Here is a 57,671-nt window from a genome sequence, read left to right on the forward strand (position 1 = left end):
GGCCGATTTCCTGGGTGGCCATGGATTTGACTTTGACGACTTCGGTTTCGCCGGTGTCCTGGACGAGGCGGGTGATGATGCGGTTGGCGTCGTCGCCGTCCAGGGCCCAGTGGACGGTGCCGCCGGCGGCGGTGATGTTCTCCTCGAGCTGGAGGAGGTAGTGGTCGAGGTGGCGCAGGGTGTGGTCCTTGACGGCGGCGCCCGCTGCGCGGAGTTGGGGCCAGTCGGCGAGTTCTGCGATGGCTCTGGCGCGTTTGTCGCGGATGGTGTGGGTGGCGTGGGTGAGGTTCGCGCGGAGCTGGGTGTCCTTCGTGGACGAGGCGGCGGCCTTCGGGAACGACGGCAGACCCAGATACGTACCACTCATCGGACCACTCCTCCATTGCGCGCGCCGCCCGTGGCGACATGGACCGGAACCCCGGCGGTCGGGACCGTCAGCGGGTGCTCCCGCGTACTGGCCAGGATCTCCGCGATGTGCACCGGGCGGATGGCGGTGCGCTGCCGGGACATCGTGCCGTCCAGGTGCATCAGGCAGGAGTTGTCGGCCGCGCACAGCACGTCGGCGCCGGTCTCCTCCGCGTGCCGCACCTTGTCCGCGGCCATCGCGGCCGAGACGTCGGGATTCTTCACGGCGAAGGTGCCGCCGAAGCCGCAGCACTCCTCCGCACCCTCCAACTCCCGCAGCTCAAGCCCCCTCACGGCCTCCAAGAGCCGCCGGGGCCGCTCACCGAGCCCCAGCATCCGCAACCCGTGACAGGTGGGGTGGTACGTCACCGTGTGCGGGAAGTACGCCCCCACATCCGTCACCCCCAGCACGTCCACCAGGAACTCCGTCAACTCGTACGTCCTGGGCACCACGTCGGCCAGCGCCTCGCTCAACTCGTCGCCGCGGCCCTCCTCCCGGGCCCGTTCGCCGAGGCGCGGGTAGATGTCCCGCACCATCGCCGCGCAGGAGCCGGACGGCGTGACCACGTAGTCGTATCCGGCGAAGACCCGCGCCTGGCGGCGCGCCAAAGGCTCCGCCTCGTGCCGGTAACCGGTGTTGTAGTGCGCCTGGCCGCAACACGTCTGCCCCATCGGGAAGTCCACCTCGACGCCGAGCCGCGTCAGCAGCGCGACGACGGCCTGGCCGGTCCGTGGATAGAGCGTGTCGTTCACGCAGGTGAGAAACAGGGCGGCACGCATCGCGGCTCCCTCGGGGTCGTGCGGGCGGATGACGGACGGCGGTTGGGCGGGTGACGGACGGTCAGGGGGCGGCGAGGGCACCGGAGATACGGGCGTCCGCCGCGTCCCAGGCGCGCAGGTCACCGCGCGGCTCGTACCGGCGCAACTCCTGTGTGTCGGCGACCAGTTGCCGCATCCGGGCCAGATCGCCGACGAGGCCGTGGGTGCGGGCCTGGACGAGGATGTTGCCGAGCGCGGTCGCCTCGGTGGGCCCGGCGATCACCGGCAGCCCGGACGCGTCCGCGGTGAGGCGGCACAGCAGTTCGTTGCGGCTGCCGCCGCCGACCAGATGGATGTGGGTGATCTCCCGGTCGGCGAGTTCGGCGGCCTTGCGTAGCACCCTGCGGTGCGCGAGCGCCAGGCTCTCCAGCACGCAGCGGACCAGCGCGCCCCGGCTCTCCGGCGGGCGCTGCCCCGTACGCACGCAGTAGTCCGCGATGGCCGCGGGCATGTCGGCCGGTGCCAGGAACTCCGGCGCGTCCGGGTCGATCACCGCGCCGAACGGCTCCGCGCGGCCCGCGTCCGCGAGCAGCGACGCCAGCTCGGAGGGCTCGCCGCGCGCGGCCCAGACCCGACGGCACTCCTCCAGCAGCCACATTCCCATGATGTTCCTGAGATAGCGGAACGTGCCGTCGATCCCGCGCTCATTGGTGAAATTCGCGGCCCGCGACGCCGCGCTGAGCACCGGCGCGTCCAGTTCGAGCCCGGCCAGCGACCAGGTGCCGCAGGAGATGTACGCGGAACCCGGCGCGGTGGCCGGTACCGCCGCCACCGCAGAGGCCGTGTCGTGCGAGCCCACTGTGGTGACCCGCGTCCCCGCCGCCAGACCCGTGGCCGCCACGATGTGCGGCAGCAACTCCCCTGCGCTGTCGCCCGGTTGCCGCAGCGGCGGCAGCAACGCCGGGTCCAGGCCGATCCGGTCGGCGAGGTCCCGCGACCACTCGCCCGTACGGGCGTCCAGCAGGCCCGTCGTCGAGGCGTTGGTGACCTCCGCACCGACACTGCCGGTCAGCCAGTGCGTCACCAGGTCGGGGATCAGCAACAGCGTCCGCGCGGCGGCCAGTTGGACCGTGCCCCGCGCCGCCGCGAGCTGGAACACCGTGTTGAACGGCAGATGCTGGAGGCCGTTGGCCGCGTACAGCTCCTGCGCGCCGACCTCGTCCCGCACCCGCGGCGCCACCTGCGCCGTACGTCTGTCCCGGTAGTGGTACGGGATCCCCAGCAGCGCGCCGTCCGCGTCCAGCAGACCGTAGTCCACCGCCCACGTGTCCACGCCGACGGACGCCACCGCGGCGCCCGACCTCGCCGCCTCGCGCAGTCCGTCCAGAACGCCGGTGAACAGGCCCGGCAGGTCCCAGTGCAGCCCGCTCGGCAGCCGCACCGGCACATTCGCGAACCTGTTCACTTCCGTGAGGGCCAGTTCCCCGCCGCCCACCCGGCCCACGACGACGCGGCCGCTCGTCGCGCCGAGGTCCGCCGCCGCGAACACGCCTGCGGCTGGGCTTGCGCCTGGGGGTTCGCCGATCATGCCTCTCCTTATACGGCCACTCCTGCGGAGTGCGGTCCTTCATTCTTCCCGCCCCGCGGCCCGGAACGGCTCTCCTACCGAGGCGGTAGGCCGACTTCTTTTAGGGGCGCGGCCCGTGTGCGGTGTCCTTGGGCTTGGGCGTTGCGCCGATCTTTTAGGGGCGCTGGGGGCACCTCCCGGCCGCAGGCCGGGGGAGGAACCGCGCGCTCAGCCGAAGCGCTCCCGCAGGTCACCACCGGCCCCAGAGGGGCAATTCGGTGGTGTCCCGACCACCGGCCGGTGGGGGCGGGCCGCGCAGTTCCTCCCCCAGCCTTCGGCCGGAAGGTGCCCCCGGTGGCCCTGACGGGGCACGTCCTGCGCAGGGCGAACGCCTAGGGCCGCGCCCTTGAACGCCGGCCCTGCGCAGGGTGACACGCCCTAGCGGAGGAAGGCGGCTGCGACGCCCGCGTCGACGGGGATGTGAAGCCCGGTCGTGTGGGTCAGCTCCCCGCCGGTGAGGGCGAAGACGGCATTGGCGACGTGCTCGGGAAGAACTTCCCGCTTCAAGAGCGTCCGCTGCGCGTAGAACTCCCCGAGCTTGGCCTCCTCGACGCCGTAGACGGCCGCCCGCTTGGCCCCCCAGCCGCCGGCGAAGATGCCGGAGCCACGGACGACCCCGTCGGGGTTGATGCCGTTGACACGTACCCCGTACTCACCCAACTCGGCGGCGAGGAGCCGCACTTGGTGGGCCTGGTCGGCCTTGACGGCCGAATAGGCGATGTTGTTGGGCCCGGCGAAGACCGCGTTCTTGGAGGCGATGTAGACGATGTCGCCGCCCAGCTTCTGCTCGATCATGACGCGCGCGGCGGCGCGGGAGACGAGGAAGGAGCCGCGGGCCATGATGTCGTGCTGGAGGTCCCAGTCCTTGGCGGTGGTCTCCAGGAGCGGCTTGGAGATCGAGATGCCCGCGTTGTTGACGACGAGGTCGACCCCGCCGAAGGCGAGCAGCGCGTCGGCGAAGGCCGCCTCGATCTGCTCCTCGGAGGTGACGTCCACGGTGACCGCGACGGCCTTGTCGGGACCGCCCAGCTCCTCGGCCACGGCGGCGGCGTTGCCCGCGTCGAGGTCCGCGACCACTACGCAGGCGCCCTCGGCGACCAACCGCTGGGCGATGGCCTTGCCGATGCCGGACCCGGCACCGGTGACGAGCGCGATCCGGGTGGCCAGCGGCTTCGGCTTCGGCATCCGCCGCAGCTTGGCCTCCTCCAGCTCCCAGTACTCGATACGGAACTTCTCCGACTCCTCGATCGGCTTGTACGAGGACACGGCCTCCGCGCCGCGCATCACATTGATGGCGTTGACGTAGAACTCGCCCGCGACGCGCGCGGTCTGCTTGTCCTTGCCGTAGCTGAACATGCCGACGCCCGGCACGAGGACGATCGCCGGGTCGGCGCCGCGCATGGCGGGGGAGTCGGGCGAGGCGTGCCGCTCGTAGTAGGCGGCGTACTCGGCGCGGTACTCCTCGTGCAGCGTGCGCAGCCGGGCCTCGGCCTCGTCGAGGGCCGTGCCCGCGGGCAGGTCGAGGACCAGCGGGCGGACCTTGGTGCGCAGGAAGTGGTCCGGGCAGGACGTGCCCAGCGCGGCCAGCCGCGGGTGCTCGGCGCGCGACAGGAAGTCCAGCACCTCGGGGGAGTCGGTGAAGTGGCCGACCTGCGGCCGGTCCTGGGAGGCGATCGAGCGCAGCAGCGGTGCCAGCGCGGCGGCCCGTACGCGCCGCTCGGACTCCGGCAGCGGCTCGTACCCGTCGAGCACCGCGCCGAACGGGTCGGCCTTGCCGCGCTCCTGGAGGAAGGTCTCCGCGGTGCGGATGATGTGCAGCGAATTGCGTTCGCACTCCTGCGAGGTGGCGCCCCAGGCGGTGACGCCGTGCCCGCCCAGCACACAGCCGATCGCCTCCGGGTGGGCCTCCTTGACCGCCGCGATGTCCAGTCCGAGCTGGAAGCCGGGGCGGCGCCAGGGCACCCACACCACGGTGTCGCCGAAGCACTCCTTGGTCAGCGCCTCGCCGTCGGCCGCGCACGCCAGCGCGATACCGGAGTCCGGGTGCAGGTGGTCCACGTGCGCCGCGTCCACCAGCCCGTGCATCGCGGTGTCGATCGACGGGGCCGCGCCGCCCTTGCCGTGCAGGCAGTAGTCGAAGGCGGCGACCATCTCGTCCTCGCGCTCCACCCCCGGGTAGACCTCGGTGAGGGCGCGCAGCCGGTCCAGGCGCAGCACCGCGAGACCGGAGCCGGTGAGCGTACCGAGGTCGCCGCCGGACCCCTTGACCCACATCAGCTCGGTGTCGGCCCCGGTCACCGGGTCGGGCGCGGTGCCCTTGGCGGACGTGTTGCCGCCCGCGTAATTGGTGTTGCGCGGATCGGATCCGAGCCGGTTCGAACGGCCGAGCAGCGCCCCGACCGTGCTGTCGTCGGAACTGGAGGCGGAAGCCATGCGGTGTCCTTCGGAGGAATGAGTGCGGGTGCGGGTGCGATGAGCTCGACCGGCTCGGAGGCTCCACTGCGCGTCGCGGAGCCGGTCGGCCGCGTGGGCTCGCCGTCAGGAGGGCCGGCGAGTGAACCGAAGCGGAGCGGTCGCTGTTGAAAGGGAGAACGCGCGCAGGTTGTGAGGAACGAGCAACCGAGCACGATCGACCGTCGACAGCGACTAAGCGCAGCGGAGGTGAACCGAGCCTTGAAAAAAACTGGCGCGGTGAACCGAGCCTTAAAAAATCACGCGCCCCAGCCGGCCTGTTCGCCGCCGACGCGTTCCGAGGTGATGCGGGTGGCCCAGCCGGAGCCGCGGTAGGCGGCCATCGGGTCGGGGTCGAGACCCAGTTCGGTGCGCACCTCGGCGAGCAGCGGCCGGACGTCGGTGTTGTAGGCGTCCATCAGTACGGCGTTGGCCTCCAGTACGTCACCGGCGCGCTGGGCGGCGCCGAGAGCGTCGAGGTCGACCAGCAGCGCCTTGGCGGTGGCCTCCTGGACGTTCATCACCGAGCGGATGATCGCGGGGATCTTCGCCTCGATGTTGTGGCACTGGTCGAGCATGAAGGCGACGCCGGTCTCCTGCTTCAGGCCGCCGTTCTTGGCGACCTCGTGCATGATCCGGAAGAGCTGGAAGGGGTCGGCGGAGCCGACCATGAGGTCGTCGTCGGCGTAGAAGCGGGAGTTGAAGTCGAAGCCGCCGAGCTTCTTCTCGCGCAGCAGGAACGCGACGATGAACTCGATGTTGGTGCCCGGCGCGTGGTGGCCGGTGTCCACGACGACCTGCGCCTTGTCGCCCAGCTTGAGGCAGTGCGCGTAGGAGGTGCCCCAGTCGGGGACGTCCGTGGTGTAGAAGGCGGGCTCGAAGAGCTTGTACTCCAGCAGCATCCGCTGGTCGTCGCCGAGCCGGTCGTACACCTGGGACAGCGCCTCGGCGAGCCGGTCCTGGCGGGCGACGATGTCGTCCTGGCCCGGGTAGTTGGTGCCGTCGGAGAACCACAGCTTCAGGTCGCGCGAGCCGGTGGCGTCCATGATGTCAACGCACTCCAGCAGATAGCTGACGGCCTTGCGGCGGATCGCGGGGTCGGCGTTGGTGACCGAGCCGAGCTTGTAGTCGTCGTCCTGGAAGACGTTGGAGTTGATCGCGCCCAGGGTCAGGCCGCGCTCCTTCGCGTACGCGCCGAGCGCCGCGTAGTCGTCCACCAGGTCCCAGGGGATGTGCAGGGAGACGATGGGCGCGACGCCGGTGGCCGCGTGCACCTGGGCCGCGTCGTCCAGCTTTTCGTACGGGTTACGCGGCACGCCCTCCTGCCTGAACACCTTGAAACGGGTGCCCGAGTTGCCGTAGGCCCACGAAGGGGTCTCGATCCGCTGGGACTTCAGCGCCGCCTTCACGGCCGACAGGTCTGTCATGGCAACCTCTGTGAATCGTTTCATTTGACGGCTCACCTTAAAGGCGACACTGCGCCATGTCAATGGTCATGACGAGAACCCGATGGCGGGCCGGTCGCCGTTATTGAATCGTGTCACATGAGCCGGACGCGCTGCTAGAGGGTCTCTTTCCAGCCGCGATTGGCCGTCCGTCGGGGGTTGATCTCCCGAAATGGCTTCCACGGACTCTTGACGGCCTGATCAAGCGGGGCTAACGTCCCGGCAACTCCATTGAAACATTTCACCCCGCGGCGCAAGACCGGGAGATCCAGGAGACATCAATGACCGACCCCGAACCGGAACGGACTCCGGTCCTCGCGCTGGAGGGGGTGAGCAAGTCCTTCGGCGCGGTACGGGCACTGCGCGACGTCTCACTGCGGCTGTACGCGGGTGAGGCGCACGCCCTCGCGGGGGAGAACGGCGCCGGCAAATCGACCTTGATCAAGGCACTGGCCGGGGTGCACCGACCGGACACCGGAACGGTACTGCTCGACGGCGCGCCGGTGGTCTTCCACGGCCCGGCCGACGCGCGCGACGCCGGTGTGGCCGTCATCTACCAGGAGCCCACGCTCTTCCCCGACCTCTCCATCGCCGAGAACATCTTCGTCGGCCGCCAGCCGCGCCGCTCGCTCGGCCGGGTCGACCACAAGGCCGTGCACAAGGCCACCGAGCAACTCTTCAAGCGGCTCGGCGTCGACCTCGACCCCGACCAGCCCGCCCGCGGCCTGTCCATCGCCGACCAGCAGCTCGTCGAGATCGCCAAGGCGCTCTCCTTCGACGCCCGCGTGCTGATCATGGACGAGCCCACCGCCGCCCTCACCGGCAGCGAGGTCGCCCGGCTCTTCGGCGTCGTCAGGGCGCTGCGCGAGGACGGCGCCGCCGTCCTGTTCATCTCGCACCGGCTGGAAGAGGTCTTCGCGCTGTGCCAGCAGGTCACCACCCTGCGGGACGGCGCCTGGATCGCCAGCGAGCCGGTCGACGGCCTCACCGAGGACGACCTGGTCCGCCGGATGGTCGGCCGTGACCTGGACGAGCTCTACCCCAAGCAGGACGCCAAGGTCGGCGACGTCGCGCTGAGCGTGCGCAGGCTGACCCGTGAAGGCGTCTTCACCGACGTGTCCTTCGACGTCAGGCGCGGCGAGATCGTCGGCCTGGCCGGACTCGTCGGCGCCGGGCGCAGCGAGGTGGCCCGCGCCGTCTTCGGCGTGGACCGCTGGGACGCGGGCGAGGTCGAGGTCGACGGCCGCCCGCTGAAGTCCGGCGCCCCCAGCCTCGCCATGGCCGCGGGCCTGGCCCTCGTACCCGAGGACCGCCGCGAACAGGGCCTGGTCATGGAGATGTCCATCGAGCGCAACATCAATCTCACCGGCTTCAAGGCCACCACCCGCGCGGGCCTGATGGACCGCGGCGCCGAGCGCAGCCGCGCCGTCGACTGGGCCATGCGCCTCCAGGTGAAGTACGCCCGGCTCGCCGATGTCGTCGGCACGCTGTCCGGCGGCAACCAGCAGAAGGTGGTGCTGGCCAAGTGGCTGGCCACCGACCCCCGGGTGCTGATCGTCGACGAGCCCACCCGCGGCATCGACGTCGGCACCAAGGCCGAGGTGCACCGGCTGCTCTCGCAGCTCGCCGCCGACGGCCTCGCCGTCCTGATGATCTCCTCCGACCTCCCGGAGATCCTCGGCATGGCCGACCGTGTCCTGGTGATGCACGAGGGCCGGCTGGCCGCCGACATCCCGCGCGCGGACGCCACCGAGGAATCCGTCATGGCAGCGGCCACCGGCCGCGGAAGGAACGCGGCATGACCATGACCGCCAAACCGGCGTCGGCCGCGCCGCCGGACACCGCCTCCACCGGCGGCCTCCTCGACCGGGTGCTGAAGGTCAGGGAACTGGCCATCCTCGTCGTCCTGGTGCTGATGCTGCTGGCCACCCAGCTCGACAACAGCGCCTTCCTGTCCCAGCAGGGCATCAAGGACCTGCTGCTCAACGCGACCATCCTGGTGCTCGTCGCGGTCGGCCAGGCCATGGTGGTGATCACCCGGAACGTCGACCTGTCGGTCGGCTCCACGCTGGGCATCACCGCCTTCGCCGCGGGCGAGTTCCTGCGCGGCGGCGGCAATCCGCTGGTCGCCATCCTGATCGCGGTCGCCCTCGGCGCCGGATTCGGCATCGTCAACGGCCTGTTGGTCAGCCTCGGCCAGGTGCCCGCGCTGGTCGTCACCCTCGGCACGCTCTACATCATCCGCGGCCTGGACTCGATCTGGTTCGGCTCCAAGCAGATCACCGCCGCCGACCTCCCGTCGGGCTTCGGCAGCTTCGGGCACGACGGCCTCGGCGCCGTCCCGTATCTCGCGCTGCTCACCGCGGTCGTGTTGATCATCGCCGCGTACTACCTGCGCAGTTACCGCAGCGGCCGCGACCTGTACGCGCTCGGTTCGAGCCCGGAGGCCGCGCGGCTGGCCGGTGTGCCGGTCCGCAAGCGCATCCTCACCGCCTACATCGTCTGCGGCGCCCTCGCGGGCCTGGCGGGCGCTCTCTACCTCGCCCGCTTCGGCAATGTCGACTCCGGCACCGGCAGCGGCTACGAACTCACCGTCGTCAGCGCCGTGGTGGTCGGCGGCGTCGCCTTCACCGGCGGCTCCGGCAGCCTGTACGGCGCCGCGCTCGGCGCCCTGCTGCTGACCTCGATCAACAGCGTGCTCCCCTCGATCGGCGTCAGCTCCGTATGGGTGCAGGCCATCGACGGCGTCCTCCTGCTGCTGGCCATCGCCGTCGACCGGGTGGTCGCGCTGCGGGTCGCGGCGGTGCTCCGTAAGCGGGCCGCACAGACAAGGAGTGCGACTACTCATGCCTGAGCCAACGAAATCCACCGGTCCGGCGAAGGCCGGGAAGCCGTCCGCCGGTACGAAGCCGTCCGCCGGTACGAACCCGCCCGCCGGTACGAAGCCGTCCGCGAGCGCGAAGCCCGCCACCGCGGGCCGTACGGCGACCGGTTGGGCGCGGGACGCGTTCCGCTGGGACACCGTCGTCGGAGCCCTGCTCGTCGTCCTGCTGCTCTGCTCCTTCTCCCTGGTCGACAACTTCGGCAACGCGCTGAATCTGTCGTTCCTGATCGGCAACACCCTGCCGATCGCGCTCATCGCGCTGCCGATGACGATGCTGGTGATCTCCGGCGAGATCGACCTGTCGGTCGGCTCCACCGCGGGCCTGTCCGGCGCCGTCATGGGCAAGCTGTGGAACGACGGCATGGCCATCGAGATGATCATCCCGCTGTGCATCCTGCTCGGCGTGGTCTGCGGCCTGGTCAACGGCCTGCTCGTGACCCGGCTCGGACTGCCCTCGCTGGCCGTCACCATCGGCACCCTGGCCGCCTACCGCGGCATCGCGCAGATCGTGCTCGGCTCCAACTCGGTGACCGACTTCCCGCAGCAGTACCTGGACTTCGGTTCCGCGCGGATCGGCGGCACCTTCATCCCGCAGGCCGCCATCCCGTGGGCCGTCCTGCTGGTCATCGCGGTCGTCGTCCTGCACGCCACCCCGGTCGGCCGCTCGCTGTTCGCGGTCGGCGCCTCGCAGGAGGCCGCGCGCTTCGCGGGCATCCGCACCAAGCGGCTGAAGCTGTCGATGTTCGTCGCCACCGGCACGATCTCCGCGCTCACCGGCGTCTTCTGGGCCCTGCACTACGCCAGCGCCCGCTACGACAACGCCACCGGCCTCGAACTGTCCGTCATCGCCGGTGTGCTGCTCGGCGGCATCGACTTCGACGGCGGCAAGGGCACGCTGGGCGGCGCGATCGCCGGAGTGTTCCTGCTCGGCGCGCTCCAGAACGTGATGAGTCTGATCAACGTCTCCGCGCAGTCCCAGATCCTGATCACCGGAGTCCTGCTGGTGATCTCGGTACTGGCACCGCGGGTGGCCCGGCAGGTGGGCAGGGCGCGAGCCCGGCGCAGAACCGCCGACGCGCCACCACCGGCCGCACTGGCCGCCACCTGACCCCCCGCACCACGCACGTCGTCCGAACACCCTCACCTGGTCGTCACCTGCCGCGAGTGCGGCATCGAAAGGACACCCGCATGTCGTACAGAACCGCCCCCGCCCGTCGCGCCGCGGCCGCGGTCGCCGTTGTCGCCGTCGTCGCGCTCAGCGCCGCTGCCTGTGGCGGCACCACCAAGAAGTCCAGCTCGGACTCGGAATCGGCCTCCGCCGGATCCGGTACGAAGGCGTCGGCCTCCGCCGACCCGAACGCGCCCGTCAAGAAGGGCCTGACCATCGCCTACCTGCCCAAGCAGGTGAACAACCCGTACTTCACCATCTCCGACAACGGCGGCAAGAAGGCCGTCGAGGCGCTCGGCGAGAAGTACAAGGAGGTCGGCACCAGCAGCGGCACCGACACCGCGGGCCAGGTCAGCTACGTCAACACCCTGACGCAGCAGCAGGTCAGCGCCATCGCGGTGTCCGCGCAGGACCCCGGCGCGCTGTGCACCGCGCTGAACCAGGCCCGCAAGAACGGCGTCAAGGTCGTCACGTACGACTCGGACACCAACACCAACTGCCGTGACGCGTTCGTCTCGCAGGCCAGCGCGGAGGACCTGGGCCGTACCGAGGTCCAGTTGATGGCCAAGCAGATCAACAACAAGGGCCAGATCGCGATCCTGTCGGCGGCCCAGACGGCCACCAACCAGAACACCTGGATCGACTTCATGAAGGACGAGCTGAAGAAGCCGGAGTACAAGGACATCCAGCTCGTCAAGGTCGCCTACGGCAACGACGACGCGCAGGCGTCGTTCCAGCAGACCCAGGGCCTGCTCCAGCAGTACCCGAACCTGAAGGGGATCATCTCCCCGACCACGGTCGGCATCAAGGCCGCGGCGCAGTACCTGAGCGGTTCCAAGTACAAGGGGAAGGTCCAGCTCACCGGCCTGGGCACGCCCAACGACATGCGCGCGTACGTCAACAACGGCACCGTGCAGTCCTTTGAGCTGTGGGACCCGGCCAAGCTCGGCGCGCTCGCGGGCTACACCGCCGTCGCGCTGGCCTCCGGCCAGATCACCGGCGCCGAGGGCGAGACCTTCACCGCGGGCGACATGGGCACCTTCACCGTCGGCAAGGACAGCGTCATCGTCCTCGGCAAGCCGACCGTCTTCGACAAGGCGAACATCGGCCAGTTCAACTTCTGAGCCGACGGCACCATCCAGTAAGGCAGTTGGACCGCCGGCCCTGTGGGTCCGGGCCGGCGGTGTGCGGAAGGAAATCCTCAAGTGCGGCGCGTCTGCTTTGTGTTGAAGGTCCGTCAGGAACGGCTGGACGAGTACCGTGCCAGGCACGCGGACGTCTGGCCGCGGATGCGTGAGGCGCTGTCCGCCGCCGGCTGGCACAACTACTCGCTGTTCCTGCGCGAGGACGGCCTGCTCGTCGGCTATCTGGAGACCGAGGACTTCGAGCGGGCGCGCGCCGCCATGGACGGTACGGAGGTGAACGCCCGCTGGCAGGCGGAAATGGCGGGCTTCTTCGAGGAGTTGGACGGCGTCGCGCCCGACGCGGCGATGGTCCCGCTCACCGAGGTGTTCCACCTTCCGTGAACATGAGAGGTTGGAACGATTCAGTTCGTGCCGGATCAACCAGCACGCACTGTGCTTGAATAAGTTCAATGCGTTGATTCCGGGTGAACGTCGAGCACGTCGCGCCGACGCCGGATGAGCGTTACGAGGAGCCCTGCCTGCGGCGGGCGGGACGGAGCAGTGGAGCCCATGGTTGGGATCAAGGACGTGGCACGGCAGGCGGGTGTCTCGGTCGGGACCGTCTCCAATGTGATCAACCGCCCGGACCTGGTGTCCGAGGAGACCAGGACCCGGGTGCAGTCGGTCATCAGCCGCCTCGGCTACATACGGAGTGAGTCCGCCCGCCAACTGCGGGCCGGGGCAAGCCGTATCGTCGCGCTGCTCGTCCTCGACATGGGCAACCCCTTCTTCGTCGACGTGGCCAGCGGCGCCGAGCGCGCCGCCCGCGCCGCCGGACTCGGCGTCATGGTCTGCAACAGCGCGCAGAGCACCAGCGAGGAGGTCGAGTACCTGTCGCTCTTCGCCGAGCAGCGGGTGCGCGGCGTGCTGGTCACCCCCGCCGACGCGACCGGACACAGCCTCAAGACGCTGCGCAGCCAGGGCATTCCGTATGTCCTGGTCGACCGGGTCTCCGCCGACGTCGCCGTCTGCTCGGTCTCGGTGGACGACGTCGTCGGCGGACGCCTCGCCGCCCAGCACCTGATCGCCGCGGGACACCGCTCGATCGTCTACGTCGGCGGCCCGCCCGAACTCCCGCAGGTCCGCGACCGCCGCGCCGGGGCGCTCGCCGCGCTGGCCGAGGCCGGACTGCCGCCCGAGTCGCTGACCGAGGTGTCCGCCGAGCGGCTGGACGTCTCGGCGGGCCGCGACGCCGGAGCCCGGCTGCTCGGCCTGGCGCCCCGGCCCACCGCCGTCTTCTGCGCCAACGACCTGCTGGCCCTCGGGGTCCTCCAGGCGGTCTTCGCCGCCAGGATCGCGGTCCCCGAGGAGATGGCCATCGTCGGTTACGACGACATCGAATTCGCCGCCGCCGCGGCCGTACCGCTGACCTCGGTCCGGCAGCCCGCCGTCGCGATGGGGCGGCTCGCCGCCGAGATGCTGCTGGAGGAGACGGCGGACCCCGAGGGCCACGAGCACCGCCAGGTCGTCCTCCAGCCGGAGCTGGTCGTGCGCGGCTCCAGCCTCGGGGCGCGCTGAGGGAGTCCGGCCGCGCGCCCCGCGTTACGTGAGCGGGGCGTCGTTCGGCCGGGTCGGGACGGCGTCCAGCGCGGCGAGGGTCGCGGCGTCGAGCGTCAGCGCGCCCGCGGCCACGTTCGCTTCGAGGTGGGCGGTGTTCGACGTGCCCGGGATGAGGTGGACGTTCGGCGCGTGGTGCAGCAGCCAGGCCAGGCCGACCTGGGAGGGCGTGGCGCCCAGCGCCCGCGCCGCGGCGATCACCGCCGGTTCGTCGGTCACCTTCGGCAGGCCGGGGAAGGCGCTGCCGAGCGGGAAGTACGGCACCCACGCGATGTCCTGCGCGGTGCAGAGGGCCAGCATGTCCTCGTCGTCGCGCGCCACGAGGCTGTACGCGTTCTGCACGCACGCGATGCCCGCCGGGATCGCCCGGCGCAGATTGTCCAGGCTCACGCTGCTCAGCCCGATCGCGCCGATCTTGCCCTCGTCGCGCAGCGCCACCATCGTCGCGAGCTGGTCGTCGAGTTCGACCACCTGGTCGCCCTCGGCCCGCAGGCCCGGCCCGACATCGGTGCGGCGCAGATTCACCAGCGGGATCCGGTCGAGGCCGAGGCTCGCGAGATTGTCCTCCACGGCCGCCCGCAACTCCTCGGGCTTCTGCGCGAGTCGCAGATGCACCGGCCCGCCGGAATCCGGTGTGGCCCCCACCTTGCTGGCGACCAGCACCTCGTCCTCGGACCTGACCGCCTCGCGGATCACCCCGTTGACGAAGCCGTCGCCGTAGAACTGCGCCGTATCGACGTGGTCCACCCCGAGTTCGACCGCCCGCCGCAGTACGGCGACCGCGGCGGCCCGCCCGGCCCGCTCCGTCAGTTGCATCGCCCCGTACCCGACGCGCGACACCGTCCGCCCGGCCAGCGCCCCCGCCCCTCCGGCCCGGCGCGCCCCGCCGGCCGTCGTCCCGTCCGAGGTCATCGCGCTGGAAGCCATGAGCATCCCGTTCCCGTGCGACACCAGAACAAGCGGAGGTCACTCCGCTTCTCCGACCGTACCACTACCGGAGATCCCTCCGCTTTGCTCCGGCGCTCTCAACCCGCCCGCGGCGGCGGGCGTTAATTCGGTGGCGGAGGCGGTGGGGGAGGGGCTACGGTCCCTGGTGTTGGAGCGGGAGCTGCGGAAGTGGCTCGCCGCTGTCGGCTCGTGAGTACGGCCAGGAGGTGTGACTCGATGACTGCCTTGGTGATGGGCGCTGCCCAGATGCGGAAGTTCATTCAGTTCACCTCTGTGGTCTCCGGCTGACCTCTCTTCTTCTGCCGCGCCGATCGGACGCGCGGTGCCGGGGCCCTGTTGGAAGGGTTTCCCTTGTCTTTCTCGTCTTCTTCCTTCTCGTCGTCGTCCTCCACTTGGTCCTCACTCGTCCCGTACGGCTGGGACTCGCTGCTGGACGACGCCTTCTCGGCGTACGCGGCGGACGGACTGGTGCCCGCGCGGATCGTGCGGGTCGACCGGGGGATGTGCGACGTCGTCGTCCCCGACGGCGCGGACGGTCTGCTGACGGTCCGCGCCGACACCGATCCGGTGCACTCGCCGGATCCGATGCTCGTGGCGTGCACCGGGGACTGGGCGGCGTTCGACCCGGACCCGGCGCAGCCGAAGGGCCCGTCGGTACGGGCGCTGCTGCCGCGCAGGACCGCGATCGTACGGTCGGCGTCGTCCAAGCGCTCCGAGGGCCAGGTGCTCGCGGCCAATATCGACCACGCGGTGATCGCGGTGTCGCTGGCGGCCGACCTCGACCTGGGGCGCCTCGAACGCTTCCTCTCCCTGGCCTGGGAGAGCGGCGCGCAACCGGTGGTCGCGCTGACCAAGGCGGACCTCGTGCCGGACACCACCTATCTGCTGGAGGACGCCGAATCGGCGGCGCCCGGAGTGCCGGTCCTGGTGGTGAGCGCCACGACCGGGGAGGGGATCGAGGCGCTGTCGGAGCTGCTGGCGGGCGGCACCTCGGTGCTGCTCGGCCAGTCGGGCGCGGGCAAGTCCACGCTCACCAACGCCCTGTTGGGGCGCGAAGCGCAGGAGGTGCAGGCCACCAGGGACTCCGACGGCAAGGGCCGGCACACCACGACCACGCGTGACCTGCTGCCGATGCCGCAGGGCGGGGTGCTGATCGACACGCCGGGGCTGCGCGGGGTCGGCCTGTGGGACGCGGAGTCCGGGCTCCACCAGGTGTTCTCCGAGATCGAGCAACTGGCCCGCGACTGCCGCTTCCAGGACTGCTCGCACCAGTCGGAGCCGGGCTGCGCCGTCCTGGCCGCGCTGGAGGACGGCACCTTGCAGCACCGCCGTCTGGAGAGCTACCGCAAGCTGCTGCGCGAGAACGCGTGGATCGCCTCACGCACCGACCAGCGACTGCGCTCCGAGATGCGGCGCGAGTGGAAGCAACGGACCGCGGCGGGCCGGGAGATGTACGAGCGCAAGCGCGGCGGGGGCGGCGGCCACCGCCGCCGGTCCTGAACCCGGTCCCGTACGGCCGACCGTACGGGCGCGGACCCTATCCGGCGCCGCCGCCAGGACCCTGCTGGTGGCGGCGCCGCACCGCGATCGGGCTGCCCGCACTCCAGAACGAGCCGACGACACAGGCGACCACGAGCACGACGATCACGACGCCGAGAATCACGCTGTATGCCATGTCGGACCTCCTCGCCTCCGGCACGGCCTTCACCGTGCCCTCACCTTCGCTACCTGTTCGTGACCTTCCCTTCGCCCGACGTTCCCAACCCACAGGTGGGGGACCGGTGTTCGCGCGTGGGTTCGATCCGATGAAGTGACGGTATGTCAGGCGGAGTCGGGCGGTGCCGAGTGCCCTCGGACGGGCGCGGTGCGGCGCTCAGGGGGAAGCGTGGTGCTCGGGCCGGGATTCGGCGCTCAGGCGGAGGCGCGGACCACGAGGTGCGTCGGCGTGACGATGGAGGACAGGGCGGGAACGCTCTGCGGGCCCGTCGGCGGCGCCACCGCGCGCAGGAGGAGGCGGGCCATGAGGCGGCCCATTTCCTCGATGTCCTGGCGGACGGTGGTCAGGGGCGGGTCGGTCCATTCGGCGACGGAGACCATGTCGTCGAAGCCGACGACGGCGATGTCGTCGGGGACGCGGTGTCCTGAGGTGCGCAGGACGCGCAGGGCGCCGGAGGCCATGACGTCGGAGGCGGCGAAGACGGCGTCCAGGTCGGGGCAGCGCTGGAGGAGTTCGGCCATGGCGCGGGCGCCGCCTTCCGGGGTGAAGTCGCCCTCGGCGATCATCCGGGGGTCGGTCTCCGGCAGCACGTCGCGGAACCCGTCGAGCCGGTCCACCGACGCCGTCTGGTCAAGTGGCCCCGCGATGTGGGCGATCCGGCGGCGGCCGATCCTCAGCAGGTGCCGTACCGCGTCCCGTGCGCCGCCCCGGTTGTCGCAGTCCACGTACAACGTGCCGTGGTCGCTGTCGAAGTCGGTCCAGCCGGGCCGCCCGCCGATCACCGTGGGCACTCCGGCCCTGCGGGCCAGCACGGGCAGCGAGTCGTCGGTGTGCAGGGAGAAGATCAGCGCGCCGTCGACGTGACCGCCCGCCAGATAGCGGCCGACCCGCTCGTAATCGGCGGCCCCCTCGGTCAGCAGCAGCACCAACTGGTTGTCCCGCGCGGTGAGTTCCTTGCTGATCCCGCGCACCTGCTGCGCGAAGAACGGGTCGGTGAAGAACCGCGTCTCCGGCTCGGCCACCACCACCGCGATGGCGTCGTTGCGCCGCGTCACCAGCGTGCGGGCCGCCTGATTGGGCACATATCCCAGCTCGTCCACGGCCTTGCGGACCCGCTCCACCAGCGGCGCCCGTACCCCTTCGCTGCCGTTGACCACGCGCGAGGCGGTGGCACGCGACACCCCGGCCCGCGCGGCGACGGCCTCCAGCGTAGGACGCGGCGCGAAGCTCGGGTCGGACAAGGGACGTCTCCTTCACGCGGAAATAACAGAAAACCGGGGGCCGGTACGCGCACAGCGTAACGGGTCCCCCGGCGCGGCGTGAGAGCGCTCTCCGTGTCGGTTCGGCAGGTGAGACGGGTGTGCCTTGTGTGCGCCTTGTGCGGGCCGGGCGACGGTGGTGCGAGCGACGCCCGGCGAGGTCCGGCGCGCGGGGTTCAGTCCTCCAGGCCCCAGCCGATAATCGAGTACGGGTGGATCCGGATCAACTCGTCGCTCATCTGCGCGCCGAGGTCGTGCGGGCCCACGACCTGCTCGGCGGTGCCGCGGATCTCGACCCCGCGCACCGTCCACGGGTCGGTGCCCGCGATGTCGTCCACGACCAGCGACACATAGTGGTTCGCCGCCACATTGCGCCACTTCTTCGTGGCGCCCATCGTGTAGCCGCCGATGTCGACCGTGCCGTCCGGGCGAAGGAAGTAGCCGACCGGATTGGCCTGCGGACGGCCCTGCGCGTCCACGGTCGCCAGCCGCCCGAGGCGCTGCGTGCGCAGATAGCGCAGCTCGGCCTCGGTCAGCGCTGTCCTGGGTGTCTTGATCGCCATGCGCTCACCCTCACACGGGTGAGCGCACCGGGCCATTGGACCTTTGACCTATCCAGGACCTAGGCCGATTGGGGACGCGCGGTCGTACGGCCATACGTATGTCCGTACGACCGCACACCCCGTACGTCTCCCCCTGCGCGCGGGGCCGGGTGCCGGTCAGCCCGCGATCACCGCGCCCAGCCACGCGCCCGCCACGACGAGGCACGCCAGGAGTTCGACCAGGACGGAGCCGCCCACCGCGCGCATCGCGGTGCGGGTCGCGGTCCAGGCGGCGCGGTGGCCGCCGAGGCGCACGCGCTCGGTCGCGTAGATCGTGCCGACGAAGCCGAGGACCGCGCCCACCACCGGGATCAGGAAGAAACCGGCGATGGCGAAGGAGCCCGCGACCAGCACGGTGTGCCAGGTGATGCCCGAATCGCGGATCCGGCGCGCCGGGAGCAGCCACACCACCACCTGGACGACGGCCAGCAGACCGGTCGCCCCGGCCAGTACGCCCCAGGTCAGGCTCGTGTGCTCCTGCGTCGCCCACCACATGACGGCGGCCCAGCAGAGCAGCGTCCCCGGCACGCCGGGTGCCAGCACACCGACGAGTCCGAGCAGCATCACCGCGCCGATCAGGCACACCTGTGCGGTCCCCATGAGCCCACCCTGCCCGATGACGCGCCCGTCCGCCGGGCGGATCACCCTCGGGGCGCAAGGCGAGACCTGTCCGAGACCCGCAGGACCACTCGCGTACGCCGCTCGTACGCCGTCCGTACGCCGTGGGGACGTCGTCGGTCCGCCGCGCCGTCAACCGTCCGGTGGCGCGCTCACCCTTCCGGTGGGACCGTCGGCCCGGTCGCCGGTCGCCGGTCACCGCGTCCGCCGCGTACGGCCCCGCGCTCATACGTCCGTGTCGCCGCGTGCCACCCAGCCGCGTTCGTAGGCGTGCCAGCCGAGCTGGAGGCGGGTGGTGACCTCGGCGATCTCCATCAGCCGCTTGACCCGGCGCTGCACGGTGCGCAGCCCGAGGTCGAGCTGCTTGGCCGCCGAGGCGTCCGTCAGACCGGCCAGCAGCAGCGAGAGGATGCGCAGGTCGGTGCTGTCCGGCGCTTCGGGGGACTCCTCGGCCACGGTGCCCGTCCCGTCCAGGCTCAGCGGCATCCCCTGCCGCCACACTCCCTCGAACAGCCCCATCAGCGACTCCAGCAGCCCGCTGGCGTGCACGACCAGCGCGGCGGGCTGGGCGAGGCGGCGGGTCAGCGGCACCATCGCCAACGACCGGTCGGCCACCACCAGTTTGGTCGGCACCCGGTCCACCACCCGCACCTGTTCGTTCCTGCCGAGCGCGGCGGACACCTCCGTGAAACCGCTCGGGCTCGTCACGACGGAACGTTCCAGCACCACGCGGTACGTGACGCCGCGTCGGGACGCCTCCTGCTCGGCGTCGTTCTCCGTCCCGGTGATGGCCACCGGGCGGTCGGTGACCAGGGCGCAGACCTCGCTCTCCGCGCCGAACTGGAGTTGCAGGAAGCGCTGCGCCACCGCGTTGGCGCCGGTGACCACCTCGACCAGGTCGTGCACGGCCGGTTCCGTCGCCTCCGCGCGGAACTCGGCGGCCAGGACGGCGGCGGCCAGCTCCGCCTGCTCCAACTCGTGCCGCTGCCGGGTCAGCAGGGCCGACAGCGCCACGGCCGGTGGCGCGGCGACCCAGCGGCCGGGCCGCGCCGAGGACTGCGCGACCAGCCCGTGCCCCTCCAGCCTGCGCAGGATGCGGCCCGCGTCCTCCTCGTTCAGCCCGAGGCGGTGCGACAGGTCGCCGACCTCGGCCGCGCCCAGGCCGACCAGCGCCCGGTAGGCCGATTCCTGCACTTCGTCCAGACCGATGGCGCCGAGCACGGAGCCCCCTCCCTGCGGTGATGGTGACGGTGGCGGAAATGAGCCACGGCGGTTTCCCGCCTTGGTCATCTTGTACTCCCGCAGGTCCGCTCTGCCAGTGTGATCGACACCGAGCTTTCCGGAGAGCTTGACGGAGAGCTTGACGGGGAGCTTTTCGGTGGCTTCGCGGGAGGCGGGACGGAGGGCGCCGGGAACGGTGTCCCTGGCAGCCCCCGGAAGAAGTCTCCGGACGCGTCCGAAGGTCTCGGTGCGGTCCCCGGAGGATCTTTCCCGAGGTCCCGGCCGGGGACGGCGACTCCGCCGGGCGGCCCTGCTGTGGGGGCGGGGCCGGCCCGGCGGTTCCACGTTTCCCGGCGGCCCGCGCGGTGGACAATAAGGGCATGAGCCAGCAGGGGGACTCCCACAGCAGCCAAGAGGACGACTGGTGGCGTCAGTTGTACGACGACGACGCGGCCACGCCGTCCGCCACGCCGGATTCCGTCGACGCGCACTTCGATACGGCGCTGGACGCGGTGGCGCCTCCGCCGCCGACGCCGGCCGCCGACACGTTGCGACTGCGTCGGCCCACTCCGCCGCCTCCGCCCCCTTCCTGGCCGGGGCCGCCGCGCACACCGGGTGCGCCTCCGGCGCCGGTCCCGACCACGGCGCCGGTCTCGGCTCCGGAGCCCGCTTCGGTGTCGATTCCGGCTCAGCAGGACGCGTCGCCCGAGGTACCGGCCGACGAGGTGCCGGTCGACGTGGTGCCGGCCGACGAGGTGCCGGTCGACGTGGTGCCGGCTGACGTGGTGCCGGTCGACGTGGTGCCGGTCGACGTGGTGCCGGTCGACGAGGCGCCGACTGACGAGGTGCCGGCCGAGCGGCCGGCCGAGCCGCCGGTCGAGTCCTCGGCCGAACCACCCGCCAAGCCGTCGATCGCCGCGCCGGACGCGCCGCCGGTCGATGACGCTCCCGCGTGGGACGCCTGGTCGGCCGAGCCGACCTTCGGCACGGCGCCGCCGCCACCGGAAGAGACTCCGGAGGCCGCCGCGCCCGAGCCCACTCCGCCGCCCAGGCCGGAGCAACGCCCTTGGGACGCCTGGTCGTCCGCTCCCACCTTCGCGGAACGCCCCGAGCCGTCGGCCTCCGCCCCGGAGCCCCGCGAGGCGCCGCGCCCCGCGTCCGACTCCTGGTGGACCCGCTCACCTTCGGCCGCCCCCGAGCCGGCACCGGCGCCGGAGCCCGTCGCCGAAGAGCCGGAGGCGCCGGAGGTGCCGGAGGGTGATACGCCCGGAGCATCGTGGGACGCATGGTCGGCCACCCCGACCTTCGCCGTCGAGGACCCCCCGCCCGCTTCCCCGGACGAGCCTGCCCTCTGGCCCCGCACCGCCTGGCAGGCCCCGACCCCCGAGACGGCCGAACCGGCACCGGCCGAGCCGGACGATTCCGGACCGCCGTCGCCGACCGACTCGGCGCTCGACCAACTCCTGGCAGCCCGCCGCCCCGCGCCCGAGCCGACCCCCTCCGACAACTCCTGGGCCACCCCCGAGCCGGACCGCCCCGAGGCCGAGCCCCGCCGCCCGCTTACCGCCCCGACCGGCGCGGCGGACCCCAACTACCCCTGGCCGCCCGCCCCGACCACGCCGAGCGCACCCCCGCGCCCGCGGACCGCCCCGCCCGGACCTGCCCCCGATCGTTCCCCTTCGGCGGCCCAACCACCCGCCCCTGCGACACCGGACGAGCCCGCCCAGCCCATTCCCCCGCAGCCGTCCGCCCCGCCCGAGCCCCGCCGCCCGTGGGTCCCCCCGACCGAGGCGGAGCCCGCCCAGTCGGGTCCCTCCTCGCAGGCGGCTGACGCCGAGCCTGTCCCGGCCGACCGGGAGGCTCCCACCGCCTTCCCGGAGCCCGGCTCTCCCTGGGCTGTCCCGCCCGAGGCGGACGTCGATCGCTCCTGGGCGGCCCAGCCGCCCGCCGTACCGGAGCCCGATCAGCCGAGCCCCCCGCAGCAGTCCGCCCCGGCCGAGCCCCGCCGTCCCTGGGTGGGTCCGACTGCCGTGGGTGTGCCGACCGCAGCGCAGAACGATCAGCCGGGTCCTTCTCCGGAGGCACCGGCCCAGCCGGGTCCTTCTCCGGAGACACCTGCGGCCGAGGCCGAACCGGCCGAGCCGGAGCCCGATCAGTCACGCCCTTCGCAGGCGGCTGACACCGAGTCTGTCCCGGCGGTGCCGGGCGAGTCCGACGTATCGGGGCCCGATCAGCCCAATCCCCCGCAGCCGTCCGCTTCGGTCGAGCCCCGCCGTCCGTGGGCGGGGCCCGCGGTCGTCGGCGTGCCGGTCGGCGGGCGGAAGGGGCAGGCGGGGGAGCGGGACGGTGCCGAGGCCGGGACCGGGGCGACCGAGGGCGCAGGGAAGGCGGCCGGGTCGGCGGCGGGGTGGGGGCGGGAGACGGCGTTCGTGGAAGGGGAGGTGCGGTGGGCGCCGGAGCTGCCGCCCGGGTGGGTGGCGGCGGTGGGGGCGCGCGACGAGGTCGCGGAGCCGGAGGTGGTGGGCGGGGGACCGCCGACGTACGCGGCGGAGCCGACCGCGTGGCCGGAGGCGGAACCGGACGACCTCGGCGCCCTGGTGGCGGACACGGTGCTGGACGGCGCGCGGTACGGCCGCATGACGGTCCGGACGGTGTCGCTGCGCGGCGACTCGGCGCGGTACCGGGGCCAGCCCCGCAGGGACGCCCTGCTCACGGCCCGCTTCGGCAGCGGCGACGAGGCGCTGCTGCTGGTCGCGATGGCCAGCGGCGCCCGCGCGGCGGACGACGCGCACAAGGCGGCGCAGGACGCGGTGCGGTGGATCGCGGGCGCGGTCGGCCGGAGCAGGAACCGGCTCTCTGACGACCTGCGCGCGGCCCGCAGAGGCTCGCTCAAATCGGGCCTGCACCGGCTGACCGACCGTTGCTACGGACGCCTGCGGGCCCGCGGCGAGGACCTGGGCCTGGACGAGGGCACGTACACCGCCTCGCTGCGCTGTCTGCTGCTGCCCGCGGACCCGGAGTGCCGGACCCGGCTGTTCTTCGGCGTCGGCGACGGCGGACTGTTCCGGATCAGGGACGACACCTGGCAGGACCTGGACCTGGCGCCGGACGAGACGGCGGCGCCGTTCCGCTTCCGGGCCACCGTCGCGCAGCCCGGCGACGCGCTGGTGATGTGCAGCGGCGGCCTCGCGGAACCGCTGCGCGGCGAGCCCGCGCTGGCCGTCCACCTGGCAGGCCGCTGGGGCGCGGGACCGCCCGGCATGGCCGCGTATCTGGCCGACGCCCAGACCCGCGTCAAGGGCTACGCCGACGACCGGACGGCGGTGACCGTCTGGGACGCGTGACCGGGCGCGCCCCGGCGCTCCCGGATGCGGGGCCACCCACTTCCCGGTGAGATGAGAGGAGTCACCGACGAGGACAGGTGGGCCCGATGGCGAAGCAGACCGTGGCCGAGCAGTTCATCGACGTGCTGGTGCGCGCGGGCGTACAGCGCGTGTACGGGGTGGTGGGCGACAGCCTCAACCCCGTCGTGGACGCCGTACGCCGCAACCGTTCCATCGAATGGGTGCACGTACGCCACGAGGAGGTCGCGGCCTTCGCGGCGGGCGCGGAGGCCCAGCTCACCGGCAAGCTCGCGGCCTGCGCGGGTTCCTGCGGCCCCGGCAATCTGCACCTGATCAACGGCCTGTACGACGCGCACCGCTCGATGGCCCCGGTGCTGGCGCTCGCCTCGCACATCCCCAGCAGCGAGATCGGCACCGGCTACTTCCAGGAGACCCACCCCGACCAGCTCTTCCGCGAGTGCAGCCACTACAGCGAGCTGATCTCCAACCCGGCGCAGATGCCGCGGGTCCTCCAGACCGCCATCCAGCACGCGGTGGGCCGCGGCGGCGTCAGCGTCATCAGCCTGCCGGGCGACATCGCCGCCCAGACCGCGCCGCAGCGCAGCATCGAGCACGCCCTGGTCACCCGCCGCCCCACCGTCCGCCCCGGCGACGCGGAACTCGACGTCTTCGCCCGGCTCGTCAACGGCGCCAACAAGGTCGCCCTGTTCTGCGGCAGCGGCACCGCGGGCTCGCACGACGAGGTGATGGCCTTCGCCGAACGCGTCAAGGCCCCGGTCGGCCACGCCCTGCGCGGCAAGGAGTGGATCCAGTACGACAATCCGTACGACGTCGGCATGAGCGGTCTGCTCGGCTACGGCGCCGCGTACGAGGCGATGCACGAGTGCGACCTGCTGATCCTGCTCGGCACCGACTTCCCGTACAACGCCTTCCTGCCGGACGACGTGACGATCGTGCAGGTCGACGTGCGGCCCGAGCACCTCGGGCGCCGCTCGAAGCTGGACCTGGCGGTGTGGGGCGACGTCGGCGAGACGCTGCGCTGCCTGACGCCGAAGGTGCGGGAGAAGTCCGACCGCAAATTCCTCAACCGGATGCTGAAGAAGCACAGCGACGCGCTGGAAGGCGTCGTGAAGGCGTACACCCGCAAGGTCGACAAGCACGTGCCGATCCACCCGGAGTACGTGGCGTCCGTGCTCGACGAAGAGGCCGCGGACGACGCGGTGTTCACCGTCGACACCGGCATGTGCAATGTGTGGGCGGCGCGTTATCTGACGCCCAACGGCAAGCGCCGCGTCATCGGCTCCTTCACGCACGGCTCGATGGCGAACGCGCTGCCGCAGGCGATCGGCGCGCAGTTCCTCGACCGCCGCAGGCAGGTGGTGTCGATGTCGGGCGACGGCGGCTTCACCATGCTGATGGGCGACTTCCTGACGCTCGTCCAGTACGAACTCCCCGTCAAGGTCGTGCTGTTCAACAACTCCTCGCTCGGCATGGTCGAGCTGGAGATGATGGTCGAGGGCCTGCCCGCGTACGGCACCACCAACCACAACCCGGACTTCGCGGCCATCGCCAACGCCGCCGGGGCCTACGGCGTCCGGGTCGAGAAGCCCAAGGACCTGCGGGACGCGCTGCGCGGCGCCTTCCGGCACAAGGGGCCCGCCCTGGTCGACGTCGTCACCGACCCGCACGCCCTGTCCATCCCGCCGAAGATCACCGGCGAGCAGATCGGCGGCTTCGCGCTGTCGGTGGGCAAGGTCGTACTGGACGGCGGCGTCGGCAAGATGGTGCAGCTCGCGCGCTCCAATCTGCGCAACGTGCCGCGCCCGTAGCCCCGTTCGGCTCCGTTGTGACCCAGGACCGCGCCCTCCGGCACACCCCGACCGGCACCTTCCACCGGCTCGACCCCCCGTCCCGGTCCAGCGGTGCCCGGACAATCAGCCGTCGCTGTACGGGTACCGCGGGACGGAACAGGGGGCCGACGGAGGAAAAGCCGTCAACTCTGGATCAGATCGAACTCCTCCCACTGCCCGATGGCCGCCCGATTCGCGATCAGCGCCGCCGCGCCCCCGTTCTCGGCCGTCACGTACTGGTTGTTGACCCGCGCCCGCAGGCTGACGCTCCCGTCGCCGTTGCGCACGAGCTGGAACTGCTCCCAGGTGCCGACCGCGTCGACCTTGGCGAGCAGCGGGGCGGCGCCCGCGTTGTCGGCCGTCACGTACTTGTTGTTGGCGTGCGCGCGCAGCGCGATCCAACCGCCGCCCTGGTCGATCTCGTCGAACTGCTCCCAGGGCCCGATGGCCGTACGGTTGGCGATCAGCGGCGCCGCGCCCGCGTTGTCCGCCGTCACGTACTGGCCGTTGGCGTGCGCGCGCAGTGAGACCACCGTGCCGCCGCCGGGCGCGGTGCCGCCGCCGTCCAGACCGATCTGCACATTGCCCAGGTGCTTGGCGGCGGTGGCGGGGGAGCCGGAGACCTGCGCGTAGGGCAGCGCCGTGGTCGGCGCGGCCACCGGTTCGACGAGGTACGACTGCCCCGAGGCGACCGGCACATTGAAGGTGCCCGCGGTGGTCGGCGCGACCACGACGGCGTTGCTCGAACCGTTCACCACCTGCACCGACTGACCCGGCCAGGGGTTGCGCACGCGCATGGTCTGCGACGACCCGGCCTGGATGGCGACCGTGACCGGGGTGCCGTTCTGGACCTGCACGTCCACCTTGGTGTTGCCCTGCACCGAGACCGTGCCCGCCGCGTCCCAGCCGGCCGGCCAGGCCGGGGCGATCCGCAGCAGCCCGTCGTAGTCCTGCACCAGCGCCTCGTTCAGCGCGGTCGCGACACCGGACGCCTGCTCGATGTACGCCTCCGTGCCGACGGTGTTGCCGAGGTCGGCCAGCCCGTTGATGTACACCTGGTGGCTCTGGGTGATCGACGTCAGCCTCGCCGCGACCTCACTGGCCAGCCCGAGCCTGGCCGCGTCGATCGCGTCCATGCTCCAGTCGTTGCCCCCGGTCACCGCCCGGTGGTTGTACGAGCGCACCGCCAGGTCCCGCAGAGACCCCGGGTCGTCGGTGACCAGGTTGTACGGCCACACCGGCTCCAGGTCGATGTTCTCGCTGTTCCTGATCTGCGCGGTCGGCTGGTACGAGTACGCGATGATGTCGTTGTTCGACGCGTCCGCCGACGGCGGCAGCACCTGCGTACGGCCGTAGTCGGTACGCGCCCACGCCGGTATCTGGCCCTGCGCGGTGGTCAGTTGCGAGATCAGCGCGGTGTCCCCGGTGTTGAGGAGCTGCGCCGCCTTGATCACCACGGGGAAGAGCGCGGCGTCCGCGGCCAGGTCGGTCGTCGGGTCCTGCACCGCCCACTGCGTCTCGTGCGCGTTGGCGACCGCGTGCAGCTTCCCGTCCGAGCCGACCTTCTGGTAGTTGAGCAGGAAGGTCGCCGACGACTTCAGCAACGGGTAGTACGTGCGCAGGAAGTTGATGTCGCCGGTGGCCAGGTACTGCTGCCAGATGAACAGGCTGATCTCGGCGCCCGAGGTGATGTTCAGGGCGTTCCAGTTGGGGCTGCCCGGCTGGCTGCACGCCGCGTTGGCGCCGTTGCCCGGGTCGCCGCCGTTGCCGTTGAACCGCATGACCTCGGGGACGCAGGCGCCCGGTGTGCCGCCCATCTGCTGCTTGGTCCACGCCTCGATGGCGGCCAGGTTGTTCTGGTAGAGGTTGAAGATCGGGATGTTCAGCGCGAAGTTGCCGCTGCTGGTGTTCGCGGAGATCTGGGTGCGCAGATTCCACAGCCAGGTCGCCGACGGCGTCCAGTTCTGGTGGTCCTGGCCGAAGTTGAACATGTCGGCGACGCCCGCCTGGCTGCCCGGCACGGTGCCGCGCATCGAGGCGGCCTCCATGTACAGGTACAAGGTGCGCAGCGTCTCCATGTACTGCGCGGTGCCGTCGGCCGAATTCGCCTCAAGGACACCGGAGTTGGCCCAGAAACCGGACCACCAGGACTGCTGGGAGGACAGCAGCGAGGACTCGGCGACGGTCGCGTCGGAGCCGAGCAGATTCGCGGCGGTGGTCGCCGCGTTGCCGCCGGTCCAGGTCGGGGCGCCGAGGATCACCCGGTAGGAGCCGTCGGCGTTGGGGGTGAACGCGACCTTCACCTGGGTGGAGTTGACCACCGAGGCGGTGACATTGCGACCGCCCGCGGAGAGCGCGGCCAGCGAGCCGAAGGTACGGCCCGAGGAGCCCGCCTCCTGGTTGTCCACCCAGGTCTCGGCCAGCGTGCCGACGGTGCCCGAGACGGCGGCCTGCGGACCGCGGCCCGACCACAGGCTCAGCGTCGCGGTCTGCTGGGCGCCCGGATCGGCGCCGGTGACGTCCACGATCAGTTCGTCCTTGGTCGCCGACACCCAGGACTTGAGGGTCATGCCGCCGCCGGACTCGGTGAGCACACCGGTGTAGACGTCCAGCGAGCCCTTGAAGTCGCTCGCGTTCGTCAGCGCGGACAGGCCCGGAATCTGCACCTGGCCCGGGGACTTGCGGCCCGGCAGGGTGTCGGCGCGGTTGAGCTGTGCGGTGAAGCCGCCCGCGGCCCAGGCGGCGGCGCCCAGCGAGCCGTTGCCCAGTGGCAGCGACTGCGCGGCGGCGGTGTTCGGCGAGCCGAGCACGATGTTCGAACGGCGGATCACATTGGGGGTGTCGACATGGAAGCCGCCGTTCTGCCAGGCCGTGGTCGCGGTCGCCGCCGCGGCCGGCGGGGCGGCGGCGGGGACGAGCAGGCCCGCGGTGAGCAGGCCCGCCGCCAGAAGTGCGGTGGTGACGAGCGCGGGTGGTCGGATCATTCGCCGACGTCCGAGTTTTCCTTGCGGTGAGTACACGGGCCCCTCCCGAGGCAACGGGACGACAACACAGGCGCAACACCCAAGAGACACATGGGATGAGTGCGCCACAGAGTGGAGGCCGTGACCGCGTAGTGTCAAGGATTTTCACAACGCCGACTCGGCTATACATCGGACCTCTTCAGGGAGTGGAGGTCAGAGTGCCTGCCCGGGTCGAGAATCCGCGACGGCGGCGGCGCGATCCGCAGACCTCCGATGTGACGTCGGCTGCGCGCATCCGGGACACATCAGGGGATCACGCGCGCAGGACTGGAACCTGTGGGGCTGGGAATGCCTATCGGCAAGAAAGTTCGACCGGGGAATCGCGGCGGCGACCGGAGCGGGGCCATGGAAGAGCCCGAAGCAGGGGAACTGGGGGATCAGACGGACATCACGGGGCAGATACTGCGGCATACGGTGCGGCACGCCGACCTCCCGGCCGTGGCCGAGGTGCGTCGCCTGCTGCGCGAGCATCTGCGGGACTGGGGAGTGCCCGTGCTCTGCGACACGGCGGAGCTGCTCGCCACCGAGCTGGTCACCAACGCACTCCAGCACACCACCGACGGGGCGGTGCTCACCGCCACACTCGTCCCCGGGCGGACGGCCGGGGAGCGGCTGCGCGTCGAGGTCTACGACGACCTCGCCCGGCACCCGAGGCTCCCGGCCCAGGCGACCGCCCCCGAGGACCACGGCACTTCCGGCCGCGGGCTCCTCCTCGTGCAGTCCCTGGCCGACGCCTGGGGCGCGCACTCACGCGGCAAGGGCAAGGTCGTCTGGTTCGAAGTCGACGCCCGCCGCGCGTGACAGCGCCCACGGGGCGGGGACCCGGGTATCTCTCCCGTGCCCCACCACCCGTGGGCGGCAGTCGACAACCGGCTTTCGGCTCAGCCGAATTGGCGTTCCATTTCCTCCAGCTTGCGTTCCAGGGAGTCCAGTCGGGGGAGGGTCATCGTGTCGTCCTCCGCCGTCAGGTCGATGGTGAAGGGGGCCGCGGCGTCCTCGCGTACCGGCTGGAGCGCCGGACGGGCGCGGACGGGGAGTTCGGCCGCGTGGGCCTCTATGGCAGGCTCCGATGCGGCCTGGCCGCTGCCGCCCGCAGCACTGGCCGCCGGAGGCAGTTCGACCTGACGGCCGCCCCGGCCGCCACCACGCGGCCAGTTCCTGTGCTGCCGGTTGAGCGCCTTGACGCGCGCCCGCTCCAGCCGGTCGTGGTCGCGGCGGCGCATCACGTTCTGCTCGCGCTCCCGCTTGTCCTCCCGGACCTCCTCGACCGCCTCGTCCAGCGTGCGTACGCCTTCGAGGAGCATCAGGGACCAGGCCGCGTACGTCTCACGCGGTGCCCGCATCCACCGCACCATGCGGATCTGCGGCAGCGGACGCGGTACGAGCCCCTGCTCGCGCAGCGCCGCCCGGCGGGTCTGCTTCAGCGCGCGGTCGAAGAGGACCGCGGCCGAGAGCGACATCCCGGCGAAGAACTGCGGAGCACCGGCGTGGTCGATACCGCGCGGCGCGTGCACCCAGTTGAACCAGGCGGCGGCGCCGGCGAACAGCCACACCAGCATGCGCGAGCCGAGAGCCGCGTCACCGTGGCTGGCCTCACGGACGGCCAGCACGGAGCAGAACATCGCCGCGCCGTCCAGGCCGAACGGGACCAGGTACTCCCAGCCACCGGTCAGGTTGAGGTTCTCCCGGCCGAAGCCGACCAGGCCGTGGAAGGAGAGGGCCGCGGCGACGGCGGCGCAGCAGAAGAGCAGCACGTACGAGGCGCTGCCGTATATCGCCTCCTTGCGGCGACGGCGCTCCTCACTGCGCTCCCACGAATCCACCTGGGCGCCGTCGGCGCTGCTCGAACTCGCCTTGCGGTTGCGGAAGACGAGCACGCAGGCCACGAGGACGACCAGGCCGATGGCCCCCGAGAGCGCCCAGTCCAGCGATATGTCCGTAAGTCTCATGTGCGATTCCTAGTGTCGCTTCCGTCGCGCTCGGGCCGCGGGACGGCTTACGAGCGACATCTTTGCGAAGAGCGCGGATGACTGGAGAGGTTATGGCCCAAGAGCACGCCTTCGGATGGATTGCTCGAACTTCCGTGCCACAACAACTCAGTTGAGCGAGATCGTAGCGTGATCGTCAGGCCGCCGAGACCAGCCGCCTGATCCGGTCCGCGTCGCAGGTCCGCGGGCAGGTGGTGCAGGCATCGGCCGGACTGATCGTATAGAACCGGCAGCAGGTGAGCCGGTCCCGGGTCCGGCTCACGGGCGGTGACGGTGCGTCAGTACCGGTCGGGACCGTCAGTTCGCGGAATGCGGCGCCTCCCGCATACGGCGTAGTGCCACCGGGCAGCAGCGCGGCCAGCTCCGCCGCGGCCCGCTCCTCCTCGCCCAGCAACTGCCCCACGCGCCAGAGCCCTTCGGTGATCTCGTCGGTCGCCATGCCCCACAGCGCACGCGGTCCGCGCCGCAGCCGCGGCCCGAATCCCTCCAGCAGCGGCGCGAGATGCTCGGCCAGCGCGGCCCGCAGTTCGTCGCGCAGTGCCGCCTCGTCGGGCACGACGCGGGCGTGGGGGAGCGCCGCGGCCGGGTCGTCCGGCAGGCAGGCGAAGGAGCGCGGCCGTACGGTCATCCGGCCCGCGGCGCGGTGGAAGGACACGTCGGTGACCGCCAGCCGCGGCACCCGGCGGCTGAGGAACCACGGCACGGTGAAGAGCAGGCACGCGGGCCACGCGTAGCGGTGCAGCGCCAGCGCCGCCGCCACGTCGGGTCGCGGGCGGCGGCCGTGGTCGGCCGTGACCTGGGCGGCGACGGTGTCCGTGAGGGCGTCCGCCGCCGCGCCGCCGTCCGCCAGTTCGCGCGCCCCGACCCAGCCGGGGCCGTGCGGCAGCGGTTGGGTCACGTCGGTCGCCTCGGTCACGACGAGGCCGGGGAAGACCTGGGTGAGCCGGTCGTACGCCATGGTCAGTGGCGAGCCGGTCGGTGCGGCGGGCGGCAGGATTCTGGACACGGGCATGCGGCTCACCATCGGGTGTTTCGAGCGACACGAGATCGTTACGAGGTAAGGCTTACCTTACTCATGGAGAAGGGTTCTTGAGCAATCCGGGGTGTTTGCCACTACGGCATTCGGGGGAAAGGCGTGCCCGCACGCCCCCTCCGGCCCATCCCCTCTGGCCCGCCCCGGCCGCCGCCCGTGCCGGGCGTGTCGCATCGGTCCGCTACCGCTGCGCCTCCAGATCGCGGAGCCAGCGGAGCTGGGTGGCGCGGTGTTCGGCGGAGCCGCCCTCGTGGCCGTTCCAGGGGTAGACGCTGATGTCCTTCGTGCTGCCCGACCAGTGGTTGTACGAGGCGAAGACCGTCGACGGCGGGCAGACCTGGTCCATGAGCGCCACCGAGTACAGCGCGGGAGCCGTCGCGCGGGCGGCGAAGTTGAGGCCGTCGAAGTACGAGAGGGTCGTGAACACGTCGTCGTCCCTGCCGCGTTGGGTCGCCAGGAACAGCACGATCTCCTGGTACGGGTCCCGGTCGGTGAGGGTCAGCGCGCGCCGGAAGTGCGACAGGAAGGGCACGTCGATCAGCGCCGCGGCGACCCCCGGGTGCAGTCCGGCGGCGGCGGTCGCGATGCCGCCGCCCTGGCTGCCGCCGGCCACGTACACCCGCCCGGCGTCGACGGCGGGATGGGCCGCCGCCACGTCCACCGCGCGGACGGCGTCGGTGAAGACCCGGCGGTAGTAGTACGCCTCGGGGTCCAGGATGCCGCGGGTCATGAAGCCGGGGGCCTGCGGGTTGCCGCCGCCGTGCGGGTCCGGCGTCGAGCCCGCGCTGTTGCGGCCCACCGCGCCCTGGCCGCGGGTGTCCACCACCAGCACGGCCCGGCCGGTGGCGGCCCACACCAGATGGTCGTGCGGCAGGCCGCGCCCGCCGCCGTACCCGATGTACTGGACCACGCACGGCACGGGGCCCTCCGCGCCGCGCGGCACGACCAGCCAGGCGGATATCGGGTGGCCGCCCCAGCCGGAGAAGGTCGTGTCAAAGACGTCGACGGCCGTCAACGCGGCGTCGACGGGCAGGAATTCGGCGTCGGGAGCCGACCGCGCCGCCTCGTCGAGCGTGCGCTTCCAGAAGGCGTCGAAGTCGTCGGGCTCGTGGCGCTCCGGCCGGTACGAGCGCAGTTCTTCGAGGGGCAGATCGAACAGGGCCATGCGGACTCCATGGGCGAGAGCGAACCGAGAGTAAACAAGGTCGCACAAGAATAAACGAGACCGCACGTCCGATCGGCTCCGCCAGCCCGGTCCGTCCTCTCGGACTGGTCCAATGCCGGTGGGGGATAAGGCCGTTGGACCAGTCCACTCGTGGTTCCGGAAGCTGACGTCGGACCTGTCCGACGTCACTGCGTCGCACGGAATCCGGTGCGGGGAATTTCCCTCGGCGGGCGGTGACCGGCGCGCGTACGGCGCTCCGCGCGATACCCCGTGGGGGTAATGCGCGGGCGGCAGGGGACACCACCGGCGCGGGTTACGCTTACCGCACTGCGCCACCCGAGTGGCGTCACCAGGCACTGGTCACCGGTCACGGCCAGGACGGCCGGTCACGCTCACGGAGTACGGAGAGGGACGCCGCGTGGAACGAGCCGCACCCGGGGGCGCCGAGCAGGTACGCGGCGACCACCCGCATGCCGGGCAGCCGGAGCTGCCCGCGCCGCGGCGCATGCCCGAGCGGCTGTCCGTACGCGACCAGGTGCTCGGAGCGCTGCGGCACGCGCTGGTCAGCGGTGAGCTGCCGCCCGGCACCGTGCACTCCGCGCCCGCCCTCGCCGGCCGCTACGGCGTCTCCGCCACGCCCATCCGCGAGGCCATGCAACTGCTGGCCCGCGAGGGCGCCGTCGAGGTGCTGCCCAACCGCGGCTTCCGGATCACCGAGCGCAGCGCCCGCGACCTGGCGGAGCTGGCCGAGATCCGCGCCCTGCTCGAGGTGCCCGTCGTCCTCGGCCTCGCCCGCAGCGTCACCGCCGACCAGTGGGAGGCGCTGCGCCCGCTGGCCGAGGCGACCGTGACCGCCGCCGCCCTCGGCGACCGGGCCGCCTACGCCGAGTCCGACCGCGCCTTCCACCGCGCGATGCTGGGCCTGTCGGGCAACCTCCAGCTCGTCTCCGTCGCCGACGAGCTGCACCGCCGCGCCCAGTGGCCGCTGGCCGTCCCGCGCCCGCCGCACGCCGCCCGCCCGGCCCCGGCGGAGCTGCTCGCCGACGCCACCGAGCACGCCGTACTGCTCGACGCCCTCGTCGCGGGGGACACCGACACCGTCGAGGCGCTGGTCAGGGAGCACTTCTCGGGCGCCGCCCGCGGCTGAGCCGGTCGAGACGGCCGAAGACGCCCGCGTATGCCGGTGAGCGGGTCGGCCATGGTCCGGGGGAGGGCCGCTGACGTTGGCTTGACCCATGACGACGACAGACGCACGACACGAGACGGTGCTGGTCCTCGGCGGCAACGGGAAGACCGGCCGCCGCGTCGCCGCCGGGCTGCGCGAGCACGGGCTGCGGGTACGGATCGGCTCGCGGGCGGGCGAGCCGCCGTTCCTCTGGGAGGACCGGGGGACCTGGCCGAAGGTGCTCGACGGCGTCCGCGCCGCCTACATCGCCTACTCCCCGGACCTGGCCGCGCCCGAGGGCGCCGACGACGTGGGCGCCTTCGCCGCGCTCGCCGTGGAGCTGGGCGTACGGCGGCTGGTCCTGCTCTCCGGCCGCGGCGAGCCGGGCGCGCTCCGCGGCGAGCGGGCCGTCCAGGACAGCGGCGCCGACTGGACGATCGTACGGTCGAGCTGGTTCGCCCAGAACTTCAGCGAGGACTATCTGCTGGAGCCGGTGCTCGCCGGGGAGATCGCGCTGCCCGCGGGTGAGGTCGGCGAGCCCTTCGTCGACGCCGAGGACGTCGCGGACGTCGCCGTGGCCGCGCTGACCGCGCCGGGGCACGAGGGGAAGGTGTACGAGGTCACCGGGCCCCGCCTGCTCACCTTCGGCGAGGCCACCGCCGAGATCGCCCGCGCCACGGGGCGCGACATCCGGTACACGCACCTGCCGGCCGCCGAGTACGCCGCCCTGCTCGGCTCCCACGGGCTTCCCGCCGAGCTGGTCTCGCTCCTCACCGACCTGTTCACCGAAGTCCTCGACGGCCGCAACGCCCACACCGCGGACGGCGTCCGGCAAGCCCTGGGGCGTCCGCCGCGCGACTTCACCGAATACGCCCTGCGGGCCGCTTCCGAAGGCGCCTGGACCCGGGGCTGACCCCGCGCCGCCCCGGGGAACGCAACCGCGCGGACCGCCGCCACCGGCCGGTGTCCGGAGACGACCGAACCGCCCCGCCGGGGCCGGTGGCGGGGGCCTGCCCTAGGCCGCCGTGAAGGCCGGGGCGAGCCAGGTGGGGACGCCGTCCAGGAGGGCGTAGAGGCGGGCGGCCTCAAGGCGGAGCCGGGCGGCCTCGGGCTCGTCCTCGACATCGGCCAGGGCGAGCAGCGCCGGGGCGGTGCCGACGAGGTGCCCGAGGGAGACGCGGATGCGGAGGGACTCCGCGAAGCCGTGCCGGGCCTCGGCGATCTCGCCGTCGGCGGCGGCGAGCCCGGCGAGGTGGCGCCAGGTGAAGGAGGTCAGGAACACGTCGCCGTGGGCGACGGCGCCGGCGTGGGCGCGGCGGTAGGCGGCGCGGGCGGCAGCCGGATTGGCGGCGATGTTCTCGGCGACCAGGCCGCGCCGGAAGTCCAGCAGCGGCCTGCCGGGAGAGGCGGGGGACAGCAGCGCGGCGGCGCGGCCGAACGCGGAGCTGGCCTCGTCGGCGCGGTCGCGTACGGAGAACAGCGTCGCGCCGTACGCGAGGTACCCCCGTTCGGAGGCGGCGGCGCCGCGCTCCTCGTCGGTGCCCGCCAGCGCCTCGGCGGCGCGCAGCGCGTCCTCCGCCTCGGACCAGCCGTCGAGGTGGTAGAAACACCCCTCGACCAGCAGTTCCGCCCTCCGTAGCGCGGCTCCGGCGTGGTCGGCGCAGAACGGCGCGAGCAGTGTCGCCGCCTCCGCCCAGCAGCCGCGAGCCCGCAGCCGCCATACGTCCGGTTCCCCGACCACCGATTCCGACAGGGCGGTTTCCGCCACAGTCTCTCCCCCAAGCGCGTCGTCGAGCGAGTGCGAGTTCCTGCTTACGTGCAGTGGCCGAAGTCCAACATGGCGCGGGGGTCCACGCCAAGGGGTTGGAGATCACCTTTTGTGAACGGGATCACTAATGCCTGTTCGGCAGGTCGGACGGTCCAACAGGTGAACGTGTGAAGGAGATTCGACGGCCACTTCGGCGGGCGCGCCGCCCGTACCGCCGTGCCGTCAGCTCATCCGCAGCGCGAGGAAGAAGTCCAACTTGTCCTCGAGGCGCGACAGATCACGCCCCGTCAGCTGTTCGATCCGCCCGATCCGGTACCGCAGCGTGTTCACGTGCAGGTGCAGCCGGGTGGCGCAGCGCGTCCAGGAGCCGTCGCACTCCAGGAACGCCCCAAGGGTCGGGATGAGGTCGGCGCGGTGCCTGCGGTCGTACGCGCGCAGCGGGTCGAGCAGCCGGGCGGTGAAGGCGCGGCGCACGTCGTCGGGGACGAAGGGCAGCAGCAGGACGTGGGAGGCCAGCTCCTCGTGCCCGGCCACGCAGACCCGGCCGGGGCGGGCCGCGGCCACCCGGCGCGCGTGCCTGGCCTCCTCCAGGGCGCCGCGCAGCCCCTCGGCGGACTGCACGGCGGCGCTGACGCCGATGGTCAGCCGTCCGTCGTCGGCGAGCCCGCGGCCGAGCGGGCCGCGCAGCACGTCGAGCAGCCGGTCGGCGTGCAGGGTCGCGGGGGAGTCCTCGCCGCCCTCCTGGGCGCCGGGGACCGGCGGCGGCAGCGGTACCAGCGCCATCGCCTTGTCGTCCAGGTGCGCCACCGCGATCCGGTCCGTCGCCTCGGCCCCGGCCGCCGCCGGGTCGACCAGCACTTCCTCCAGCAGGTCCCGCGCCACCGGTCCCGGCGCCAGGTCGCCGCCCGCCCAGTCGACCCGGGCGACCACGATCTGCCACTGCGGCGCGCCGCCCGCGCCCGGCACCAGGACGGGCGCCGCGGCCCGCAGCCGGGCGCCGATCTCGGCGGGCGGCGCCCCGCCGCGCACCAGCTCGAAGACCTCCGCGGCCAGCCGCCGCCGTACCGTACGGGCCGCGTCCCGCCGCTCCCGCTCCACCGCGATGAGCTGCGTGACGCCGTGCAGCAGGTCCAGGCGCTCCGCGGGCCACTCTCCGGCGTCCGCCTCGACGGCGAGGAACCAGTCGGACAGTACGGTCGCCCGTACGTCCTCAGCCCCCGCGCGGACCGGGAAGAGCGAGTAGATCCGGCCGCCCTGGACCGCGACGCGGTGCGGCGCGGGCCGGGCGGTGCGGGCGGCGGCCTGCTGGGCGCCGGCCAGCTCGGCGCGGACCGAGGCGGCCAGCGACTGGCCGGAGCCGCCGATCTCCCGGCCGACCGCGGACAGCACCCAGGCGCGCAGGTCCAGGTCGCTGCCGAGCAGGTCGAGCACGGCGTCGGGGCCGCCGCCCGCGGGCCCCGACGACATCAGCCGCCGGTGCCGGTCCACGACCGCCGCGAGATCACCCGCCCGGCCGCCGGAGACCTGCCGGACCACGTACTCGGTGACGGTCGCGAAGGCCACCGTCTCGTCCACCGCGAACAGCGGCAGCCGGTGCCGGGCGCAGGCGGCCACCAGATCCTGCGGGATCGTGCTCAGCCCCGCCTCGCCCGCCGCGAGCGCCGCCACCCCGGCGCCGGCCAGCAGCCGGACGAAGGGCTCGCAGTCGCCGGGGCCGCGCCGCCAGGCCAGACCGGTGAGGACCAGTTCGCCGCCGGTCAGATAGCGGCTGGGGTCGCGCAGGTCCGTGGTCATCACCCCGCGGACCGTACGGTCCAGCTCGTCCTCGCCGCCGAGCAGCCGCAGGCCGAGGGCCTCGGTGTCCAGCAGTGCGCGCAGCCGCATAGTCGTCGCCTTGTCCTCTGCCGGGTCGTGGTCGCGGTCCCGGCCGTCGTCGCGGGAGCCCGGGGTCGCAGTGTCGAACACCGGTGTTGCGGGTGGGCTGCCGCGAGGTTTCGGAGCGGACCCTTTCGGAGGAATCTACAAGACCCACCCCTTGGCCAGCCAACCGCTTCATGTTTTCGGTGACTGCACCCGGACGGCCCCACAGCCGTGTACTGGGGCCACCCCGCGTGTACAGGACATGAACAGCCCACTCGGATTCGAGAAGAGAACCCCATGGAATTCCTGCGCCCCGCCAGCTGGGAGGAAGCGCTCGCCGCCAAGGCCGAGCATCCCTCCGCTGTGCCCATCGCGGGTGGCACGGACGTGATGGTCGAGATCAACTTCGACCACCGCAGGCCCGAGTTTCTGCTGGACCTGAACCGCATCGGTGAGCTCCAGGAGTGGGAGGCGGCCGAGGACACCGTCCGGCTCGGCGCCTCCGTCCCGTACACCCGGATCATGGAGAACCTCAGAGCCGAGCTGCCCGGCCTCGCGCTGGCCAGCCACACCGTCGCCTCCCCGCAGATCCGCAACCGCGGCGGTGTCGGCGGCAACCTCGGCACCGCCTCCCCGGCGGGTGACGCCCACCCGGCGCTGCTCGCGGGCGGCGGCGAGGTCGAGGCGCAGTCCGTACGCGGCACCCGGCTGATCCCCATCGACGACTTCTACCGGGGGGTGAAGCGCAACGCGCTGGAGCCCGACGAGCTGATCCGCGCCGTGCGGCTGAAGAAGGCGACCGGGCCGCAGCAGTTCTCCAAGGTCGGCACCCGCAACGCGATGGTCATCGCGGTCTGCGCCTTCGGCCTGGCCCTGCACCCCGAGATCCGCGAGGTCCGCACCGGCATCGGCTCGGCCGCGCCCACCCCGATCCGGGCGCGGACGGCCGAGGAGTTCCTGGCCGCCGCGCTGGACGAGGCCGGGCTGTGGGAGAGCCGCGGGGTGATCCCGCCCGCCGTCGCCCGGCAGTTCGCGGAGCTGGTCTCCGGGGCCGCCAACCCGATCGACGACGTCCGCGGCACCGCGTCCTACCGGCGGCACGCGCTGGCCGTCATGGCCCGCCGCACGCTCGGCTGGTCCTGGGAGCAGTACCGCGGCAACGAGCCCCACGAGCTGGACGACAGGAGCAAGCCATGCGCGTGACCTTCACCGTCAACGGCAGTCCGCAGGAAGCCGACGACGTATGGGAGGGCGAGAGCCTGCTGTACGTGCTGCGCGAGCGGATGGGCCTGCCCGGTTCCAAGAACGCCTGCGAGCAGGGCGAATGCGGCTCCTGCACGGTCCGCCTGGACGGCGTGCCGGTGTGTTCGTGTCTGGTCGCCGCGGGCCAGGCGCAGGACCGCGAGGTCGTCACCGTCGAGGGCCTGGCCGGTGAGGGCGGTGAGCTCTCCACCGTCCAGCAGGCGTTCGTGGACGCGGGCGCCGTCCAGTGCGGCTTCTGCACCCCCGGACTGCTGGTCGCCGCCGACGAGTTGCTCGAACGCGTCCCCGAGCCGTCCGACGGCGACATCCGCGAGGCGCTGTCCGGCAACCTGTGCCGCTGCACCGGCTACGAGAAGATCCTCGACGCCGTACGGCTGGCCGCCGCCCGTACCGAAGGAGCGGTGTGAGCATGCCCAACACACCCGCGCCCGGCGCCGGTTCGTCCGTCACCCGGACACCCACCAGCCTCACTCAGGGCGCCGCCTCCAAAGGCGGCATCGGCGAGTCCACGCTGCGCCCCGACGGCATCCTGAAGGTCACCGGCGAATTCGCGTACTCCTCCGACCTGTGGCACGAGGACATGCTGTGGGGCTACACGCTGCGCAGCACCGTCGCGCACGCCGAGATCCGCTCCATCGACACCTCGCAGGCGCTGGCCACCTCGGGCGTCTACGCGGTGCTCACCTACGACGACCTGCCCACCGAGGTGAAGAACTACGGCCTGGAGATCCAGGACACCCCGGTCCTCGCCCACGGCAAGGTCCGCCACCACGGCGAGCCGGTCGCGCTGGTCGCCGCCGACCACCCGGAGACCGCGCGCCGCGCCGCCGCGAAGATCCGCGTGGAGTACGTCGACCTGCCGGTGATCACCGACGAGGCGTCCGCCACCGCGCCCGGTGCCGTCCTGGTCCACGAGGGCCGCGAGGACCACCACATCGGCCATGTCCCGCACCCCAACATCGTCCACCGCCAGCCCATCGTGCGCGGCGACGCGGACGCGGGGGCGGCCCGCGCCGACGTGGTCGTCAGCGGCGAGTACGTCTTCGGCATGCAGGACCAGGCGTTCCTCGGCCCCGAGTCCGGCCTGGCCGTGCCCGGCGAGGACGGCGGCGTCGACCTCTACGTGGCCACCCAGTGGCTCCACTCCGACCTGCGGCAGATCGCGCCGGTCCTCGGGCTGCCGGAGAAGAAGGTCCGGATGACGCTCTCCGGCGTCGGCGGCGCCTTCGGCGGCCGTGAGGACCTGTCGATGCAGATCCACGCCTGCCTGCTGGCGCTGCGCACCGGCAAGCCCGTCAAGATCGTCTACAACCGCTTCGAGTCCTTCTTCGGCCACGTCCACCGCCACCCCGCCAAGCTCTGGTACGAGCACGGCGCGACCCGCGACGGCAAGCTCACCCACATCAAGTGCCGGATCGTGCTGGACGGCGGCGCCTACGCCTCCGCCTCCCCGGCCGTCGTCGGCAACGCCGCCTCCCTGTCGGTCGGCCCGTACGTCGTCGAGGACGTCGACATCGAGGCGCTGGCCCTCTACACCAACAACCCGCCCTGCGGCGCGATGCGCGGCTTCGGCGCGGTCCAGGCGTGCTTCGCCTACGAGGCGCAGATGGACAAGGTCGCGGCCGAACTCGGCCTGGACCCGGTCGAGTTCCGTCAGCTCAACGCCATGGAGCAGGGCACGCTCATGCCGACGGGCCAGCCCGTCGACTCGCCCGCGCCGGTCGCCGAACTGCTGCGCCGGGTCAAGGCCCGCCCGCTGCCGCCCGAGCGCCAGTGGGAGGTGGCCGGGGGAGCCGCCGACGTACGCGCGCTGCCCGGCGGCCTGTCCAACACCACGCACGGCGAAGGCGTCGTACGCGGTGTCGGCTACGCGGTCGGCATCAAGAACGTCGGCTTCTCCGAGGGCTTCGACGACTACTCCACCGCCCGGGTGCGGATGGAGGTCATCAACGGCGAGCCGGTCGCGACCGTGCACACCGCGATGGCCGAGGTCGGCCAGGGCGGCGTCACCGTGCACGCCCAGATCGCCCGCACCGAACTCGGCGTCACCCAGGTCACCATCCAGCCCGCCGACACCCGGGTCGGCTCGGCCGGTTCCACCTCCGCCTCCCGGCAGACGTACATGACCGGCGGCGCGGTGAAGAACACCTGCGAAGCCGTACGCGAGAAGGTGCTGGAGACCGGCCGCCGCAAATTCGGCACCTACCACCCGGCGTGGGCCACCGCCGAACTCCTGCTGGAGGGCGGCAAGGTCGTCACCGACGGCGGCGAGGCGCTGGCCGACATCGCGGACGTCCTGGAGGACGAAGCCGTCGACCTGGAACTGGAGTTCAGGCACCGCCCGACCGTCGCGTTCGACCTGCGCACCGGACAGGGCAACGGACACGTCCAGTACAGCTTCGCCGCGCACCGCGCGGTGGTCGAGGTCGACACCGAACTGGGCCTGGTCAAGGTGGTCGAACTCGCCTGCGCCCAGGACGTCGGCAAGGCGCTCAACCCGCTGTCGGTCGTCGGCCAGATCCAGGGCGGCACCACGCAGGGCCTGGGCGTGGCGGTGATGGAGGAGATCATCGTCGACCCCAGGACCGCCAAGGTCCGCAACCCGTCCTTCACGGACTACCTGATCCCCACGATCCTCGACACGCCGACCATCCCGGTCGACGTGCTCGAACTCGCCGACGAGCACGCGCCCTACGGCCTGCGCGGCGTCGGCGAGGCGCCCACGTTGTCGTCCACTCCCGCGGTCCTCGCGGCGATCAGGAACGCGACGGGGCTGGAGTTGAACCGGACCCCGATCCGGCCGGAGCACCTGACCGGAACCTAGGCGGCCGGGGGGCTCCCGCCCCCCGGTCCCCCTTTCTTGTTCGTCTCGGGCCGTCCCCCGGGTCGTGCAGGCCACGCAGATCCCAAATCCCGTACACCGCGTACGAGTGCCCCTGTGAACCTTGGGAGTTGGCACCATGACCCAGACGCCAGTAGAGCCGCGGACGGCGGCGGAGGACGCGGGCGAAGGCTCGCGACAGCCCGCCGGGAGATCCTGGCTCGACCGGTACTTCCACATCTCGGCCCGAGGCTCGTCGATCCCCCGCGAGGTCCGCGGCGGCATCACGACCTTCATGGCGATGTGCTACATCCTGCTCCTCAACCCGCTGCTGCTGTCGGGACCCGACGTGGCGGGGCACAAGCTCAGCCACGCCGCGCTGATCACCGCGACGGCGCTGGCCGCCGCCGTCTCCACCCTGCTGATGGGCTTCGTCGGCAAGGTGCCGCTCGCGCTCGCGGCGGGGCTGAGCGTGGCCGGGGTGATCTCCACCCAAGTGGCTCCGAACATGACCTGGCCGCAGGCTATGGGTATGTGCGTGATCTACGGCGGCGTCATCGTGCTGCTGGTGGTCACCGGGCTGCGCGAGATCGTCATGAACGCGATACCGCTGGCGCTCAAGCACGGCATCACCATCGGCATCGGCATGTTCATCGCGATGATCGGCCTGGTCAACGCCGGTTTCGTCGGCAAGGGCGACCCGCACGGCACGGCCCCGGTCGCCCTCGGCGCCGGCGGCCAGCTGCGCGGCTGGCCCGTGCTGCTCTTCTGCGTGACCCTGCTGCTGATCTTCATGCTCCAGGCCAGGAATCTGCCGGGCGCGATCCTGATCGGCATCGTGGCCGGCACCGTCCTGTCCGTGATCGTCAACGCGGCGGGCGACCTCACGGCGGCCGACTGGGGAGGCAGCGCGCCCAAGCTGGAGGGCAGCGCGGTCTCGATGCCGGACTTCGGGCTCTTCGGCCATGTCGAGTTCGGCGGCTGGGGCTCGATCGGCGGTATGACCGTCGGCGTCATCGTTTTCACTCTGGTGCTCGCCGGGTTCTTCGACGCGATGGCCACCATCATCGGCGTCGGCACCGAGGCTGGGCTCGCCGACGACAAGGGCCGGATGCCGGGCCTGTCGAAGGCGCTGTTCGTCGACGGCGCGGGCGGCGCGATCGGCGGCGTCGCGGGAGCGTCGGGGCAGACCGTCTTCATCGAGTCCGCGACCGGCGTCGGCGAGGGCGCCCGCACCGGCCTGTCCTCGGTCGTCACCGGCGTCCTCTTCGCGCTCGGCCTGTTCTTCACCCCGCTGGCCCAGATCGTGCCCGGCCAGGTCGCCGCCGCCGCGCTCGTCGTGATCGGCGCGATGATGATGAGCAACGCACGGCACGTCGACTGGTCCGACCGCGCCGTGGCCGTACCGGTCTTCATGACCGTCGCCCTCATGCCGTTCACCTACTCCATCACCGCGGGAGTCGGTGCCGGGGCCGTCTCGTACACCGCCATCAAGGCCGCGCAGGGCAAGTGGCGCGAGCCGGGGCTGTTCATGTGGATTCTCACGGCCGTCTTCGTCGTCTATTTCGCCCTGCACCCGATCGAGGGCTGGCTCGGCGTCAAGTGATCGCCGGGCAGAGCGAGTTGTAGGAAGAAGGAGCTGGAACGCCATGCTGGACATCGCTGACGAGTTGTACCGCTGGTGCGGTCTCGGGCGTCCGTTCGCCGTCGCGACGGTCGTCGCGACCGGCGGCAGCGCCCCGCGCCAGCCCGGTGCGGCGCTCGCCGTCGACGGCGGCGGCGACGCCATCGGCAGCGTGTCCGGCGGGTGCGTGGAAGGCGCGGTCTACGAGCTGTGCCGGGAGGTGCTGGCCGCGGGCCCCGACGCGGCCGCGGTCCTCCAGCACTTCGGCTACTCCGACGAGGACGCCTTCGCCGTCGGCCTGACCTGCGGCGGCGCGATCGACATCTTCGTGCAGCGGATCGACCCCGCGGTACGGCCCGAGGTCGTCGCGGCGCTGGCCGCGGCCGTCTCCGGCGAGGCGGCGGCGGTGGCCCGTGTGGTCGAGGGCCCGGCGGAGCTGCTGGGCCGGGCGCTGCTGGTCCGCGAGGCCGAGGGCGCCGGTGCGTACGCGGGCTCGCTCGGTGACGACGAGCGGGACCGTACGGCGGCGGCCGAGACCCGCGCGCTGCTGGCCGCCGGGCGCACCGGGACCGTCGTGATCGGCGCGGACGGCAGCCGCTGCGGCGCGCCGCTCACCCTGCTGGTCGAGGCCAGCGTGCCGCCGCCGCGGATGCTGGTCTTCGGGGCGATCGACTTCGCGTCCGCGCTGGTACGGGCGGGCAAGTTCCTCGGCTACCACGTGACGATCTGCGACGCGCGGCCGGTCTTCGCCACCGCCCGCCGCTTCCCCGAGGCCGACGAGGTGGTCGTCGACTGGCCGCACCGCTACCTGGAGGCAGAGGCGCGGCAGCGGCGGCTGGACGGCCGTACGGCGGTCTGCGTCCTCACCCACGACGCCAAGTTCGACATCCCCCTGCTGGAGCGGGCGTTGCGGCTGCCGCTGGCCTACATCGGCGCGATGGGCTCGCGCCGCACCCATCTCGCGCGCCTGGACCGGCTGCGCGATACCGGGGTGACCGAACTCGACCTGGCCAGGCTCCACTCGCCGATCGGCCTCGACCTCGGCGCCCGCACGCCCGAGGAGACCGCCCTGTCGATCGCCGCCGAGATCGTCGCCCACTCGCGCGGCGGCTCCGGCGCCCCCCTCACCGGCGCCCGCACCCCGATCCACCACGAGCCCAAGACCCCGTCCCGCCGCCTGGGCTCCCCGGCCGCGTAGCGGCCACCGGCCCGCCGAGACCGGGTCCGGGTCCCCGATGGGGAGCCGGACCCGGCCCTCGCCGCACCCCCGTTGCGGGGCCCGGGTCCAGGGCGGCCCGAACTCCTGTTGGCGGTGTCGGTCAGCGTGCTTTGAGCGGCGCCTGGACGACCGGGGGCAGTTCCACGATGTCCGAGGGGTCCGGGGCGGGGCCGCCGGGCATCTGGCCGGGATGGTCGACGACGCCGGTCGTCACGCGGGCGAAGGAATCGGAGAAGTCGCTCTCTCCGTGCCAGTCGACGCGGTCGCCGCGGTAGGTGTACGTGCTCGGGTCCAGGATGAGGTACTCGTGCGTTCGTTGCCGATCGTGGAAATCGAAGGCGATGGCGAGTCCCGGCCGACCGGCCGCGTCTCGCATCGGCGTGCTGACCAGCGTGGTTCCGGGGATCAGCGCCAGCGCGTGGTAAAGCGCGGCGTTGATCCGGGGCGGGACGGTCGATGCGGTCCGCAGAATGTGGAGGATCCTGGTGAACTGCGCTGCGGGTGTGACGGCCGGGGGCCGTTCACCCAGGCTGTGGAATATTCCGTTGGTGGGGGCCGCGCCCGGCTCTTCTCCTGAACTGTTGAAGAAGGGGTCAGTACTCACCCGCTTGAGGAGCTCGTGGGGATCGGTGGGCAGTCGGGACAGAACCTCGCGGGTCTCCCGCGGATGGTCCCCGACCTTCCCCGAGCGGAAGGGGGTGAAGACATCGCGCACCTGGACGGCAGTGCGGTTTCCTGACGCCAATGACTTGCCGACCGACGCGCTCTTGAGACCGTCGTACCGGTACCAGGACCGCTCGTGCCCGCACGTCGTCACGCAGACAACATCGTCCGTGTACAACCACTGGTGGAGACCCGGCTCCTTGCCCGGACCCTTCGCGGCGTTGTCCGCGGCGGCGTCCAGCACCTGGGCGACCGTCATGGCGTGTACCGGTTGGGGCTGCGCTCCCCGGACGGAGGAGGTCGCGACGATCGTGGTGGCCGCCACGCCCGCGGCCAGGCCCGCGAACGCGGTCCGACGTACGGCGGGGCGTGCGAGCATCCCGCGGGCGGCCACCGGCACCTTTCGTCGGGATGCCCGCTCTGTTTCCCGCTGTTCGGCTCGTACCTGTTCCAGTAGGGCCAGCTCGGCACCGAGGCGTTGCTTGAATCCGACCGGGGTGTTCATCGGGTGACCTCCGTGAGGGGGGAATCGAATGCGGCGGACGGGGTGGTGGATTCGGCACGCAGGGCGGCGCGGGCGCGGTGCAGGCGGACCCGGGCGGTCGCCTGGGAGATCCGGAGCACCTTCGCGGCCTCCTTGGTCGTGAGACCGTCGACAGCGACGAGGTCGATCACCGCGCGCAGCGGCTCGGAGAGCCCGGCGTGCCGGGCGAGCAACTCCCTGGCCGCCCATTCGGCGTCGATGCGCTCCTCGAAGCGCTGCATGTCCTGCTCGTCCAGCAGCCGCCGACCGCTGACCGCGGCCACCGCGTCCCGCTCACGTACCGCGCGGCGGGCATGCGCGGCCGTGGTGTTGCGGGCGATCCCGTAGAGCCACATGAGGTGCGTGCCGCGCCTGGGGTCGTAACCCTCGAATGTCTCCAGCGCGGCCACGAAGACGTCGGCGGTCAGGTCGGCGGCCAAGTGCCGGTCGGTGGTTCTCCGGGTAATGAAGCCGAGAACGGCGTCGAAGTGCGCCTCGTACACCTCGCCGAACGGGGTTCGGTTCCGTCCGGGCTCGTGCGTGGGTATCTGCACGCGGGGACCTCCTGTGCTGTCTGCCACCTGTCACCCATCACTTGGTTCGGGGACCGAAAACCGTTTCTTCCCGCAGGTCAGGGTGGCCAGTGGCTCGGTCGTCGCGCGCACCGCCCGCACCGCCCGCCCGCCGTCGCGGACAGCGACTGTCCGCGACGGGCCCTAGCGTAGGAGCCATGCTCACGCCGCTCGACCGCCGCACTCTCAACCGGACCCTGCTCGCGCGCCAGCTGCTGCTGGACCGGCGGCGGACGGCCGCCGAGGACGCCGTCGCCCATCTGCTCGGACTCCAGTCGCAGCACCCCACCTCGCCCTATCCGGGCCTGTGGACCCGGCTGAACGGCTTCCGCTTCGACGAGTTGGGCACGCTGCTCACCGAACGCGCGGTGGTGCGCGTCGTCTTGATGCGCGGCACCGTGCATCTGGTGACGGCGGCGGACGCGCTGCGGCTGCGGCCGTGGATCCAGCCGATGCTGGACCGGGGATTTCGCGGCTCGCAGTGGGCGGCGGGCGCCGCGGGCGTCGACCGCGCGGAACTGGTCGCGCACGGCCGCGAGGCGCTGGCCGAACGGCCGCTGGGACCCGCCGAGTTGCGTACCGCGCTGAGCGCTCGCTGGCCCGACGCGGACCCCGCCTCGCTGGTCAACGCGCTACGGGTGTGGGCGCCGCTGGCACAGGTGCCGCCGCGCGGGCTGTGGGGCGCGAGCGCCCAGCCCGCCTACACCCTGCTGGACGACTGGCTGGGACAGCCGATGGCCGACCCCGCCGCGACCGCCGCGGAACCGGCCGCGCTGGTCCGCCGCTACCTGGCCGCGTCCGGCCCCGCCACCCCCGCCGACATGCAGAAGTGGTGCGGACTCACCGGCCTCAAGAAGGTCTTCACCGCGCTGGACTGCCGGACCTACACCGCCGAGGACGGCAGGGAGCTGTACGACCTGCCGGACGCGGAACTCACCGACCCCGCCACCGAGGTCTCCGCGCGCTTCGTCGCCGACTTCGACAATCTGCTGCTCTCGCACGCCGACCGCACCCGCGTCCTCGCCGACGAGCACCGGCCGCGGGTGATGACCGTCAACGGCATCATCCGCGGCACGGTCCTGGTCGACGGATTCGTCGGCGGCACCTGGCGGTTCGAGCGTGCCAAGGACACGGCGGCCGTCGTCGTCGCGCCCTTCGCGCCGCTGCGCCCGGCCGACCGGGACGCGCTCGACGCGGAGGGTCTGCGGCTGCTGGCCGCCTCCGACCCGCGGGCGCGGACGCCCGAGGTGCGGTTCGAGCGGCCCGCCGGGTGAGGCGGCGCGCTGACGACCGCTCAGCGCGCCGCCTCGAACGCCCGCCCCGCCGCCGTCTCCACCGGACCGCTGTGGAACAGCCCGCTGCTCGGCTTGTTGTCGTCGGCGGGCAGCCCGAACCAGGCGTACCGCTGGAGCCACGGCAGTCCGTCGAGCATCTTCGTCGCGGCCGTCACGAAGGCGGCCTGCTGGCTGTCGGTCGGGAAGCGGACGCCGTTGGCGAAGTCGATCAGCGCGAATTCGGTGAGCCAGATCGGCTTGTTGTACCGGTTGTGGACCGCCGTCAGATACGACTTGAGCTGGGAGACCGCGTTCGGCGTCGTGAAGTCCCCGCCGTACCAGTGCAGGGCGATGAAGTCGACGCGGTAGCCGCGCTGTTGAGCCCCCGACATGAACCGGTCGAGCCAGCCGCCGGCCGTGTCGCCGCCGTAGGCGACCGCGGGACTGCCGAGCACCTTGCCGTTCGCCATCAACTTCGGCCACAGCGACAGCGCCTGATCCACCGTCATGTTCGCCTGGCCGCCCATGTCCGGCTCGTTGAAGCCCAGCAGGTACGGACCCGCCGCCTTCGCCTGCGCCAGCGCCGTCGGACTCGCGCTGTCACCGCCCCAGATCATCGGCACGAAGCCGGGTCCGCTGATGCCGCCGTGCGTCGTGGACCACGTGTAGTACCAGCCCGCGCCCGACCGGTCGAGCGCGGTGTTCACACCGGGGAAGGACCACACCCCGACGCCCTTGCGGACCGAGGAGACCGGCGCGACCGGCGGCGCCGCGGGCGGCGGCGCATGGGTCGTCGGCGTGGGCTTGCGCGGCGGCTTCGTCGTCGGCTTGGCGCCGGTCCTCGTCGCGGACGGCGTGGGGGAGGGGGAGGCGGTCGTGGCGGGCGCCGAGATCGTCACCGAAGGACGGATCGGCGTGCTGTCGGCGGCCGGGGTGCCGGGGGACCGGTCGGCCGACAGGTGCACGGCCAGCAGCGCTCCGGCCGCCACCGCCGCGACCGCGCCCATCGCGGCGGCCGGGACGCTCAGCGGACCGTGCAGCAGCCTGCCGCGGATTCCCCGGGGCGCACCGCTCCGCCGTGGGGGGCGGTGTCGCGGAGCGGTGCGCGGGGCCGCCGCTTGGGGAGCGGCCTGGGAGGGGGGTATCGGGGAGTGCGCGGGCGGCGGGCCCGCGGGGCCGGTGTGCGGGGGCGCCGCCGGGGCGTGCCCGCCGAAGGGCGCGCTGAACGGCATCCCGAGCGGCACCGGCAGCAGCGGCAGCCCGCTGAGCAGCCGGTCCATCGGCAGCAGCGTCCGGCCGCGCTGCCCGCAGTCCGGGCAGCCGCGGATGTGCCGCGCGAAGCGCTTGCGCCACAGCGGGCTCGGCACACCGTCCCAGCCGCCGGTCACATGCGTGAGACCCGCGCAGCCGCCCGCGTCGCCGAGCGCCCGCACCACCGTGCGCGAGGTTTCGAGCTGTTCCTTCATCCGCTGGACCTTCACCGCGGCGTGCTGCCGGGTCAGGCCCAGGGCGTCGGCCAGCTCCGAGCGGCCGAGGTCGCCGGTCTCCTCCAGCCACCACAGCGCGAGCAGCGTACGGTCGTCGCGGTCCAGCCAGCGGGTGGCCTCCGCGATCTCCCGGCGCTGGTCGGTCAGCCCGAGCCGCAGGATCGTCACGGCGGCGAAGTCCGAGGCCGGGTCCGGTATCAGCTCCGCCGCGTCCAGGGCGGTCTGCTGGTGCCACGCCGCCTTGCGCGCCTGCTCGCGGTCGCGCACCTGGCGGACCGCGATGGCCACCAGCCAGGAGCGGAACGCCGCCGGGTCGCGCAGGTCGGACAGGCCGCGGACCACCCGCAGCAGCGTCTCCTGCACCACGTCGTCCACATCGTCGTGCCCGTCCAGGGCGCGCCCGACGATGTTGTAGACCAGCGGCAGGCACTCCGCGACCAGCCGGTCGAGTGCCGCCTGGTCGCCCGCCCGCGCGGCACTCACCAACGCGGGGTCGGGACCGACCCGGTCGCCTGCGCGCATGCTGCTCACACTCCGTCCTGGCCCGGACTCCGGCCGGGTGACACGTATCTGCCCTCGGACAGGAGACGCTGCCACGACCAGGGGGATAACAGAAACCCGCCGGCCCCCCGGACTTCCCGCGCGGGGAGGTCCGGGGGGCCGGCGACCGGACGGCGGGCCGGGCCCCCGGTCCGGGGTCCCGGCCGCGCCACCGGATCAGGAGGACGGCACGGTGTCCGTGAAGGTGGTGCCCGCCGTGCGGTAGGCCGCGACCTGGGTCTGCACCTGGGCGGGCGTCAGCACCTGGTCCTTGAGGAAGTACACGTAGTCGACCTGCTGGTTGTACGAGCGCGGGGTGTTGCTCGTCTGGCCCGCGAGGTCGATCAGCCAGTGGTTGAAGTCGATCCACTGCGGCGTCTCGGGCAGGTACGGCTCGCCGTGCTGCGCGACCTGGTTGCCGTCGATGTAGTAGGTGATGTTCGTGTTGTCGATGGTGATCTGGAGGTTGTGCCAGCCGTCGAGGCTGCCGTACTGCTGGCCGTGGGTGTTGACCGCGTTCCACGGGTCCGGGTTGTAGGTCTCCCAGGACGTCTCGTACATGATGTTCTGGGTCTCGCCCCAGCCGCCGTTGGGCAGGTACTCGAAGTCCTGCTCGCTGTAGTTCGGGTCCATCGGCGCGTTGAGCGGCGTGAAGGTGAAGAAGGTCTGGTTGACGTGGTCGCCGTCGGGGCCGCCGGTCGGTGTGTCGTTGAACTTGACCCGGGCCGCGTAGGTGCCGTTCTTGAACTTCCTTGCGGTGGTCTGGAGTTCGGTCTCCTTGGTGCCCGCCGCCGTGCCGTCGGTGGTGAGCCGCAGATTCATCACCTTGTTGCTCGCGCCGTCGGCGACGAAGGTCACGTCCTGCGGCGACCAGGTGGCGCCGGCCACACCGGGGCCGCCCTGACCGGACTTGACCGTCCAGCCGTGCTGCTGCACGGCCGGGTCGGAGCTGGAGGTGTAGGTGAAGTCGTCGAACATCGCGGGACCGGTCGGGTTGCCGGTCGGCGGGGTGGTCGGGGGAGTGGTGGGCGGGTTGGTCGGGTCGTTGCCCGCGGGCGCGGTGCCCCAGACCACGGCGCCGCTCTTCTGCACCGTGACCTTGTTCCAGTTCGCGTAGGCCGTCTGCGAGCCGTTGAAGGAGTAGTCGTCGGACTGCGTGAGGGTCTGCCAGTCGGCGCGGTAGAACCGCAGTTGCATGTCACCGGTGTTCTGACCCGGCGTCAGCGAACCCGCGCCCGAGGTGAAGCCGATCTCCAGGTAGCGGTCCGCGGTGGCCGTCGGATTGGCCAGCGTCCCGAAGGTGCCGGTGATGTTGCCGCAGCCCTTGACCGCCCACGAGCACGCGAAGCGGTAACTGACGTTCGGGCCGTCGGACTTGAAGTAGTACCGCACGGTGACGGTGTTCAACGGCACCGTGGTGCTGCCGGTGTTGGTGACCTCCAGCCACGGCTCCGACTGGTCGGCGGTGGCGCCGGAGGCGCTGGTGCGGTACTGCGCGCTCAGCGAGTCCTGCGCCGCCGAGGCGGGCATCGCGGTGAGCGCGGCGCAGGCGAGACCGGCCGCCGTACAGACGGCCATCGCCGTACGGACGCGGGTCGACATGCGGAACTTTCCTGACACGGTGATCCCTTTCCAGAGGGGGGTGATGGTGCGGGACTACTGGGAGATGGTCCGGGGAGAGGTGGTGCGGGAGGTGGCTCGGGGGGTGTGCGGCGGGACCGCGGGGTGCGGGATCGTCCGGTGGGCGATACCCAGCGCCGCCAGCCGGTCCTCGTGCCGGAGCAGGGCGGGCAGGAAGTCCGTCGACCAGTCGCCCGCCGGATTCCAGGCCCGGTCGGCCAGCGCGCACAGCCGGGGGAAGACCAGGTACTCGGCGTGTTCGGCGGTCGGCACGAATTCGCTCCAGAGCTGCGCCTGCGTGCCCAGCACCCGTGCCGCCGCGGCCGGTTCCCAGTCGGCGGGTACGGTCTCGCCGCCGTGCACGGCCCGCAGGTCGACGATTCCGCCCGCCTGGCCGAGCGGTTCACCGGGCTGTTCGGTCTGCGGGTAGTCCAGATACGTCGAGCGGTGCGGCGCCATGATCACGTCGTGGCCGCGCCGGGCGGCGGCCAGCCCGTGGTCGGTGTCCCGCCACGGCATCACGGTGAACTCCGGCGGCAGCGTGCCCGAGTCCTCCGCCCAGCACAGCGGGCGCCGCCCCGCCTCGATCAGGAAGTCGCCGATCCGCCCGAGGAACCAGCCGCGCAGGTCCTTGGGCGCGGCCAGGCCCAGCTCCGCCGCGCGCCGCCGCGCCGCCGGGCTCTCCTCCCACTCGGTGACCGGGCACTCGTCGCCGCCGATGTGCACGTACGAGGAGGGGAACACGTCGAGCACCTCGCCGAGCACGGTGCGGCAGAAGTCCAGCACCTCGTCGTGGACGCCGAGGATGTTGCGGCACACACCCCACTCGGTCCACACGTCCAGCTCGCGCCCCGGCACGTTCCCCAGGTGCGGATAGGCCGCCAGCGCCGCGCGGGTGTGCCCCGGCATCTCGATCTCCGGCACCACCGTGACGCCGCGCTCGGCCGCGTAGGCGACCAGCGACCGCAGCTCTGCGGTGGTGTACGCCCCCGCGTGCGGCAGGTCGTCGAACCGGCCGCTGCCCGAACGCCCGATCATCGAGCGGGACCTGGCCCCGCCGACCTCGGTGAGCCGGGGGTAGGCGGCGACCGGCATCCGCCAGCCCTGGTCGTCGGTCAGGTGCAGATGCAGCACGTTCAGCTTGTGGAACGCCAGCAGGTCCACGAAGCGCCGCAGGAACGACACCGGCTGGAAGTGCCGGGCGACGTCCAGCATCATGCCGCGCCAGCCGAACCTCGGCACGTCCGTGACCTGCACGCACGGCATGCGCCAGGCCACCCCGCTCTCCGGGCGCTCCGACAGGGCCTGCGCGGGCAGCAGTTGACGGATCGTCTGCACACCGTGCAGCAGCCCCGCCGGCCTGGCCGCCCGCAGCAGCACCGCGTCGGGCCCGACGGTCAGGCCGTAGCCCTCCGCGCCGAGACCGCCGAGCTCGGGGTCGAGCGCGAGCACCACCCGGCCGGTGGGCGAGGGCCGCAGCGGCAGCCCGGTGGCGGGCGCGAGCAGCGTACGCAGCAGGTCCGCCGCGCCCTGGGCGCCGTCGCTCGCCCGGACGGACGTGGTCGCGTCGAAGGTGAAGTGGCCGGGGATACGGGCGAGATGGGAGGGGTGCGGAATGATCACAGCGGCTCCAGTGGGGGCGGCGGGGGTCGGCGGTCGACGGCGTCGAGCGAGGTGACCTGGGAGCGGGCGCGGGGAGCGGTCGCGGGGGCAGGGGGCGTGGACAGCGGTCGCGGGCAGGGAGCGTGGACAGCGGTCGCGCGGTCAGCCCTTCACGGCGCCGGCGGTCATTCCGGTGGTGACCCGGTTCTGGAGGACGAGGAAGACCAGCAGCACGGGCAGCATGAACAGCGAGGAGGCGGCCATCGTGGCGCCCCAGTCGGTACCGAAGACATTGCTGAACGAGGAGAGCCAGACCGGCAGCGTGCGGGCGTCCTGGTTCTTGATGATCAGCGTGTTGGCGAAGGCGAACTCGTTCCACGCCGTGATGAAGCCGAACAGCGACGTGGACAGCAGGCCGGGCGCGAGCAGCGGGAAGGTGACCCGGCGGAACGCCTGCGGCCTTGTGCAGCCGTCCACTTGGGCGGCCTCCTCCAGTTCCACCGGGATCGCCGCGAGGAAGCCGCGCAGCGTCACGATCGTGAACGGCAGCGTCGTCATGAAGTAGACCAGCGTCAGCATCGACAGCTTGTCGAGCATGTCGGTGTCCCGCGCGATCACGTACATCGGGATCAGCAGCGCCTCCCACGGCGCCATCTGCGCGGTGAAGACCAGCAGGATGAAGGCCCGCCGGCCGCGCCAGCGCATCCGGCCGACCGCGAAGGCCGCCAGCAGCGCCACCACCAGCGACATCAGCACCGCGCCGAGCGTCACGGTCAGGCTGTTGCGCCAGAAGGTGCCGAAGCCGTCGGCGTGCATGGCCGTGCGGAAGTGCGCGAAGGTGGGGTGCAGCGGCAGGAAGGACGGGGTGTCGGCCTGGATGGCGGTGGTCGGCTTGAAGGCCGTGATCACCATCCAGTAGACGGGGAAGGCGGCGACCGCCAGCGTGAACAGCGCGGCCAGATTGAGCGGCAGCCGCCGCAGGGACCCGCGGACCGGCCGGTTCCGACGGCCCGGCCCGCCCGGTCCGCCCGGTCCGCCCGGTCCGCCCGGTCCGCCCGGTCCGCCCGCGCGCGGGGCCTTACCAGTTGCGGTGAACGTGCTCACTGCGCGCCCTCCTCACGGAACATCCGGCGCAGGTTGAAGACCAGCACGCCGAGCAGGATCAGGACGGTCAGCGTGGAGACCGCGGACCCGAGGTCGTACTTGTGCAGGGACTGCGCGATCTGGAAGGCGTAGACCGGCAGCGTGGTGGTCGCCCCGTTGGGACCGCCCTCGCTGATCACCCAGATCTGGGCGAAGCACTTGAAGCACCAGATCACCTCAAGCGAGGTGATCAGCGCGAACAGCGGGCGCAGCATGGGGAAGGTGACCAGCCGGAAGGTCTGCCAGGCGCCCGCGCCGTCGATCCTGGCCGACTCGTACAGCTCCGCCGGGATCGTGGTCAGGCCGCCGTAGAGGGTCAGCGCCGCGAACGGCACGGACTGCCAGACCACCAGCGTCACCAGGATCGCGAAGGTCGAGCCGCCGTGCGCGAACCAGGTGTAGTCGCGGTACGACTCGAAGCCCAGCTTTACCAGTAGCCAGTTGACCACTCCGAAACGGGACTGGAACAGCCACTGGAAGATCGTGGTGGCCGCGATCACCGGAGTGGCCCAGGCCAGGACCAGACCGCTCATCACCGCGAGCCGCATCCGCTTGCCGAGCTTGACGAGCATCAGCGAGACCAGCGTGCCGAGCACCATGATCAGCACGACGTTCAGCCCGGTCCACCACAGGGTGCGGCGGACCACCGTCCAGAACTCCGGATCGTCCAGCACCGTACTGTAGTTGGCGAAGCCGACCCAGGTGGCGCCGCCGCGGATCAGCTCGCCGAGGCCGAAGTGCTGGAACGACATGACGGTGTTTCTGACCAGCGGGTAGACCAGCAGGAAGGCCGTGCCCACCACGGTGGGGGCGACCAGCAGATACGGCCAGACCGCGGCGAGCGGGCGGCGGCGGCGCCGACGTTCGCGGGGCGGCGGTGGCGGTTCCGCGACGGCCGGCCGTGAGGCGGCGTTGGGAGCGGTGAGCACGGCGGTTCTCCTCGGGGCGCTGATCGGACGCTGTCGGGCGGACGCGGATCAGATAGGGAGCGGGCGGGGCGTGGCCGGTCAGGAGGCGGTGTCGAGGGCCTTGGTGACGGCCGCCGAGGCCGTCTTGCCCGCCGCGTCCGGGTCGCTGCCGGTCAGCACCTGCGTCATGTACTGCTTGATCGGGTTGTTGGCCTCGACCGCCGCCCAGTTGGGCGAGTTGGGCGTGGCATGGCCGTTGGCCGCGCCGACCGCCATCACCGAGGCGCCCTCGTTGCCCGCCAACACCCCCGCGAGCGAGGTGCGGTTGGGCACGTAGCTCATCTCCTTGGCCATGTCCGTCTGCCACTTGGTGCCCGCGAGCGCCTTGACCACCTCGTAGGCGAGCGCCTGGTGCCGGGACGCCTCGGGGATCACCAGGTCGGAGCCGCCGGTGAAGACCGCGCCCGGCTTGTCGGCGGTCTTGCCGGGGATCGGGAAGAAGCCGATCTTGTCCTTCATCGCGGGATTGGCCTTGACGATGGCGTCGGCGCCGCCGGGCACCGAGATGATCTGCGCGCTCTTGCCCTTGGCGAAGACGTCGGCCTGGAGCGGCTTGGCCTCGTCGGAGTCCTTCGGGCCCTTGCCGAGCGCCTGGAGCCGCTTGTAGAACTCCATGCCCGCCTTGGCCTGCGGGGTGTCCAGCGCGCCCTTCCAGTTGTCGCCGTCCTGGACCGCCAGGTCGCCGCCCTCGTCCCAGATGAATCCGGCCAGCGCGTACCAGGTCTGTCCCGGCAGGTAAATGCCGTCGTTGCCCCCGGTGTTGAGCTTGGTGGTGTCCTGGATCCACTCGTCGCGGGTCTTGGGCGGCGCGGCGATGCCCGCCTTCGAGAAGAGGTCCTTGTTGTAGATCACGACGCGGTTGGCCGCGTACCAGGGGATGCCGAACTGCTTGCCGTCGATCTTGCCGGGGTCGGCGAGGCCGGGAATCCAGTCGGCGCCCTGGAGGTCGGTCACCTTGTCGGTGAGGTCCTTGACGCCGCCGCTCGCCGCGTACTGCGCGACCTGCGTGTTGCCGACCTCCATCACGTCGGGCGCGTCGTTGCTGGCCAGCGCGCTGGTGATCTTCTGGCCTATGCCGTCCCACTCCTGGATCTGGATGTCCAGGGTGGTGCCCTTGTGCCCGGCCTCGAAGTCGGACCTGAAGCGGCTGAGGAAACCGTCGGACATGCTGCCGCGCATGATCCACACGGTGAGCTTGGCGGGGGCCGGCGTCTTGGCGGAACCGCCGGTGTCGCCGGAGTCACCGGAGCCGCCGGATCCGGAGGAGGAGCCGCACGCGGAGAGCGCGGCGACGGCGAGGACGAGCGCCGCGGCGCCGGGAACGAGTCTGGATCTCACGGGGATGTCACCTCGGGCAGGGAGCGAACAGGACTTACCACTTGCCAACTGGTCTAGTGCTGGTCAGTGAAAATGGCATAGACCACTGAGCACGTCAAGAGTTCGCGCACCCGTCGCCCGCCGACCCGCCGTCCGCCGCGCACCCGCCACACGCAGGCTGTATACGAATGAGGCCCCCGAAAGCCAGGTGGCAAGGAGCGCTGGCATACTGGTCAGCATCTGGATAACCTCAGCTCACCAGCACGTCACATGAACCCACCGGCACGTCCCCCGAACTCAGCAGCACGTCATACGAACTCACCCGCACGACGGCGGCACACCGGTGACCCGTCGGCGGCAGGAAGGTGCCCCCCATGGCCAGCGAGCCGCCGCGCTCGGCGCTGAAACGCGAACGGGTCCGCGACTACCTGATGGAACTGGTCGAGTCGCGCGCGCCCGGCGACCCGATCCCGTCGGAGCGCACCCTGTGCGAGCAGCTCGGCGTCTCCCGCCCCACGCTCCGCTCCGCCGTGGACGAACTGGTCACCACGGGACTGCTGGTCCGCGAACACGGCCGCGGCATGTTCGTCGCCCGCGCCAAGATCACCCAGGAGCTGGCGCTCGACGGCCAGGCGCACCGCCTCCCGCAGGCGTCCGGCACCTGGGCCAGCCGCGTCCTGGAGTTCACCACCGTGCAGGCGGGCGCCCGCGTCGGCCGCAAGCTGCACATCTCCCCGGCCGCCGAGATCACCTACATCGCCCGGCTCCGGCTGGTCGACGACGAGCCGATGGCCATCGAATACCTGCACGTCCCGGCCGACCTCGTGCCCGGCCTCCACGCGGCGGACATGGAGTCCGGCGACTTCTACGACTTCCTGCGCGCCCGGCACGGCGTCCACGTGCACGAGGCCGTCCAGTCCATCGAGCCCACCGTGACCAACGACGAGGAGGCCCGGCTGATCGGCGTGCCCGTCCTGTCACCGGCGCTGCTCTTCGAACGGCTCACCAAGGACGCCACCGGCCGCCCGGTGGAGTACGTCCACTCCGTCTACCGCGGCGACCGCTACCGGATCGTCTCCCGGCTGGCCCTCGGCGACGCCGCGCCCGCGACCGCGCAGTCCGCCGACCGGCACCACCCGGGCATCCCGCCGGGCGACCTCGCGGGGCGCGGGGACGTGACGGCGCAGATGGTGGGGGAGGTGCAGCCCGCGGGCTGAGGCCGGGGGCGTACGTGCTCAGGGTGCGCCGCGGCGCACCCTCAGCGTGCCGGGGTCTCGAACGGCGAACTACGGTGCCAGGCCCGCCGGTTGCTGGCGTATGCCGTCGCCGCCCTCGTCCCCTTCAGCGGCGCCCGCCGCGGCGCCGTCGGTGCCGCGGCGCGGGCAGGGGCGGCCCGCCGCCGGATCGGTCCAGGAAGCCGGGGGCCGGGCGGTCAGCAGCGGGTCGACGGTCAGATGCCGGGCGCCCAGCGGCTCGGCCATCGCGCGCAGCGCGCTCTCCGAGAGCTTGATCCACGGCTGGGTCGGCCCCAGCACCGAGCGCAGCCGCTGGTCACTGGTGAAGGCGACCGCCGTCCTGCTGCCGACGGGCGTGCGCCACAGCCGTACGACATAGCCCGCGGGCCCCTGTCGCACCGGCACATACAGCGGCCCTTCCGGTACGGGCACGGATTCCGCGGTCGGCGAGACCGGCCCGGGGGGCGTCTCGCGGGCCGTCGCGGGGGCCGTCTGCTCGTGGGGCTGTCCTTCGGGAGTCCGGTCACCGGGTCCGTCGTGCTGGCTCACGTGCATGCAGCCACCGTAACCCGGCCGCCGGACGCGCATTCGGCGAGGTCGAGGCGTGGACACCGCGCCGACCGGGCCCGCGCGCCGCTTCGGCCGCCCGCCCGCCCCGCGCCCGGCACCCGCCGATCGAGTGACGCGTCCGCCGGTCACGGCCGCGGACCGCCGTCGTCCATGTGTCCTCGCCACGCTTATGGCGTCCGATCCGGGGCG

At 72.1% G+C, this 57,671-nt stretch carries 44 protein-coding genes and 1 pseudogene; 19 read left to right on the forward strand and 26 right to left on the reverse strand.

All coding sequences use genetic code 11. From position 1 onward, the window contains the following. From ACFZAM_RS24725 to rhaI, 5 genes and pseudogenes are all read right to left on the reverse strand, one after another. Window positions 1-367: pseudogene (locus tag ACFZAM_RS24725) on the reverse strand ((4Fe-4S)-binding protein); the annotation flags it as partial. Further along, window positions 364-1,185 carry a heterodisulfide reductase-related iron-sulfur binding cluster gene (locus ACFZAM_RS24730; protein WP_391049386.1) on the reverse strand — a complete coding sequence of 274 codons (822 nt, stop codon included), beginning with the start codon at window positions 1,183-1,185 and terminating at the stop codon, window positions 364-366. The pseudogene ACFZAM_RS24725 and the gene ACFZAM_RS24730, both read right to left, overlap by 4 nt. Before the next feature lie 61 nt (window positions 1,186-1,246). Further along, entirely contained in the window at window positions 1,247-2,752 is a 1,506-nt protein-coding gene (locus ACFZAM_RS24735; RefSeq protein WP_391049388.1) for an FGGY-family carbohydrate kinase, read from the reverse strand. A 417-nt stretch (window positions 2,753-3,169) separates the two neighbouring features. Then, window positions 3,170-5,224, reverse strand: coding sequence for a bifunctional aldolase/short-chain dehydrogenase (locus ACFZAM_RS24740; protein ID WP_355350151.1), 2,055 nt, complete (start codon window positions 5,222-5,224; stop codon window positions 3,170-3,172). Between the two features lie 278 nt (window positions 5,225-5,502). Further along, complete coding sequence (gene rhaI / locus ACFZAM_RS24745; RefSeq protein WP_188282894.1) at window positions 5,503-6,669, reverse strand: L-rhamnose isomerase; 1,167 nt, start codon at window positions 6,667-6,669, stop codon at window positions 5,503-5,505. Between the two features lie 299 nt (window positions 6,670-6,968). Here rhaI and ACFZAM_RS24750 point away from each other — a divergent pair, with 299 nt between their 5' ends. The 6 genes from ACFZAM_RS24750 to ACFZAM_RS24775 all read left to right on the forward strand — a co-directional run bounded on the left by ACFZAM_RS24750 (window position 6,969) and on the right by ACFZAM_RS24775 (window position 13,441). Continuing rightward, on the forward strand, window positions 6,969-8,489 hold the full coding sequence (locus ACFZAM_RS24750) for a sugar ABC transporter ATP-binding protein (protein WP_355350157.1): 1,521 nt from the start codon (window positions 6,969-6,971) through the stop codon (window positions 8,487-8,489). Next, window positions 8,486-9,541 carry an ABC transporter permease gene (locus ACFZAM_RS24755; protein ID WP_355350160.1) on the forward strand — a complete coding sequence of 352 codons (1,056 nt, stop codon included), beginning with the start codon at window positions 8,486-8,488 and terminating at the stop codon, window positions 9,539-9,541. Before ACFZAM_RS24750 ends, ACFZAM_RS24755 begins: the two co-directional genes overlap by 4 nt. After that, on the forward strand, window positions 9,534-10,679 hold the full coding sequence (locus ACFZAM_RS24760; RefSeq protein WP_391049391.1) for an ABC transporter permease: 1,146 nt from the start codon (window positions 9,534-9,536) through the stop codon (window positions 10,677-10,679). Before ACFZAM_RS24755 ends, ACFZAM_RS24760 begins: the two co-directional genes overlap by 8 nt. Window positions 10,680-10,759: 80 nt before the next feature. Then, window positions 10,760-11,863, forward strand: coding sequence for a rhamnose ABC transporter substrate-binding protein (gene rhaS, locus ACFZAM_RS24765; RefSeq protein WP_391049393.1), 1,104 nt, complete (start codon window positions 10,760-10,762; stop codon window positions 11,861-11,863). Between the two features lie 81 nt (window positions 11,864-11,944). Beyond that, window positions 11,945-12,265, forward strand: a complete 321-nt coding sequence (locus tag ACFZAM_RS24770) for an L-rhamnose mutarotase (RefSeq protein WP_188282885.1) — start codon at window positions 11,945-11,947, stop codon at window positions 12,263-12,265. A gap of 159 nt (window positions 12,266-12,424) precedes the next feature. Beyond that, the gene (locus ACFZAM_RS24775; protein WP_355350172.1) at window positions 12,425-13,441 is read left to right on the forward strand and encodes a LacI family DNA-binding transcriptional regulator; all 1,017 of its coding nucleotides are present in this window, start codon (window positions 12,425-12,427) and stop codon (window positions 13,439-13,441) included. 24 nt (window positions 13,442-13,465) lie between these two features. Here ACFZAM_RS24775 and ACFZAM_RS24780 read toward each other — a convergent pair whose 3' ends face one another. Continuing rightward, window positions 13,466-14,407: an aldo/keto reductase gene (locus ACFZAM_RS24780; RefSeq protein ID WP_391049394.1), complete on the reverse strand. Its 942-nt coding sequence runs from the start codon at window positions 14,405-14,407 to the stop codon at window positions 13,466-13,468. Between the two features lie 372 nt (window positions 14,408-14,779). Here ACFZAM_RS24780 and rsgA point away from each other — a divergent pair, with 372 nt between their 5' ends. Further along, window positions 14,780-15,928 carry a ribosome small subunit-dependent GTPase A gene (gene rsgA, locus ACFZAM_RS24785; protein WP_391049396.1) on the forward strand — a complete coding sequence of 383 codons (1,149 nt, stop codon included), beginning with the start codon at window positions 14,780-14,782 and terminating at the stop codon, window positions 15,926-15,928. Window positions 15,929-15,965: 37 nt separating this feature from the next. Here the strand turns inward: rsgA and ACFZAM_RS24790 are convergent, their stop codons facing one another. The 5 genes from ACFZAM_RS24790 to ACFZAM_RS24810 form a co-directional block, all read right to left on the reverse strand. Beyond that, window positions 15,966-16,103, reverse strand: a complete 138-nt coding sequence (locus tag ACFZAM_RS24790; protein ID WP_188282881.1) for a hypothetical protein — start codon at window positions 16,101-16,103, stop codon at window positions 15,966-15,968. A gap of 236 nt (window positions 16,104-16,339) precedes the next feature. After that, window positions 16,340-17,386: a LacI family DNA-binding transcriptional regulator gene (locus ACFZAM_RS24795; protein ID WP_355350182.1), complete on the reverse strand. Its 1,047-nt coding sequence runs from the start codon at window positions 17,384-17,386 to the stop codon at window positions 16,340-16,342. A 194-nt stretch (window positions 17,387-17,580) separates the two neighbouring features. Next, window positions 17,581-17,967 carry a PPOX class F420-dependent oxidoreductase gene (locus ACFZAM_RS24800; protein WP_355350185.1) on the reverse strand — a complete coding sequence of 129 codons (387 nt, stop codon included), beginning with the start codon at window positions 17,965-17,967 and terminating at the stop codon, window positions 17,581-17,583. Window positions 17,968-18,123: 156 nt separating this feature from the next. After that, a complete protein-coding gene (locus ACFZAM_RS24805; RefSeq protein ID WP_391049398.1) occupies window positions 18,124-18,606 on the reverse strand; it encodes a DUF456 family protein in 483 nt (160 codons plus the stop codon). A gap of 243 nt (window positions 18,607-18,849) precedes the next feature. Beyond that, a complete protein-coding gene (locus tag ACFZAM_RS24810; RefSeq protein WP_355338832.1) occupies window positions 18,850-19,845 on the reverse strand; it encodes a helix-turn-helix domain-containing protein in 996 nt (331 codons plus the stop codon). A gap of 380 nt (window positions 19,846-20,225) precedes the next feature. Here ACFZAM_RS24810 and ACFZAM_RS24815 point away from each other — a divergent pair, with 380 nt between their 5' ends. Both ACFZAM_RS24815 and ACFZAM_RS24820 read left to right on the forward strand, forming a co-directional pair. Next, window positions 20,226-23,189, forward strand: coding sequence for a protein phosphatase 2C domain-containing protein (locus ACFZAM_RS24815; protein ID WP_391049400.1), 2,964 nt, complete (start codon window positions 20,226-20,228; stop codon window positions 23,187-23,189). Between the two features lie 86 nt (window positions 23,190-23,275). Next, on the forward strand, window positions 23,276-25,018 hold the full coding sequence (locus ACFZAM_RS24820) for a pyruvate dehydrogenase (RefSeq protein WP_355338838.1): 1,743 nt from the start codon (window positions 23,276-23,278) through the stop codon (window positions 25,016-25,018). A 164-nt stretch (window positions 25,019-25,182) separates the two neighbouring features. Here the strand turns inward: ACFZAM_RS24820 and ACFZAM_RS24825 are convergent, their stop codons facing one another. Then, a complete protein-coding gene (locus tag ACFZAM_RS24825; protein WP_391049403.1) occupies window positions 25,183-28,023 on the reverse strand; it encodes a hypothetical protein in 2,841 nt (946 codons plus the stop codon). A 384-nt stretch (window positions 28,024-28,407) separates the two neighbouring features. On the opposite strand from ACFZAM_RS24825, the gene ACFZAM_RS24830 reads away from it, so the two are divergent. After that, window positions 28,408-28,863, forward strand: a complete 456-nt coding sequence (locus tag ACFZAM_RS24830) for an ATP-binding protein (protein ID WP_355338844.1) — start codon at window positions 28,408-28,410, stop codon at window positions 28,861-28,863. Between the two features lie 80 nt (window positions 28,864-28,943). Here ACFZAM_RS24830 and ACFZAM_RS24835 read toward each other — a convergent pair whose 3' ends face one another. The 3 genes from ACFZAM_RS24835 to ACFZAM_RS24845 form a co-directional block, all read right to left on the reverse strand. Next, window positions 28,944-30,011, reverse strand: a complete 1,068-nt coding sequence (locus tag ACFZAM_RS24835) for a DUF2637 domain-containing protein (protein ID WP_355338847.1) — start codon at window positions 30,009-30,011, stop codon at window positions 28,944-28,946. Window positions 30,012-30,186: 175 nt separating this feature from the next. After that, window positions 30,187-31,062 (reverse strand): (2Fe-2S)-binding protein, encoded by an 876-nt coding sequence (locus tag ACFZAM_RS24840; RefSeq protein WP_391049405.1) that lies wholly within the window; start codon window positions 31,060-31,062, stop codon window positions 30,187-30,189. 202 nt (window positions 31,063-31,264) lie between these two features. Beyond that, window positions 31,265-32,248 carry an acetylxylan esterase gene (locus ACFZAM_RS24845; RefSeq protein WP_391049407.1) on the reverse strand — a complete coding sequence of 328 codons (984 nt, stop codon included), beginning with the start codon at window positions 32,246-32,248 and terminating at the stop codon, window positions 31,265-31,267. A 418-nt stretch (window positions 32,249-32,666) separates the two neighbouring features. On the opposite strand from ACFZAM_RS24845, the gene ACFZAM_RS24850 reads away from it, so the two are divergent. Together ACFZAM_RS24850 and ACFZAM_RS24855 are read left to right on the forward strand one after the other, a co-directional pair. Then, window positions 32,667-33,395 carry a GntR family transcriptional regulator gene (locus ACFZAM_RS24850; protein WP_355338857.1) on the forward strand — a complete coding sequence of 243 codons (729 nt, stop codon included), beginning with the start codon at window positions 32,667-32,669 and terminating at the stop codon, window positions 33,393-33,395. Window positions 33,396-33,483: 88 nt separating this feature from the next. Continuing rightward, window positions 33,484-34,326: an NmrA family transcriptional regulator gene (locus tag ACFZAM_RS24855; RefSeq protein ID WP_355338860.1), complete on the forward strand. Its 843-nt coding sequence runs from the start codon at window positions 33,484-33,486 to the stop codon at window positions 34,324-34,326. A 102-nt stretch (window positions 34,327-34,428) separates the two neighbouring features. Here ACFZAM_RS24855 and ACFZAM_RS24860 read toward each other — a convergent pair whose 3' ends face one another. Further along, entirely contained in the window at window positions 34,429-35,181 is a 753-nt protein-coding gene (locus ACFZAM_RS24860; protein ID WP_391049409.1) for a hypothetical protein, read from the reverse strand. Window positions 35,182-35,403: 222 nt separating this feature from the next. Next, window positions 35,404-37,065 (reverse strand): PucR family transcriptional regulator ligand-binding domain-containing protein, encoded by a 1,662-nt coding sequence (locus tag ACFZAM_RS24865; protein ID WP_391049580.1) that lies wholly within the window; start codon window positions 37,063-37,065, stop codon window positions 35,404-35,406. Window positions 37,066-37,338: 273 nt separating this feature from the next. Between ACFZAM_RS24865 and ACFZAM_RS24870 the strand changes: the two genes are divergently transcribed. The 5 genes from ACFZAM_RS24870 to ACFZAM_RS24890 all read left to right on the forward strand — a co-directional run bounded on the left by ACFZAM_RS24870 (window position 37,339) and on the right by ACFZAM_RS24890 (window position 43,947). Then, entirely contained in the window at window positions 37,339-38,244 is a 906-nt protein-coding gene (locus ACFZAM_RS24870) for a xanthine dehydrogenase family protein subunit M (RefSeq protein WP_355338869.1), read from the forward strand. Further along, on the forward strand, window positions 38,235-38,711 hold the full coding sequence (locus ACFZAM_RS24875) for a (2Fe-2S)-binding protein (protein WP_355338872.1): 477 nt from the start codon (window positions 38,235-38,237) through the stop codon (window positions 38,709-38,711). Before ACFZAM_RS24870 ends, ACFZAM_RS24875 begins: the two co-directional genes overlap by 10 nt. Window positions 38,712-38,713: 2 nt before the next feature. Then, window positions 38,714-41,128, forward strand: coding sequence for a molybdopterin cofactor-binding domain-containing protein (locus ACFZAM_RS24880; protein ID WP_355338875.1), 2,415 nt, complete (start codon window positions 38,714-38,716; stop codon window positions 41,126-41,128). Between the two features lie 136 nt (window positions 41,129-41,264). Beyond that, a complete protein-coding gene (locus ACFZAM_RS24885) occupies window positions 41,265-42,731 on the forward strand; it encodes a solute carrier family 23 protein (protein WP_391049411.1) in 1,467 nt (488 codons plus the stop codon). Between the two features lie 43 nt (window positions 42,732-42,774). Beyond that, window positions 42,775-43,947, forward strand: coding sequence for an XdhC family protein (locus ACFZAM_RS24890; RefSeq protein WP_391049413.1), 1,173 nt, complete (start codon window positions 42,775-42,777; stop codon window positions 43,945-43,947). Window positions 43,948-44,068: 121 nt separating this feature from the next. Here the strand turns inward: ACFZAM_RS24890 and ACFZAM_RS24895 are convergent, their stop codons facing one another. Together ACFZAM_RS24895 and ACFZAM_RS24900 are read right to left on the reverse strand one after the other, a co-directional pair. Continuing rightward, complete coding sequence (locus tag ACFZAM_RS24895; protein ID WP_391049415.1) at window positions 44,069-45,136, reverse strand: CU044_5270 family protein; 1,068 nt, start codon at window positions 45,134-45,136, stop codon at window positions 44,069-44,071. Beyond that, window positions 45,133-45,708: a sigma-70 family RNA polymerase sigma factor gene (locus ACFZAM_RS24900; RefSeq protein WP_391049417.1), complete on the reverse strand. Its 576-nt coding sequence runs from the start codon at window positions 45,706-45,708 to the stop codon at window positions 45,133-45,135. The genes ACFZAM_RS24895 and ACFZAM_RS24900 overlap by 4 nt, the downstream gene beginning before the upstream one ends. Window positions 45,709-45,884: 176 nt before the next feature. Here ACFZAM_RS24900 and ACFZAM_RS24905 point away from each other — a divergent pair, with 176 nt between their 5' ends. Beyond that, entirely contained in the window at window positions 45,885-47,000 is a 1,116-nt protein-coding gene (locus tag ACFZAM_RS24905; RefSeq protein WP_391049419.1) for a DNA glycosylase AlkZ-like family protein, read from the forward strand. A 20-nt stretch (window positions 47,001-47,020) separates the two neighbouring features. On the opposite strand, the gene ACFZAM_RS24910 is transcribed toward ACFZAM_RS24905, so the two are convergent. The 6 genes from ACFZAM_RS24910 to ACFZAM_RS24935 all read right to left on the reverse strand — a co-directional run bounded on the left by ACFZAM_RS24910 (window position 47,021) and on the right by ACFZAM_RS24935 (window position 55,698). Next, a complete protein-coding gene (locus ACFZAM_RS24910) occupies window positions 47,021-49,009 on the reverse strand; it encodes a sigma-70 family RNA polymerase sigma factor (RefSeq protein WP_391049420.1) in 1,989 nt (662 codons plus the stop codon). Window positions 49,010-49,204: 195 nt separating this feature from the next. After that, on the reverse strand, window positions 49,205-50,629 hold the full coding sequence (locus ACFZAM_RS24915) for a cellulose binding domain-containing protein (RefSeq protein ID WP_355338895.1): 1,425 nt from the start codon (window positions 50,627-50,629) through the stop codon (window positions 49,205-49,207). Window positions 50,630-50,683: 54 nt separating this feature from the next. Then, window positions 50,684-52,270: a family 20 glycosylhydrolase gene (locus ACFZAM_RS24920; RefSeq protein ID WP_391049422.1), complete on the reverse strand. Its 1,587-nt coding sequence runs from the start codon at window positions 52,268-52,270 to the stop codon at window positions 50,684-50,686. Window positions 52,271-52,411: 141 nt separating this feature from the next. Then, the gene (locus tag ACFZAM_RS24925; RefSeq protein WP_391049582.1) at window positions 52,412-53,230 is read right to left on the reverse strand and encodes an ABC transporter permease subunit; all 819 of its coding nucleotides are present in this window, start codon (window positions 53,228-53,230) and stop codon (window positions 52,412-52,414) included. Window positions 53,231-53,349: 119 nt separating this feature from the next. Further along, window positions 53,350-54,321, reverse strand: coding sequence for an ABC transporter permease subunit (locus ACFZAM_RS24930; protein WP_391049423.1), 972 nt, complete (start codon window positions 54,319-54,321; stop codon window positions 53,350-53,352). Between the two features lie 78 nt (window positions 54,322-54,399). Further along, the gene (locus ACFZAM_RS24935) at window positions 54,400-55,698 is read right to left on the reverse strand and encodes an extracellular solute-binding protein (RefSeq protein WP_391049425.1); all 1,299 of its coding nucleotides are present in this window, start codon (window positions 55,696-55,698) and stop codon (window positions 54,400-54,402) included. A 353-nt stretch (window positions 55,699-56,051) separates the two neighbouring features. Between ACFZAM_RS24935 and ACFZAM_RS24940 the strand changes: the two genes are divergently transcribed. Then, the gene (locus tag ACFZAM_RS24940; RefSeq protein WP_355338901.1) at window positions 56,052-56,894 is read left to right on the forward strand and encodes a GntR family transcriptional regulator; all 843 of its coding nucleotides are present in this window, start codon (window positions 56,052-56,054) and stop codon (window positions 56,892-56,894) included. A 69-nt stretch (window positions 56,895-56,963) separates the two neighbouring features. Here ACFZAM_RS24940 and ACFZAM_RS24945 read toward each other — a convergent pair whose 3' ends face one another. Beyond that, on the reverse strand, window positions 56,964-57,467 hold the full coding sequence (locus ACFZAM_RS24945; protein ID WP_391049427.1) for an SAV_915 family protein: 504 nt from the start codon (window positions 57,465-57,467) through the stop codon (window positions 56,964-56,966). Window positions 57,468-57,671: the final 204 nt, after the last annotated feature.

The sequence above is a fragment of the Streptomyces sp. NPDC008079 genome, assembly GCF_042957385.1.
In the GTDB taxonomy this organism is placed as follows: Bacteria; Actinomycetota; Actinomycetes; order Streptomycetales; family Streptomycetaceae; genus Actinacidiphila.

What these genes read in the sequence shown, in the direction of transcription:
- ACFZAM_RS24865 (WP_391049580.1), bottom strand. Translation starts at nt 37,065, where the DNA reads ATGCGGCTGCGCGCACTGCTGGACACCGAGGCCCTCGGCCTGCGGCTG.
- ACFZAM_RS24915 (WP_355338895.1), bottom strand. Translation starts at nt 50,629, where the DNA reads ATGTCGACCCGCGTCCGTACGGCGATGGCCGTCTGTACGGCGGCCGGT.
- ACFZAM_RS24945 (WP_391049427.1), bottom strand. Translation starts at nt 57,467, where the DNA reads ATGCACGTGAGCCAGCACGACGGACCCGGTGACCGGACTCCCGAAGGA.
- ACFZAM_RS24760 (WP_391049391.1), top strand. Translation starts at nt 9,534, where the DNA reads ATGCCTGAGCCAACGAAATCCACCGGTCCGGCGAAGGCCGGGAAGCCG.
- ACFZAM_RS24820 (WP_355338838.1), top strand. Translation starts at nt 23,276, where the DNA reads ATGGCGAAGCAGACCGTGGCCGAGCAGTTCATCGACGTGCTGGTGCGC.
- ACFZAM_RS24870 (WP_355338869.1), top strand. Translation starts at nt 37,339, where the DNA reads ATGGAATTCCTGCGCCCCGCCAGCTGGGAGGAAGCGCTCGCCGCCAAG.
- ACFZAM_RS24890 (WP_391049413.1), top strand. Translation starts at nt 42,775, where the DNA reads ATGCTGGACATCGCTGACGAGTTGTACCGCTGGTGCGGTCTCGGGCGT.
- ACFZAM_RS24835 (WP_355338847.1), bottom strand. Translation starts at nt 30,011, where the DNA reads ATGAGACTTACGGACATATCGCTGGACTGGGCGCTCTCGGGGGCCATC.
- ACFZAM_RS24840 (WP_391049405.1), bottom strand. Translation starts at nt 31,062, where the DNA reads ATGCCCGTGTCCAGAATCCTGCCGCCCGCCGCACCGACCGGCTCGCCA.
- ACFZAM_RS24875 (WP_355338872.1), top strand. Translation starts at nt 38,235, where the DNA reads ATGCGCGTGACCTTCACCGTCAACGGCAGTCCGCAGGAAGCCGACGAC.
- ACFZAM_RS24805 (WP_391049398.1), bottom strand. Translation starts at nt 18,606, where the DNA reads ATGGGGACCGCACAGGTGTGCCTGATCGGCGCGGTGATGCTGCTCGGA.
- ACFZAM_RS24825 (WP_391049403.1), bottom strand. Translation starts at nt 28,023, where the DNA reads ATGATCCGACCACCCGCGCTCGTCACCACCGCACTTCTGGCGGCGGGC.
- ACFZAM_RS24940 (WP_355338901.1), top strand. Translation starts at nt 56,052, where the DNA reads ATGGCCAGCGAGCCGCCGCGCTCGGCGCTGAAACGCGAACGGGTCCGC.
- ACFZAM_RS24730 (WP_391049386.1), bottom strand. Translation starts at nt 1,185, where the DNA reads ATGCGTGCCGCCCTGTTTCTCACCTGCGTGAACGACACGCTCTATCCA.
- ACFZAM_RS24790 (WP_188282881.1), bottom strand. Translation starts at nt 16,103, where the DNA reads ATGGCATACAGCGTGATTCTCGGCGTCGTGATCGTCGTGCTCGTGGTC.
- ACFZAM_RS24740 (WP_355350151.1), bottom strand. Translation starts at nt 5,224, where the DNA reads ATGGCTTCCGCCTCCAGTTCCGACGACAGCACGGTCGGGGCGCTGCTC.
- ACFZAM_RS24855 (WP_355338860.1), top strand. Translation starts at nt 33,484, where the DNA reads ATGACGACGACAGACGCACGACACGAGACGGTGCTGGTCCTCGGCGGC.
- ACFZAM_RS24905 (WP_391049419.1), top strand. Translation starts at nt 45,885, where the DNA reads ATGCTCACGCCGCTCGACCGCCGCACTCTCAACCGGACCCTGCTCGCG.
- rhaI (WP_188282894.1), bottom strand. Translation starts at nt 6,669, where the DNA reads ATGACAGACCTGTCGGCCGTGAAGGCGGCGCTGAAGTCCCAGCGGATC.
- ACFZAM_RS24800 (WP_355350185.1), bottom strand. Translation starts at nt 17,967, where the DNA reads ATGGCGATCAAGACACCCAGGACAGCGCTGACCGAGGCCGAGCTGCGC.
- ACFZAM_RS24755 (WP_355350160.1), top strand. Translation starts at nt 8,486, where the DNA reads ATGACCATGACCGCCAAACCGGCGTCGGCCGCGCCGCCGGACACCGCC.
- rhaS (WP_391049393.1), top strand. Translation starts at nt 10,760, where the DNA reads ATGTCGTACAGAACCGCCCCCGCCCGTCGCGCCGCGGCCGCGGTCGCC.
- ACFZAM_RS24815 (WP_391049400.1), top strand. Translation starts at nt 20,226, where the DNA reads ATGAGCCAGCAGGGGGACTCCCACAGCAGCCAAGAGGACGACTGGTGG.
- ACFZAM_RS24830 (WP_355338844.1), top strand. Translation starts at nt 28,408, where the DNA reads ATGGAAGAGCCCGAAGCAGGGGAACTGGGGGATCAGACGGACATCACG.
- ACFZAM_RS24885 (WP_391049411.1), top strand. Translation starts at nt 41,265, where the DNA reads ATGACCCAGACGCCAGTAGAGCCGCGGACGGCGGCGGAGGACGCGGGC.
- ACFZAM_RS24750 (WP_355350157.1), top strand. Translation starts at nt 6,969, where the DNA reads ATGACCGACCCCGAACCGGAACGGACTCCGGTCCTCGCGCTGGAGGGG.
- ACFZAM_RS24780 (WP_391049394.1), bottom strand. Translation starts at nt 14,407, where the DNA reads ATGGCTTCCAGCGCGATGACCTCGGACGGGACGACGGCCGGCGGGGCG.
- ACFZAM_RS24910 (WP_391049420.1), bottom strand. Translation starts at nt 49,009, where the DNA reads ATGCGCGCAGGCGACCGGGTCGGTCCCGACCCCGCGTTGGTGAGTGCC.
- ACFZAM_RS24735 (WP_391049388.1), bottom strand. Translation starts at nt 2,752, where the DNA reads ATGATCGGCGAACCCCCAGGCGCAAGCCCAGCCGCAGGCGTGTTCGCG.
- ACFZAM_RS24845 (WP_391049407.1), bottom strand. Translation starts at nt 32,248, where the DNA reads ATGGCCCTGTTCGATCTGCCCCTCGAAGAACTGCGCTCGTACCGGCCG.
- ACFZAM_RS24895 (WP_391049415.1), bottom strand. Translation starts at nt 45,136, where the DNA reads ATGAACACCCCGGTCGGATTCAAGCAACGCCTCGGTGCCGAGCTGGCC.
- ACFZAM_RS24880 (WP_355338875.1), top strand. Translation starts at nt 38,714, where the DNA reads ATGCCCAACACACCCGCGCCCGGCGCCGGTTCGTCCGTCACCCGGACA.